This is a genomic window from Ruegeria sp. AP7, from assembly GCF_056539905.1.
Genome location: NZ_JBQFVT010000013.1, coordinates 1 through 57671 on the forward strand (window position 1 = coordinate 1; position 57671 = coordinate 57671).

The 57671-nt window shown below is 56.2% G+C and carries 54 protein-coding genes (1 of these 54 running past the window's edge); 21 read left to right on the forward strand and 33 right to left on the reverse strand.

Annotated features, from left to right (window positions below; all coding sequences use genetic code 11):
• The first annotated feature begins 422 nt into the window (after nucleotides 1-422).
• Nucleotides 423-962 (forward strand): nuclear transport factor 2 family protein, encoded by a 540-nt coding sequence (locus tag ACR0KN_RS18360; protein ID WP_480423185.1) that lies wholly within the window; start codon nucleotides 423-425, stop codon nucleotides 960-962.
• Nucleotides 963-1269: 307 nt separating this feature from the next.
• On the opposite strand, the gene ACR0KN_RS18365 is transcribed toward ACR0KN_RS18360, so the two are convergent.
• Nucleotides 1270-2202, reverse strand: a complete 933-nt coding sequence (locus tag ACR0KN_RS18365; protein WP_480655592.1) for a LysR family transcriptional regulator — start codon at nucleotides 2200-2202, stop codon at nucleotides 1270-1272.
• A 112-nt stretch (nucleotides 2203-2314) separates the two neighbouring features.
• Between ACR0KN_RS18365 and ACR0KN_RS18370 the strand changes: the two genes are divergently transcribed.
• Both ACR0KN_RS18370 and ACR0KN_RS18375 read left to right on the forward strand, forming a co-directional pair.
• Complete coding sequence (locus ACR0KN_RS18370; RefSeq protein WP_480655594.1) at nucleotides 2315-2758, forward strand: cupin domain-containing protein; 444 nt, start codon at nucleotides 2315-2317, stop codon at nucleotides 2756-2758.
• A gap of 4 nt (nucleotides 2759-2762) precedes the next feature.
• A complete protein-coding gene (locus ACR0KN_RS18375) occupies nucleotides 2763-3563 on the forward strand; it encodes a glutathione S-transferase family protein (protein ID WP_480655596.1) in 801 nt (266 codons plus the stop codon).
• 307 nt (nucleotides 3564-3870) lie between these two features.
• Here the strand turns inward: ACR0KN_RS18375 and ACR0KN_RS18380 are convergent, their stop codons facing one another.
• The 3 genes from ACR0KN_RS18380 to ACR0KN_RS18390 all read right to left on the reverse strand — a co-directional run bounded on the left by ACR0KN_RS18380 (nucleotide 3871) and on the right by ACR0KN_RS18390 (nucleotide 6368).
• Nucleotides 3871-4923, reverse strand: coding sequence for an AAA family ATPase (locus tag ACR0KN_RS18380; RefSeq protein WP_480655741.1), 1053 nt, complete (start codon nucleotides 4921-4923; stop codon nucleotides 3871-3873).
• A gap of 159 nt (nucleotides 4924-5082) precedes the next feature.
• Nucleotides 5083-5613, reverse strand: coding sequence for an SRPBCC family protein (locus tag ACR0KN_RS18385; protein WP_480655598.1), 531 nt, complete (start codon nucleotides 5611-5613; stop codon nucleotides 5083-5085).
• Between the two features lie 104 nt (nucleotides 5614-5717).
• The gene (locus ACR0KN_RS18390; RefSeq protein WP_010442915.1) at nucleotides 5718-6368 is read right to left on the reverse strand and encodes a carbonic anhydrase; all 651 of its coding nucleotides are present in this window, start codon (nucleotides 6366-6368) and stop codon (nucleotides 5718-5720) included.
• A 143-nt stretch (nucleotides 6369-6511) separates the two neighbouring features.
• On the opposite strand from ACR0KN_RS18390, the gene ACR0KN_RS18395 reads away from it, so the two are divergent.
• From ACR0KN_RS18395 to ACR0KN_RS18405, 3 genes are all read left to right on the forward strand, one after another.
• Nucleotides 6512-6901: a hypothetical protein gene (locus ACR0KN_RS18395; RefSeq protein WP_480655600.1), complete on the forward strand. Its 390-nt coding sequence runs from the start codon at nucleotides 6512-6514 to the stop codon at nucleotides 6899-6901.
• 63 nt (nucleotides 6902-6964) lie between these two features.
• Nucleotides 6965-8347 carry a leucyl aminopeptidase family protein gene (locus ACR0KN_RS18400; RefSeq protein ID WP_480655602.1) on the forward strand — a complete coding sequence of 461 codons (1383 nt, stop codon included), beginning with the start codon at nucleotides 6965-6967 and terminating at the stop codon, nucleotides 8345-8347.
• Entirely contained in the window at nucleotides 8344-9081 is a 738-nt protein-coding gene (locus tag ACR0KN_RS18405) for a C40 family peptidase (protein ID WP_480655604.1), read from the forward strand. Before ACR0KN_RS18400 ends, ACR0KN_RS18405 begins: the two co-directional genes overlap by 4 nt.
• On the opposite strand, the gene ACR0KN_RS18410 is transcribed toward ACR0KN_RS18405, so the two are convergent.
• The 11 genes from ACR0KN_RS18410 to ACR0KN_RS18460 all read right to left on the reverse strand — a co-directional run bounded on the left by ACR0KN_RS18410 (nucleotide 9078) and on the right by ACR0KN_RS18460 (nucleotide 20444).
• Entirely contained in the window at nucleotides 9078-9428 is a 351-nt protein-coding gene (locus ACR0KN_RS18410; RefSeq protein WP_010442919.1) for a DUF2794 domain-containing protein, read from the reverse strand. The genes ACR0KN_RS18405 and ACR0KN_RS18410 overlap by 4 nt on opposite strands.
• 78 nt (nucleotides 9429-9506) lie before the next feature.
• Complete coding sequence (locus ACR0KN_RS18415) at nucleotides 9507-11171, reverse strand: ABC transporter permease (protein ID WP_260023623.1); 1665 nt, start codon at nucleotides 11169-11171, stop codon at nucleotides 9507-9509.
• Between the two features lie 105 nt (nucleotides 11172-11276).
• Entirely contained in the window at nucleotides 11277-12494 is a 1218-nt protein-coding gene (locus ACR0KN_RS18420) for a phenylacetate--CoA ligase family protein (protein WP_480655607.1), read from the reverse strand.
• 19 nt (nucleotides 12495-12513) lie between these two features.
• Nucleotides 12514-13347 (reverse strand): ABC transporter ATP-binding protein, encoded by an 834-nt coding sequence (locus ACR0KN_RS18425; protein WP_029622175.1) that lies wholly within the window; start codon nucleotides 13345-13347, stop codon nucleotides 12514-12516.
• 88 nt (nucleotides 13348-13435) lie between these two features.
• The gene (locus ACR0KN_RS18430; RefSeq protein ID WP_010442923.1) at nucleotides 13436-14719 is read right to left on the reverse strand and encodes an ABC transporter substrate-binding protein; all 1284 of its coding nucleotides are present in this window, start codon (nucleotides 14717-14719) and stop codon (nucleotides 13436-13438) included.
• 76 nt (nucleotides 14720-14795) lie between these two features.
• On the reverse strand, nucleotides 14796-15872 hold the full coding sequence (locus tag ACR0KN_RS18435; RefSeq protein ID WP_480655609.1) for a branched-chain amino acid ABC transporter permease: 1077 nt from the start codon (nucleotides 15870-15872) through the stop codon (nucleotides 14796-14798).
• A gap of 3 nt (nucleotides 15873-15875) precedes the next feature.
• Nucleotides 15876-16133 carry a hypothetical protein gene (locus ACR0KN_RS18440; protein WP_010442925.1) on the reverse strand — a complete coding sequence of 86 codons (258 nt, stop codon included), beginning with the start codon at nucleotides 16131-16133 and terminating at the stop codon, nucleotides 15876-15878.
• Between the two features lie 3 nt (nucleotides 16134-16136).
• Nucleotides 16137-17123: a branched-chain amino acid ABC transporter permease gene (locus ACR0KN_RS18445; protein WP_010442926.1), complete on the reverse strand. Its 987-nt coding sequence runs from the start codon at nucleotides 17121-17123 to the stop codon at nucleotides 16137-16139.
• A gap of 29 nt (nucleotides 17124-17152) precedes the next feature.
• Nucleotides 17153-17971, reverse strand: a complete 819-nt coding sequence (locus ACR0KN_RS18450) for an ABC transporter ATP-binding protein (RefSeq protein WP_170399285.1) — start codon at nucleotides 17969-17971, stop codon at nucleotides 17153-17155.
• Between the two features lie 75 nt (nucleotides 17972-18046).
• Nucleotides 18047-19990, reverse strand: coding sequence for an AMP-binding protein (locus ACR0KN_RS18455; protein ID WP_480655743.1), 1944 nt, complete (start codon nucleotides 19988-19990; stop codon nucleotides 18047-18049).
• 247 nt (nucleotides 19991-20237) lie between these two features.
• Nucleotides 20238-20444 (reverse strand): hypothetical protein, encoded by a 207-nt coding sequence (locus ACR0KN_RS18460; protein WP_480655612.1) that lies wholly within the window; start codon nucleotides 20442-20444, stop codon nucleotides 20238-20240.
• Nucleotides 20445-20637: 193 nt separating this feature from the next.
• Here ACR0KN_RS18460 and ACR0KN_RS18465 point away from each other — a divergent pair, with 193 nt between their 5' ends.
• Nucleotides 20638-21579 (forward strand): sterol desaturase family protein, encoded by a 942-nt coding sequence (locus tag ACR0KN_RS18465; RefSeq protein ID WP_480655614.1) that lies wholly within the window; start codon nucleotides 20638-20640, stop codon nucleotides 21577-21579.
• Between the two features lie 57 nt (nucleotides 21580-21636).
• Here ACR0KN_RS18465 and ACR0KN_RS18470 read toward each other — a convergent pair whose 3' ends face one another.
• Genes ACR0KN_RS18470 through ACR0KN_RS18480 form a run of 3 tightly spaced genes read right to left on the reverse strand, consistent with a single transcriptional unit; the run spans nucleotide 21637 to nucleotide 24112 of the window.
• A complete protein-coding gene (locus ACR0KN_RS18470) occupies nucleotides 21637-22035 on the reverse strand; it encodes a (deoxy)nucleoside triphosphate pyrophosphohydrolase (protein ID WP_480655616.1) in 399 nt (132 codons plus the stop codon).
• The gene (gene argJ / locus ACR0KN_RS18475; protein ID WP_480655618.1) at nucleotides 22032-23258 is read right to left on the reverse strand and encodes a bifunctional glutamate N-acetyltransferase/amino-acid acetyltransferase ArgJ; all 1227 of its coding nucleotides are present in this window, start codon (nucleotides 23256-23258) and stop codon (nucleotides 22032-22034) included. Before argJ ends, ACR0KN_RS18470 begins: the two co-directional genes overlap by 4 nt.
• A gap of 5 nt (nucleotides 23259-23263) precedes the next feature.
• A complete protein-coding gene (locus ACR0KN_RS18480) occupies nucleotides 23264-24112 on the reverse strand; it encodes a peptidylprolyl isomerase (protein WP_010442932.1) in 849 nt (282 codons plus the stop codon).
• A gap of 176 nt (nucleotides 24113-24288) precedes the next feature.
• Between ACR0KN_RS18480 and secA the strand changes: the two genes are divergently transcribed.
• The 3 genes from secA to ACR0KN_RS18495 all read left to right on the forward strand — a co-directional run bounded on the left by secA (nucleotide 24289) and on the right by ACR0KN_RS18495 (nucleotide 29609).
• Nucleotides 24289-27006 (forward strand): preprotein translocase subunit SecA, encoded by a 2718-nt coding sequence (gene secA / locus ACR0KN_RS18485; RefSeq protein ID WP_480655620.1) that lies wholly within the window; start codon nucleotides 24289-24291, stop codon nucleotides 27004-27006.
• 100 nt (nucleotides 27007-27106) lie between these two features.
• Nucleotides 27107-28027 (forward strand): hypothetical protein, encoded by a 921-nt coding sequence (locus ACR0KN_RS18490; protein WP_480655622.1) that lies wholly within the window; start codon nucleotides 27107-27109, stop codon nucleotides 28025-28027.
• Between the two features lie 25 nt (nucleotides 28028-28052).
• Nucleotides 28053-29609 carry a phosphate ABC transporter substrate-binding/OmpA family protein gene (locus ACR0KN_RS18495; protein WP_480655624.1) on the forward strand — a complete coding sequence of 519 codons (1557 nt, stop codon included), beginning with the start codon at nucleotides 28053-28055 and terminating at the stop codon, nucleotides 29607-29609.
• A gap of 3 nt (nucleotides 29610-29612) precedes the next feature.
• Here ACR0KN_RS18495 and radC read toward each other — a convergent pair whose 3' ends face one another.
• From radC to dnaK, 3 genes are all read right to left on the reverse strand, one after another.
• Nucleotides 29613-30368, reverse strand: a complete 756-nt coding sequence (gene radC, locus ACR0KN_RS18500) for a RadC family protein (protein ID WP_480655626.1) — start codon at nucleotides 30366-30368, stop codon at nucleotides 29613-29615.
• 159 nt (nucleotides 30369-30527) lie between these two features.
• A complete protein-coding gene (dnaJ, locus tag ACR0KN_RS18505; protein WP_010442938.1) occupies nucleotides 30528-31679 on the reverse strand; it encodes a molecular chaperone DnaJ in 1152 nt (383 codons plus the stop codon).
• Between the two features lie 74 nt (nucleotides 31680-31753).
• Nucleotides 31754-33661, reverse strand: coding sequence for a molecular chaperone DnaK (gene dnaK, locus ACR0KN_RS18510; protein ID WP_170471036.1), 1908 nt, complete (start codon nucleotides 33659-33661; stop codon nucleotides 31754-31756).
• Nucleotides 33662-33875: 214 nt separating this feature from the next.
• Here dnaK and ACR0KN_RS18515 point away from each other — a divergent pair, with 214 nt between their 5' ends.
• On the forward strand, nucleotides 33876-34478 hold the full coding sequence (locus ACR0KN_RS18515) for an alpha-ketoglutarate-dependent dioxygenase AlkB (RefSeq protein ID WP_170471038.1): 603 nt from the start codon (nucleotides 33876-33878) through the stop codon (nucleotides 34476-34478).
• Here the strand turns inward: ACR0KN_RS18515 and ACR0KN_RS18520 are convergent.
• Nucleotides 34475-35296, reverse strand: a complete 822-nt coding sequence (locus ACR0KN_RS18520) for an ABC-2 transporter permease (RefSeq protein ID WP_170471040.1) — start codon at nucleotides 35294-35296, stop codon at nucleotides 34475-34477. The genes ACR0KN_RS18515 and ACR0KN_RS18520 overlap by 4 nt on opposite strands.
• Nucleotides 35297-35419: 123 nt before the next feature.
• Between ACR0KN_RS18520 and cysQ the strand changes: the two genes are divergently transcribed.
• From cysQ to ACR0KN_RS18555, 7 genes are all read left to right on the forward strand, one after another.
• Nucleotides 35420-36217 carry a 3'(2'),5'-bisphosphate nucleotidase CysQ gene (gene cysQ / locus ACR0KN_RS18525; protein WP_480655629.1) on the forward strand — a complete coding sequence of 266 codons (798 nt, stop codon included), beginning with the start codon at nucleotides 35420-35422 and terminating at the stop codon, nucleotides 36215-36217.
• Nucleotides 36217-37017 (forward strand): 3-deoxy-manno-octulosonate cytidylyltransferase family protein, encoded by an 801-nt coding sequence (locus ACR0KN_RS18530; protein ID WP_480655631.1) that lies wholly within the window; start codon nucleotides 36217-36219, stop codon nucleotides 37015-37017. The genes cysQ and ACR0KN_RS18530 overlap by 1 nt, the downstream gene beginning before the upstream one ends.
• Nucleotides 37014-37997: a UDP-glucose 4-epimerase GalE gene (galE, locus tag ACR0KN_RS18535; RefSeq protein ID WP_480655633.1), complete on the forward strand. Its 984-nt coding sequence runs from the start codon at nucleotides 37014-37016 to the stop codon at nucleotides 37995-37997. The genes ACR0KN_RS18530 and galE overlap by 4 nt, the downstream gene beginning before the upstream one ends.
• Nucleotides 37994-39040: a glycosyltransferase family 2 protein gene (locus tag ACR0KN_RS18540; protein ID WP_170703445.1), complete on the forward strand. Its 1047-nt coding sequence runs from the start codon at nucleotides 37994-37996 to the stop codon at nucleotides 39038-39040. Before galE ends, ACR0KN_RS18540 begins: the two co-directional genes overlap by 4 nt.
• A gap of 149 nt (nucleotides 39041-39189) precedes the next feature.
• Nucleotides 39190-40176: a glycosyltransferase family 2 protein gene (locus ACR0KN_RS18545; protein WP_170703444.1), complete on the forward strand. Its 987-nt coding sequence runs from the start codon at nucleotides 39190-39192 to the stop codon at nucleotides 40174-40176.
• Nucleotides 40173-41873: a DUF5927 domain-containing protein gene (locus ACR0KN_RS18550; protein ID WP_170703443.1), complete on the forward strand. Its 1701-nt coding sequence runs from the start codon at nucleotides 40173-40175 to the stop codon at nucleotides 41871-41873. The genes ACR0KN_RS18545 and ACR0KN_RS18550 overlap by 4 nt, the downstream gene beginning before the upstream one ends.
• A gap of 6 nt (nucleotides 41874-41879) precedes the next feature.
• Entirely contained in the window at nucleotides 41880-43313 is a 1434-nt protein-coding gene (locus tag ACR0KN_RS18555; RefSeq protein ID WP_480655636.1) for a nodulation protein NodH, read from the forward strand.
• 1 nt (nucleotide 43314) lies between these two features.
• On the opposite strand, the gene ACR0KN_RS18560 is transcribed toward ACR0KN_RS18555, so the two are convergent.
• From ACR0KN_RS18560 to hslO, 8 genes are all read right to left on the reverse strand, one after another.
• Complete coding sequence (locus ACR0KN_RS18560) at nucleotides 43315-43833, reverse strand: L,D-transpeptidase family protein (RefSeq protein WP_170472069.1); 519 nt, start codon at nucleotides 43831-43833, stop codon at nucleotides 43315-43317.
• Between the two features lie 62 nt (nucleotides 43834-43895).
• A complete protein-coding gene (locus ACR0KN_RS18565; protein WP_480655637.1) occupies nucleotides 43896-44681 on the reverse strand; it encodes an ion transporter in 786 nt (261 codons plus the stop codon).
• Between the two features lie 22 nt (nucleotides 44682-44703).
• Complete coding sequence (locus ACR0KN_RS18570) at nucleotides 44704-45927, reverse strand: class I SAM-dependent RNA methyltransferase (RefSeq protein WP_480655639.1); 1224 nt, start codon at nucleotides 45925-45927, stop codon at nucleotides 44704-44706.
• 38 nt (nucleotides 45928-45965) lie between these two features.
• Nucleotides 45966-47798 carry an ABC transporter ATP-binding protein gene (locus ACR0KN_RS18575; protein ID WP_480655641.1) on the reverse strand — a complete coding sequence of 611 codons (1833 nt, stop codon included), beginning with the start codon at nucleotides 47796-47798 and terminating at the stop codon, nucleotides 45966-45968.
• The gene (locus ACR0KN_RS18580) at nucleotides 47795-49633 is read right to left on the reverse strand and encodes an ABC transporter ATP-binding protein (RefSeq protein WP_480655643.1); all 1839 of its coding nucleotides are present in this window, start codon (nucleotides 49631-49633) and stop codon (nucleotides 47795-47797) included. Before ACR0KN_RS18580 ends, ACR0KN_RS18575 begins: the two co-directional genes overlap by 4 nt.
• Nucleotides 49634-49827: 194 nt before the next feature.
• On the reverse strand, nucleotides 49828-50982 hold the full coding sequence (locus tag ACR0KN_RS18585) for a CCA tRNA nucleotidyltransferase (protein ID WP_480655645.1): 1155 nt from the start codon (nucleotides 50980-50982) through the stop codon (nucleotides 49828-49830).
• The gene (locus ACR0KN_RS18590) at nucleotides 50979-51578 is read right to left on the reverse strand and encodes a CoA pyrophosphatase (RefSeq protein WP_480655647.1); all 600 of its coding nucleotides are present in this window, start codon (nucleotides 51576-51578) and stop codon (nucleotides 50979-50981) included. The genes ACR0KN_RS18585 and ACR0KN_RS18590 overlap by 4 nt, the downstream gene beginning before the upstream one ends.
• Nucleotides 51568-52554 (reverse strand): Hsp33 family molecular chaperone HslO, encoded by a 987-nt coding sequence (hslO, locus tag ACR0KN_RS18595; RefSeq protein ID WP_170471069.1) that lies wholly within the window; start codon nucleotides 52552-52554, stop codon nucleotides 51568-51570. The genes ACR0KN_RS18590 and hslO overlap by 11 nt, the downstream gene beginning before the upstream one ends.
• A 76-nt stretch (nucleotides 52555-52630) precedes the next feature.
• Between hslO and ACR0KN_RS18600 the strand changes: the two genes are divergently transcribed.
• Complete coding sequence (locus tag ACR0KN_RS18600) at nucleotides 52631-53074, forward strand: NUDIX hydrolase (RefSeq protein ID WP_480655649.1); 444 nt, start codon at nucleotides 52631-52633, stop codon at nucleotides 53072-53074.
• Here ACR0KN_RS18600 and ACR0KN_RS18605 read toward each other — a convergent pair.
• A complete protein-coding gene (locus tag ACR0KN_RS18605) occupies nucleotides 53071-54345 on the reverse strand; it encodes a PP2C family protein-serine/threonine phosphatase (protein ID WP_480655745.1) in 1275 nt (424 codons plus the stop codon). The two genes, ACR0KN_RS18600 and ACR0KN_RS18605, sit on opposite strands and share 4 nt — an antisense overlap.
• Before the next feature lie 121 nt (nucleotides 54346-54466).
• Here ACR0KN_RS18605 and ACR0KN_RS18610 point away from each other — a divergent pair, with 121 nt between their 5' ends.
• On the forward strand, nucleotides 54467-54817 hold the full coding sequence (locus ACR0KN_RS18610; protein WP_480655651.1) for an Hpt domain-containing protein: 351 nt from the start codon (nucleotides 54467-54469) through the stop codon (nucleotides 54815-54817).
• On the opposite strand, the gene ilvA is transcribed toward ACR0KN_RS18610, so the two are convergent.
• On the reverse strand, nucleotides 54814-56040 hold the full coding sequence (gene ilvA / locus ACR0KN_RS18615; RefSeq protein WP_480655653.1) for a threonine ammonia-lyase IlvA: 1227 nt from the start codon (nucleotides 56038-56040) through the stop codon (nucleotides 54814-54816). The two genes, ACR0KN_RS18610 and ilvA, sit on opposite strands and share 4 nt — an antisense overlap.
• 57 nt (nucleotides 56041-56097) lie before the next feature.
• Entirely contained in the window at nucleotides 56098-56865 is a 768-nt protein-coding gene (locus tag ACR0KN_RS18620; protein WP_480655655.1) for a hypothetical protein, read from the reverse strand.
• A 139-nt stretch (nucleotides 56866-57004) separates the two neighbouring features.
• Here ACR0KN_RS18620 and ACR0KN_RS18625 point away from each other — a divergent pair, with 139 nt between their 5' ends.
• On the forward strand, nucleotides 57005-57671 hold the 5' portion of the coding sequence (locus ACR0KN_RS18625; RefSeq protein ID WP_480655657.1) for an argininosuccinate synthase. Its footprint extends 560 nt past the window's final position; only the first 667 of its 1227 coding nucleotides appear in the window; its start codon is at nucleotides 57005-57007; its stop codon lies beyond the right edge, outside the window.

The following is a 57671-nucleotide window of genomic DNA, read 5'->3' on the forward strand; positions in this document are numbered from 1 at the left end:
AGCAGTCTTTTCCATAAGCATTTTGCCTCTGTTGTCTCGAAATTAGCCCAGATAAAACAATTCGAACGAACGTCCCATTTGGGCTCAAAGCGGACATTAGCTGCACCAAGCCTGAATGACGGCACTGCGGACTAAGCTGCCGTTTAAGTCATTTATTGAATTAGATAGTTTTAGCCGAATTGAGGCAAATCACTCGGATTGGCAACATGACTGACCAAAGGTTAGTTGCTTACTTTCAAACACGCCAAGGCTTCATCAATTGCGTCTACAATCGCGCTGCATTTCAGTGAGACGACCTGAGTGTATTGGCCGCTGAAATAGGTTTGGATAATTTACTGCAGTATCGACGTTGCAGATGTAAACCAAACTGTTTTTAGTAGTTTAATGATTTAGCGCGATTGGCGCCGCAAATGGAGATTGAGATGTTCACCAAAGACGACCAAGCGCTGATTGATGTTTGGGAAGCCCATACCGCAAGCGAATTCGCCCACAAGGACGCCGACAAAGCAATCGCAACCATGACTGACAATCCTGTTCTAATACATGTTCCAGTGAACACGGGAGCAACTGGCCGCGAAGCTTTGAGGAAATTCTATGCCGAAGTATTCATACCGCAGCTTCCGGAAGATGCGGAACTAGAGGTCATCACGAGAACGGTCGGACAAAACCGTATTGTGGATGAATTCATCCTCCATCTGACACATTCATTGCGCATGGATTGGTTTGTCCCCGGTGTCGAAGCCACAGGCCTGCGTCTTGCCGTGCCGCACGTAGGCATCATTCATTTTGAGGACGGTTTAATCGCGTCCGAACACATTTACTGGGATCAAGCCACCGTTCTTCGTCAACTTGGCCTGATTGGCGAGGACCTCCCGATCCTGGGGGCGCAGCAAAAAGACCGGTTGATTGACTCAACTGCGCCCGCAAATCAATTGATTGATCGCCTGGCGACATCTTCTTGAGTGACCTACGCTCGTTGGGAAGCGCAAAGTTAGCTGACTTCGATGAAGGTGCGCCAAGACGACAGCCTCATGCTAATAAAGCGATATGTCAAATGTTGTGATTGCGAGGATTTGAATAATAGTGCGTCCGAATCGGCAGCTCAAAGCGGACGCTCGACAAATTTGACTGATCGTCTGCTCTGCGGACAAAGCGGTTGTTCGCTGCGGCTGCTCGAATGTCTGCATTGGCTGATTGAACCTATTTCGATTCTGTTATTCGAAACATCAACTTGTTTCAGTCCGAAAGGCGCTGCTTAGGACAGTTTGACTAACTGCCTAAGTCCAACGCCTTCATCAATTCGAAGACTTGGCTACGCATCCAAGCCGCCATCGGGGCGTTGTCGGAACGCTTGTGCCAGATGCCGATGATCAACGCTGGTTCGATATGCATCGGAGGTTCGAACACCTTCAGTTCGAATGTCTTGGCCACTTTCCTTGCGAGCTGAGCGGGTACAAGCGCGATGAGGTCGCTTTCGCTAACCGCGCGGCAAACGCCACTGAAGACGGGCACTGTCATAGCAACCTGTCGCTGTTTTCCGACGCGGTTTAGGGCAGCATCGCCCATCGCGGCCAAGTTCCCTTCGGGGGAGAACAAGACATGGTGGAGCGCACAGAACGTATTCATTTGCATTTGTGTCCCTTCCTGAAGCCCCTCAAGCTTTGGATTTCCCTTGCGAGCTATCACGTGGAACGGCGAATGGAAAAGCGGCTCCCGATTGACCCAGTCCGGTAGGAGCAAATCCGGGATCAGCGCAATGTCAGCGTTGCGTCGCTCAAGACTGGCCACATAGTCATTCGGAACCAGATCAACCAGCTGCGCTCGTAGATTGGGCGCCGACTTTTGCAGGAAATCACCCAAAGGCGGCATCAGGAGTTCCGCGAAAAAATCGCTGGCGGCGATCCGGAAAGTGCCTTCAGCGGTTTGCGGGTCAAAGGTAGCCGGTGGGGCTAGCAAAGCTTCCAGACGTTCAAGTTCTTCGCGCAAACCGGATTCAATCTTGGATGCATAATCGGTAGCGACCAAACGGTTTCCCTGCCGGACAAAAAGGGGGTCGTCCAAGGCATGACGAAGACGTGACAATGCACCGGAGACTGCGGATTGCGACATGGCGAGCTTGTCGGCCGCCTTGACGGTTGAGCCTTCACTAAAGAGGGCGTCCAGCACGCGCAAAAGGTTGAGGTCCAGTGTAGCGAAATTCACCTGGCCGATATCCTATATTAGATATTGCGGTTTGCCTGATAGGTTGGCCTTCGGATAAGTTTCTGTCAACGGAAGCGCTTTCGTTTCAATCCAATGCAAATGGAGAGAAGCGATGAAGGACCTGGCCCAAATCGACGGAGCCATCGAATGGCTCGGCGTAAAATACAAAAACATCCTCGGCCCAGAACAGACAGGCGGCACTATGTCTATAGTGGACAGTTGGTCTCCTGCAGGTAGCGGCCCTCCACGCCACGTGCATCAAAACGAAGACGAAACCTTCGTAATCCTCACCGGAACATGCAGGTTCTGGCTAGAAGGCGAGGAGTTCACCGCAGGGGCCGGTGAAAGCGTGTTCATCCCACGAGGCAAGGAACATACCTTCAAGGTGACAAACGACGAACCTTGCCGCCATCTCGTGATTCTGACGCCCGGCGGATTCGAAGGCTTCTTTGCCGACATGGCAGCCGGTCAGTGCCGTATTCCCGAGGACATGCCTGCTATCGAAGAGAGCGCCAAGCGGCACAACATGGCCTTCACTGGCCCACCATTGGATTGATACCATGACTGGGAAACACATCGTCTATCATATCCCCGTCTGTCCCTTCTCGCAGCGACTGGAAATCCTACTGGCGCTGCGCGGACTGACGGATGCCGTGGAATTTCGTGTAGTAGACATCACCAAGCCGCGCGACCCTGAATTGCTAGCCAAGACCCGAGGTACGACAGCCTTGCCCGCGCTGGAAACCAGCGACGGCCGTATATTGAAGGAAAGCCTCGTGATCCTGCGCTATCTTGATGAGGCTCTGCCGGGGGCACCGCTGCGCCGCAGTGATCCTACCGAACATGCCATTGAGTCGATGCTGATCGCCCGCGAAGGACCGTTCACAATGGCGGGCTATCTCTTTGTCATGAATCAGGATCAGGCGCGCCGAGATGAGCATCTGAATAAGCTTCTCGCGCTCTATCGAGACCTTGATGATTTCCTAAGTCATTACAACCCGACTGGCCCCTTCTTGTTCGAGGACTTCGGGCTGGCAGAGGCTGTTTTTACCCCGATGTTCAAGCGCTTTTGGTTCCTTGACTACTACGAAAGGTTCAAACTACCCGTTGGCAAAGAATATGACCGGGTACGAGCGTGGCGTGATGCATGCATGGCGCATCCAGAAACATCGCAGGTGACTGAAGAAGAGATCGTCAAACTCTACTACGACTACGCGCTCGGGGCTGGAAACGGCGCCCTACCTGACGGTCGCAGCGTTTCAAGTTTCACCTTCGAACCGCCTTGGCAATCGAGACCCATGCCCCCGAGGGAAAAGTATGCGGTTACAGCCACCGACAAAGAGCTGGGCCTTGTCGCCTGACCATGGAGTAGATAGCCAACACCGGACATTCATGCGCCGACCGGCATCGGACAATATGGGCTCGAAGCGGTCATTGAACCTATTTTTGCGAATGTCCGTTTCTCTGCTCAAACCCGCCGTTCGCCCGCCATTTCGCACAACTTCTGACAGCGAGAGCGCGAGCCCGAGTGCTTTGCCCGGGCTCGCGCTCTCGCACTGTTGCGATGGTTCAAGCAACGCGCGAGATGCGAGTTTATCTATAGTGATCTCGCGCCAAATCTCGCGCCCGCGAGTTACCGCGATCTCGCGCGTTTCTCGCGCATCTCGCTCACGCTGAAACAAGCCAAATCCAATCTCGGTGTGTTCCTACGCGCCCCGCAGTATGCAGTGCATCTATCATCCGGTTAATTTCCCGCTTTTGGTCGCGACCGCGCGATGCTTTGGAGATATCCGACTTCGAGGCGTAGGAAATGAGTTCCTCCCGTTTAACAATCCGGTGCATTTCCGGTTCTGGCCACTCTTCGCCTCCCGGATTCCATACGCCGTGCTCATCGATGTAAAACGAAATAATCTCAATGAGCTTCTGCTGTTTGTCGGGCAGCTGCCCCGCCGCATCAGCAATTTCATGAGGTGAGTTGGACATTGGCTCAATAAAGCACGACGTGATATGCTCCCCGTCGCGGTCGAGGCCCAGCGCCACTTGCTTGAGTTGGTAGCAGAGTTTAGCCCCGTCTTCTCCATCCCGCACTTTCTTGGCGACTGCCGTGATTGTATCGCCGTCTCGGGTGATTGAGATTTCTGCATCGACAGCGCCTTTGAGCGAAGAATGACCGCGCGCTCCGCGTGACGTGTCTTTTCCAGTATGATGAACAAGCAGGACAAGGCCATCGATTGCTTTCTCGATCGCGCTGGCGCCCCTCAGAGCGGCCCCCATGCCCTCTGGCGAGTTTTCGTCGCGTCCGCCGATTGCGCGTGCCAATGTGTCTATGAAGACGGATTGTACGGCCTGGCCAGCTTCCCGACCGAGCGTTCGGATTTGCTTTATCAAAATAGAAACAGCCTCCTCGTCGCAAAGATCAAGCTCACCATTGAGAACGTACATTGGTACGGAGCCAACCTTTCTCAGAAGAGGCACAAGGCGGTTTCGCATCCCGCCAACGCCTTCAAATGCAACATAGACAACTGGCCCGCCTTGCGTGCGATGGGAATACCAGGGCTGGTTCGCAGCAAGATGTGCGGCCATGTCCAACGCCAACCATGTTTTGCCGGACCCCGGCGGTCCAAAGAGCGTTGCGATTCCACGTTTCGGTAACCAACCCCGGATCGCATCTGTACAAATACGCGCTCCCAGATTTGAAACGAGCCCGCATTGTGAACGAATTGATTGAGCGGCTGGTTGTCATCTCAACCTTTTTCAAAGACGTTTGGTCATCGCCGAAATTCTGGTTACTGATAACACAATGAATCCAAAATAATTTTTGCCTCAATGCCCTGAACTCACGAGACATTCGCGAGCCCAAATCAACGTCTCGATTTGGCGCTATCCCTCGACCAGCGCCTTAAGGTTCTCAAGCCCGCGCTCATAATCGCCACCGACCCAGTTATCCATCATAAGGCCCATCCAGCGGGACATAGGATTCATTCCCAGCTCAGACACGAAACCCCAGGTCACCTGCGTGCCTGCACCTTCGGATTGCAATGCGAATGTAGCCGTTGCAGTCCCCATCGGGCCAAAGTCGAGGGCGGTTCTGACGGACTGATCGGGGGTGCTTTCGATGATTTCCTGTGATCCAGTGCCCACCTGCGGATTATCTGAGCTCCAGTTCAACGTATTGCCAACCCCAGCATCCGGGCCACTGTAGCTGAGCTTGGTTTCGGGATCACGCGACAGCCACGGCGACCATTTCTCGGTCTCCTGCATCGAATTAACATAGGGGAATATTTTGGCGGCCGGGGCGTCGATCGTGATGCTGCGCGACACCTCGGCTTTACCTGGCAGCAGGTAGGACACCCCAATCAGTGCCAGAATGATAAGAAGAAAGGCGACGAGGATACGTTTAATCAATCTCATAGAAATGGTCCGAATCCAATTGAACTGGATGGACTATATCAAAAAACAGCGCAGAATCAGAGGACTGATCTGCGCTGTTTAGCGTCAAGCAATGAATGATGTGCCTATACCACGACGAATTTCTTTTCCTGCGGATCATAACTCTGCAACCCGCCTTCTCCGATATCGGTCCAGAGCCCATGCAGGCTGAGTGAGCCTTCTTCGACGGCGGAAGATACAAAAGGGAAGGTCATCAGGTTTTCCAGAGAGGCGACCACGGCCTGACGCTCGAATTGCCGGGCTTGTTCGGTGCTGTCTTCGACATCGGCAACCAGCTCGTATTTAGGCTTGAGGATATCCATCCAACGTCCGACGAAGCTGTCTTTCGCCTCAAGCTGCGGAGCCTGCCCCTTGCACATGTCGATACAGCCCTGCACGCCGCCACATTGAGAATGACCCAGAACTATTAGATGCGCGACCTTCAGCGCCGTTACCGCATATTCAATGGCCGCGCTGGTGCCGTGGTGATCCCCGTCCGGTGCGTAAGGTGGCACCAGGTTGGCGATGTTACGGTGAATGAAAAACTCACCCTGATCGGCACCGAAGATCGAGGTCACATGCACCCGGCTGTCGCAGCACGAAATGACCATCGCGCGCGGGCGCTGTCCCTCCGTCGCCAATCGCCGATACCAGACCTGATTCTCGGAATAGGTGGTCGCCTTCCAGCCGTGATACCGTTTCACCAGATAGGTTGGCAAAGGTTTGGCAAATTTCATTCTGATGCCCCTGTTGTTTTGACTGGATCGCTCTGTACCCTGAATTCTCACAAAATTCGAGACATTATCCCGCTGCTCCGCAAGGAATTGCAAAGGTATTTCAAAGCAGAATTGTAGCGTGCCGTGGGGGCATATCAACTGGGGTGAATGTGGTGGACAAGATTATCACGCTTGAACAGAAAGAATCCGTGCGTCTGGACCCGGACCGCCTGAACAGCCTGTATCATCAACTTGGTGACAACAATGCAATGGATGTGCTGTGCAGAACAGTTGAAGAACTCGCTCTGCGCCTGTCCAATTGCGAAAGGTTCTGGCGGAAACGCGATTGGACTGGGCTGCGCAAATGCGCCAAATCATTGGTGGCCATATCCGAACAGATCGGCATGACAGCGTTGGCCCGTGTCGCGGGTGACGTCGTGCATTCGGTTGATGCCGGCGATGCTGTAGCTACCGGCGCCACGCTATGCCGTCTGATCCGGGTTGGCGAGCGTTCGCTGACCGCCATCTGGGATCAGCAGGATCTATCGGTCTGAGAGGGGTTGCGGGGACGCCGCAGACAGATAGTCTGTGCGGAACTTCAACCAGCCGAGGCCCGTATGACCCTGTCCTTTGCCCCCGCTACTGACCCGTCTCTGCCGCTATATGTTCTGCAGCAATCCGAATTGGCGGGCTGGCTGGAAAATCAGCCGGAACACGTGCACTCATGGGTTTCGGCGGATGGTTTTTCTGCCGCACTTGGTCAAACAGTTTTGGTACCCGGCCCAGATGGTAAGCCTGAATTTGCCCTTGCGGGTTATGGCAGCGCGGCAAAACGAGCGCGCAAACGGTTTCCCTTGGCCGCAGCGGCGGAATCGTTACCAAAAGGAACCTATCGCATAGCCTCGGGCATCCCGGCGAACGTGCTTGAAGCTGAATGCTTTGGCTGGCTGATGACCGGGTACGCGTTTGATCGCTACGCCGCGCAAATCGCTGCAAATGCCGCGTTGGTTGCACCCGAAGGTTTGGATGCCAAACGGATCGAGATCATGGCAAATGCCGAGGCCTTAATACGGAATTTGGTCAACACTCCCGCTGCGGATATGGGCCCCACGCAATTGCAACAAGCCATTGAGGACCTTGCGCAGGAGTTCGGTGCAGATGTATCGGTCATCAGTGGCGAGGCGCTGTTGGACCAGAACCTTCCAATGATCCACGCGGTCGGACGCGCAGCGGAACAGGCGCCTCGGCTACTGGAGATGAATTGGGGTGACAGCGGCCCGAAACTGACATTGGTTGGCAAAGGGGTTTGTTTCGATACCGGAGGGCTGAACCTGAAACCAGGTGCCTCGATGGGGTTGATGAAGAAAGATATGGGTGGCGCAGCCAATGTGCTGGGTTTGGCCCGTATGATCATGGCGCTCGGGTTGGAATTGCAGCTGAGGGTGTTGATCCCAGCTGTCGAGAACTCGGTTGCGGGCAACGCATTCCGTCCCGGTGATATATTAACCGCGCGAAATGGAATGACCGTAGAAATCAACAACACCGATGCCGAAGGACGGTTGGTTCTGGCCGATGCGCTGGCGCTGGCACATGAGGACGCGCCCAATCTGCTGATATCGATGGCCACGTTAACCGGTGCAGCAAGGGTAGCGTTGGGGCCCGATTTGGCACCGTATTATACCGATGACAACAAGGCAGCAGAAACGCTGGCACGGGCAGCAGAAACTGTCGCAGATCCGGTGTGGCGCATGCCATTCCATGAGCCCTACGAAGCGATGATTGAGCCTGGCATCGCCGACCTCGACAACGCGCCGTCCGGTGGGTTTGCGGGGTCGATCACCGCAGCGCTATTCCTGCGCCGGTTTGCTAACCGCAGCCGCTACATGCATTTTGACATCTATTCCTGGCAACGTAGCAAGGAACCCGGCCGCAGCAAGGGCGGGTTGGGTCAAGGGCCACGTGCCCTTCTGGCGGCCCTTCCGGTGCTTCTTGGCCTATGACCCAAGCGCGTATTATCCGTCCCGTCGTCGATTTGCTACGTCAACCTGATGGCTCGCGCGACCGGCAATTGCTGTTCGGTGACTCTGTGACCATCGAAGAAGAGCTTGATGGCTGGAGCAAGATCAAAGCTAGCAAGGATGGTTATAAGGGATGGCTGCCCACCGATCGGTTGGGCCCAATTGAGCCCCAGACTCACTGGATCGTTGCGGGCTCGACCCACGCATACGAGAAGCCTGACATTAAAAGCCGCGACCTAACCTCATTAAGTTTCGGCAGCAGAATTCGCGTTTTGTCGGAGGAAGACAGATTTATGGAGACCGCACTGGGCTTTATTCCAGCGGTCCACGCTGTCCCTGCCTACTCTCAGCTCGCCGATCCTGTTGCCGCTGCAGAACTGTTTCTTGGTACACCATATCTATGGGGAGGCAATAGCCGGTTCGGACTGGATTGCTCGGGTTTGGTACAGGCTGCCCTGCTGGCCTGCGGCATCCCCTGTCCCGGAGACAGCGGCGATCAGGAACGTGAAGTCGGAGAACTTGTGCCTGCAGGGGAATCTGCGCGACGCGGTGATCTGCTATTCTGGAAGGGCCATGTGGCCTGGGTGGCGGCCGGGAATTTGCTGCTCCACGCCAATGCCTATCACATGGCTGTCGCGCTTGAGCCTATGGATCAGGCGATTGCCCGAATTGCAGCGCAAGGCGATGGGCCAGTTACGGCGCATAAAAGGCTCTAATCAGAGTCAACCGCCCGGATCAATTTGCGTTCCAGAACTCTCAAAACAGAGCGCAGATCGTGCCCACGTTTCAGAATGCGCCCATCCATACCCACCACCGAATACATACCTTGCCGCATTCGCAGGCGGGGGTGTTTTTCCACCCGGTAAATCGGATGTTCGGCAGTTCGCCTGAAAATTGAAAACACGGCTGTCTCGCGTAAATTGGAAATTCCGTAGTCACGCCATTCACCGGCGGCGACCATTCGGCCATAGACAGACAGGATTTGAGACATCTCACGCCGGTCAAACGCGACCGGCATCTGGGCAGAGCCGGACCCGAACCGGCTGGGAGGCTGCATGTTCATAAAACAAGCCTTGCCGGAAATCGTCATTGAATCAAGCCCAGTGCAATCGCGACACGAATTTTTAGAACCGACCGTGTGCTACCTGCGTCCAACCTGACGACAAATCAGGATCACTGGCAACAGCCCCACTGCGAGGATAACCAGTGACGGCACCGCTGCACCTTCCAACCGCTCGTCCGACGCCAGCCGGTAAGCCTGTACCGCCAATGTGTCGAAGTTAAAGGGCCGCATGATAAGAGTTGCGGGCAATTCTTTCATGACATCGACAAAGACGATCAGCAACGCCGTTAATAGCGAAGGGGTCAGGATCGGCAAATGCACCCGGCGCAATGTGCCCAGCGGTGTCTGCCCCAGCGATCGCGCGGCAGCGTCCATATTCGAGTGCACTGTACTTTGGCCACCTTCATATGCGCTGAGCGCAGCGGCAAGGAAGCGCACCATATAGGCCGCGACCAGCAACCAGATCGAACCTGTAACCAGCAGTCCCGTTGAAACATCAAAGGTTTTACGCATCCAGGCATCCAGCGCATTGTCTAGCCCGGCAAAGGGTACGATCAGCCCGACAGCGATCACTCCACCGGGCACCGCATAACCCAGCCGCGCCAGATAAGCCGCCGTGGCAGAACCACGCCCGGGTCTGAGGCGCTGATAGAACCCGACCGAGATGGCGGCGCAAACAGTGATTACGGCTGCAGTTCCGGCCAGCGTTAGCGAATTTTGAATGAACCCAACATATCTGCGTGACAGAAGGTTTTGTTCGGATTCAAGACCCATCTGCACGAGGATCACAACAGGCAGAAGAAATCCGAACAGAACCGGAATTGCGCAGAGCAAAAAAGCGGCAAACGCCCTTGTGCCCTTCAGATTCGCGGCAGGTTGGGCAGCATGTTGTTTGCCGGTTTGGTAGTATTTGGCCTTACCACGCTGTGTCCGTTCAGCCATAGCCATCACAAGTGCAAATCCCAAAAGGCACAAAGCAAGCTGAGCTGCAGCGGCACGGTCGGCCATGGAAAACCAGCTTGTGTAGATCCCGGTGGCAAATGTCTGGACACCGAAATAGGCGACGGTTCCAAAATCGGCGATGGTCTCCATCACAGCCAACAGCACTCCCCCCGCAATGGCGGGACGTGCCATAGGTAGAGAAACACGCCAGAAGGCGGGCCAGGGTCCGTTCCCCAAGGCGCGGGCGGCCAAAAAGGCGGTGGCACTTTGCTGCAGAAACGCGGCTCGTGCCAGCAGATAGACATAAGGATAGAGCACAAGGATCAACATCACCGCCGCGCCCTCGGTCGAACGAATTTCGGGGAACCAATAGTCGCGCGGCCCCCAGCCCGTCACATCGCGCAGTGTGGATTGCACGATACCGGGGTGGTCAAGGATGAAGGTATAGGCATAGGCCAGAACGTAGGCCGGAAAGGCCAACGGCAGCACCAATGCAATTTCGAGAAATCTCACCCCAGGGAAACGGGTCATGGTCACCAACCAGGCCGCGCCAACCCCGATTGAAAATGTTCCCGCTGCAACCAGCGCGACAAGGATGATCGTTGTCAGAGCGTAACTGGGTAGTACAGTCTCTAACAAGTGAGAAACGGTGTCCGTTCCGCCGGTCACCGCTGCTAGAACCACGGCCACCATCGGCAACAGACAAGCTGCTGCTACAATACAGGCGATAGCTCCCACGAAACGCGTGCCCAACGCGCCGCGATTACGTGTTCCGTGTTCTGAATATTCGATTTCGGCCATGATGCCTGACTGAGAATCCCGAAGGTTCCGTCTTTAATCGACCAAATTGCTAAGAAACACCAGTGTGACGGGAAACAAATCTGCGGCACATACTGCCGCAGACCCTTATTCGTAGACGCGCTGGTCCTCGATCACCAACCCATCCTTGGGCAATGAGCCGGGGGCCACGACCTCAATCGCGCCTTTGAGTTTCAGCACCTCGGCAACCGATTTGGCATAGGCACCGTCATTCTCACATGGGCTTTCAATCTGTACGGTCATCGTGTCCATCTCGCCCTGACGAGCCGCGATAACGCGGGCTTTGACGATCTCGTCATGCTTATCCACCAGTGCGGCCACCTGTTCGGGACGCACAAACATACCCTTGATTTTGGTGGTTTGATCAGCGCGCCCCATCCAGCCTTTGATGCGCATATTGGTGCGCCCACACGGAGAGGTTCCGGGCATGATAGCCGACAGATCGCCTGTGGCGAACCGGATCAGAGGATAGTCGGGGTTGAGAGTTGTTACGACGACTTCACCAACCTCACCTGGGGCGACGGGTGTGCCAGTGCCCGGCGTGACAATCTCGACGATGACGTGTTCGTCGATGATCATTCCTTCCATGGCCGGGCTTTCATAGGCGATATTGCCCAGATCCGCTGTAGCATAACATTGCAGGCAAGCTATGCCCCGATCCGCGTACTCTTGACGCAAGGAAGGAAATAACGCACCCCCGCCTACGACCGCCTTCGAAAACTGCAGAGCAACACCCATCGCGTCAGCCTTTTCGAGGATGATCTTGAGATAATCCGGGGTTCCGGCATATGCCGTGCACCCCACATCGCGCGCAGCGGTTACCTGCAGTTCAGTCTGTCCGGTGCCAGCTGGCAGAACCGACGCGCCCACCGCCTGGGCTCCGCTTTCGAAAATCATACCTGCAGGGGTCAGGTGGTATCCGAAACAATTCTGAACGATATCGCCCGGGCCCACGCCTGCGGCATTCAGAAAGCGGCCCATGCGCCACCAGTCGTGATCGGTGCTGCCCGGCTCATAAATTGGGCCCGGTGACTGGAACACATGCTGAAAGTTCCGCGCAGGTTTCACTGTAAACCCACCAAATGGTGGCCGCCCAGCCTGTGCCTTGGTCAGGTCAGATTTCCGCAGCACCGGCAATTGCGCCAGCGCCTGCATATCGGTTACTGCGTATGACTGCACATCAGAAAGGAAATCCTTGTATCCGGGTGCTGCCTGCGCGCGACTTATTTGTTCAGGCAAGGCGCGCGCATGATCCGCTGCGCGTTCATCGGTTGATCGGGTTTCAAGCTTATCGAAATAGGTCATCGAATTATCCTCTGCCCGCTTACAGCCATCTCTTGCGACGGCGGTATGAGCGCACGTCGCGAAAGCTCTTTCGGCCCTCGTCTGACATGCCGAGATAAAACTCCTTAACGTCAGGATTCTCGCGCAATTCGGCAGCTGGGCCGTCCATCACAACGCGACCCGACTCCAGAATATAGCCGTAATGGGCAAACCTTAGAGCCACATTTGTGTTCTGTTCGGCCAACAGAAAGGACACGCCTTCCTTCTCGTTCAGGTCTTTTACAATGCCGAAAATCTCTTCGACCAACTGCGGGGCCAAACCCATCGAGGGTTCATCCAACAGGATCGTCTCGGGGCGTGACATCAGCGCCCGGCCCATCGCCACCATTTGCTGTTCGCCGCCCGAAGTATATCCGGCCTGCGACCGGCGGCGTTCCTTCAATCGTGGGAAGTAATTGTAAACCAGTTCCAGATCCTGCTGGATGGCAGCCGAGCCGTCTTTGCGTGTATAGGCGCCGGTCAGAAGGTTTTCTTCGACAGTCAGATGTTCAAAACAATGGCGGCCTTCCATTACCTGGATCACGCCCTTTTCAACCAGAACAGCCGGATCACTTTCATGCACGCTGGTCCCGCGATATTTGATCGAGCCTTTGGTAACCTCGCCCCGTTCGGAATGCAGAAGGTTCGACACCGCCTTAAGTGTCGTGGTCTTACCCGCGCCGTTTCCGCCCAATAGGGCAGTAATACCGCCTTTCGGCACAGTCAGGCTAACGCCTTTCAGCACGAGGATCACATGATTATAGATCACCTCGATATTGTTGACCTCAAGCAATGTTTCGGCTTGTACATCAGTGGTTTGTGCAGCATCCAGCATCAGCGCATATCCTCATGCCTGCCCCGTGGGACCGTTTAATCGGGGCGGCAGCTTACCGCCGCCCCTAAGTTTATGGTCGAAGCAGGCCTTAGTTGCAGCGTGTTTCGACGTTGTTTTCGGCTGCATATGCGCTCGAGTCTTCTTCAACCAGCGCACCGATCACCTCACCATCGGTTGGCTTGAAGTCCGAGATCAGGTTCCATGTTTGTGTACCTGCATCCCACTGAGAGACGCCAATCAAGCCTGGGCCGCCATGGTTATCGCACGATACCTGGAAGGTCGGACCAAAGTTCGGCATGCCTAGAGAGGCCATGCGCTCTTCGGTGATGTTCAGCTGCTCCATTGCGTCCCGAACCATACCCGGTGTGACATCCCCGGTTCCATTTGCTTCCTGCGCGTCCTTGATCGCTTCGGCGGCGAGCATGGCTGAGTAGAGGCCACGGTTGTACAGAACGGTACCAACCTGATCGCCCGCGCCTGCGGCCTTTCCGGCATCCACGACATGCGTCTTGATGTCGTCAAATACAGGGAAGTCATCACCAACGGCATGGAAGGTTACGGCCTTGTAACCGTTCGCCTTGTCGCCAGCAGGCAGTACGTCATGCTGCGCGCCCGACCACCAAACGCCGATGAAGTTTTCCATCGGGAAGCGGATATTGGCAGCCTCCTGAATGGCGACCTGGTTCATTACGCCCCAGCCCCACATCAGGACAAAGTCTGGCTTTTCACGACGGATCTGCAGCCACTGGGATTTTTGCTCTTGCCCTGGATGGTCGACCGGCAACAACGACAGCTCAAAGCCGTGTTTTTTCGACAGCTCTTCCAACGTTCTGATCGGTTCCTTGCCATAGGCTGAGTTGTGATAGACCAGAGCGATTTTCTTGCCGTTCAGATCGCCTCCATTTTCGTCTAGCAGATAGTTGATCGCGCCCGAGGCACCGTCCCAGTAGTTCGCGGGATAGTTGAAGACGTGGCTGAACACCTTGCCGTTGCGGGCCGAAGTCCGGCCATAACCCATTGTATGCAGCGGGATGTCATCCGCCGTTACTTTGGGGATCAACTGATATGTAATACCGGTCGACAAGGGTTGATAAATCAACGCGCCTTCGCCTTTGGTTGATTCATAGCACTCCACACCTTTTTCGGTGTTATAGCCGGTCTCACATTCGATCACGTTGACAGGAACACCGCCAATACCACCGTCTCGTTCGTTGAGCAGGGTGAAATAGTCAGCATAGCCATCAGCAAACGGAATACCGCCTGCAGCGTATGGGCCCGTACGATAGCTGAGCGATGGGATCACAAGATCTGCGAGCGCAGGTCCTGCCGCCATCAGCGCGCCCAGCGCCAGGGTAGCCATTTTCTTTTTCATCGGGTGTCTCCTCCCTTAGTTGATCCGATGTTGGGTTTCGGGCTTCAGCCGCCCGTCTTTTCATTGGGCCTGCCCACTAGTGCGGGAACGGCCAGAGTCTGAGTTTCTCTTTCGCGACGCGCCAAAGCTGCGCCAGTCCGTGGGGTTCAAGAACAAGGAATATGATGATGAGAGCGCCCACGATCACGAGATTCAGGTGCGCAACGATATCCGTTGGCCAACCCAGCAGATCGACACCCAGCAGCTTTAGGACAACTGGCAGCAAAACCAGAAATGCCGCCCCCGCGAAGGACCCAAATATAGACCCTAATCCGCCGATAATTACCATGAACAGCACCAGGAATGATTTCTGAATACCGAACACTTCACCCACTTCGACCGCGCCCAGATAGACAGCAAAGAACAGTGCGCCTGCAATGCCTACGAAAAACGAGCTGACGGCAAAGGCGGTAAGCTTTGCCTTGAGCGGGTTCACCCCGATGATCTCGGCTGCGATATCCATGTCGCGGATCGCCATCCATGTCCGACCCGTAGTACCGCGCGTAAGGTTACGCGCGATGATCGCACTGAAGGTCAAAAAGATCAGGCAAAACAGATAGGTCGCCCAGGCAGGCGCGTTCGGACCGGTGATGATGATGCCAAACACGTCCCGTTCGGGCGAGTTGATCTGGCCAGAGGCCGAGTAGTTGTAGAACCACGGCACCCGGTTGAATAGCCATACAAGGAAGAACTGTGCAGCCAGCGTGGCCACCGCAAGGTAGAACCCTTTGATCCGCAAAGAGGGCAGACCAAACAGCACGCCCACCAGCGCAGTGACGCCGCCAGCCAACAGAACATGGAGGAACATGCTGACATCTGGAAACGCCGTCATCAGCTTGTAGCAAGCATAGGCCCCCACAGCCATGAAACCACCTGTTCCCAGCGAGACCTGCCCGCAATACCCCACTAAGATGTTCAGCCCAATCGCTGCGATGGCGTAGATTAGGAAGGGCAGCAGCAGTGCGTTGGCCCAATAGTCGTTGATGATGAATGGAATGATCCCGAACGCCACTGCCAACACGACGTAGTACCGATACCGGTCAAACTTGATCGGGAAAGTCTGGCTGTCCGCTATGTAGGAGGTTTTGAAGTCTCCGGCCTCACGATAGAACATATCTTACTTTCCCCATTCTTCCTGCGCCCGATTGCGGGCTGCGGCATCCAGTTGATTGGAGCCCTTGGCGTATCCGGTCGCCTCAGAGGCGCGCACCAGTTTCATGTAGGCGAGAACGCCCATAACAAGCCCGGCAAAAGCCAGAAGCACAGCGATCACAAGCTGGCCTTCACTTAGATCACTGGACGTCAGAGCGATGTAGCCAAAGGCCCAGAAACCGGCCCATGCAATCACGTTGACGATGGCGATCAGCTTGGTCATCCCCTACACTCTCTCAATGATCTTCTCGCCGAACAGACCTTGCGGCCGGAACACCAGAAAGATCAGCGCCAGTACATAGGCAAACCAATTCTCGGTCGCGCCACCAACTAAGGGGCCGATGGCAAACTCGAACAGTTTTTCGCCAACACCGATGATCAACCCACCGACGATTGCTCCGGGGATCGAGGTGAACCCGCCCAGCATCAGCACCGGCAGCGCCTTGAGTGCGATGAGTGACAGTGAGAACTGAACGCCCGACTTGGTACCCCACATGATCCCTGCAACTAGCGCCACGAACCCGGCAACCGACCAGACCATCACCCAGATGAAGTTCAGCGAAATCCCGACCGACAGCGCCGCCTGATGGTCATCCGCCACCGCACGCATCGCCCGGCCCTGTTTAGTGTACTGGCTGAACGCGACCAAGGCCGCCACCAGCAGCGCCGCGATGATCGTCGCCACGATGTCCAGATTGTCGATGAAGAAGCCATAATCGAAAATGTTGAAGGTCGTCTCGTCAATCCACAGGTTGATGCCCTGCGGCAGACCCACATCCAGCGTCTTGATCTCGGACCCCCACATCAAGTCTGCCACGCCTTCAAGGAAATAGGCCAGGCCGATGGTGGCCATGAACAGGATGATCGGTTCTTGCCCAACCAGATGGCGCATCACGAACCGCTGCACGGCCCAAGCCAGCAGCACCATCACCGCCATGGTCAAAATGATCGCCAGCAGCGCGGGGACGTTCCAACCAAAGTAATGAACATGCGTGCCAAAGATGGCGTTGATCAGATGCGCAAAAGGTACCTGCCCATTCATGATCCCGACTAGCGTCATCGCCGCGAACAAGGCCATAACACCCTGCGCGTAATTAAAAATCCCCGACGCCTTGTAGATCAGCACAAATCCCAACGCGACCAGCGCATACAGCACCCCGGCCATCAGACCGTTAAGGATGACCTCCATCGCAAATACGAGTTGTTCAGGCATGCCAGCCCCTCCCCAATTCTGCCCGAGCATCAGTCATGACTGACCCCCAGATAGGCGTCGATGACTTCCTGATTGTTGCGCACCTCATCCGGCGTGCCGTCACCGATCTTCTTGCCATAATCCATCACGACCACTCGGTCGCTCAGGTCCATCACCACGCCCATGTCATGCTCGATCAGGGCGATGGTGGTGCCGAACTCGTCATTCACGTCGAGGATAAAGCGGCTCATGTCCTCTTTCTCTTCGACATTCATCCCGGCCATCGGTTCATCCAGCAGCAGCAGCTTAGGCTCCGCCGCCAGCGCTCGCGCTAATTCGACGCGCTTCTTCAAGCCGTAGGGCAAGCGAGACACAGGCGTTTTGCGGATGTGCTGAATTTCTAGGAAATCGATGATCTTCTCGACCGCCTCCCGGTTCTCGGTCTCTTCCGCCTCGGCCTTACCCTTCCACAAGGCCTGCTGCAGGATGTTCGTCTTCATAAAGCCAAGGCGTCCGGTCATCACGTTGTCGAGAACGCTCATACCTTCGAATAGGGCAATGTTTTGAAACGTCCGCGCAATGCCTTGCTGCGCCACCTCGAAGGGCCGCATCGGCGGGCGCTTGGACCCGTGGAACCAGACCTCGCCCTCTTGCGGGACATAGAAGCCCGAGATCACATTCAGCATCGAGGACTTACCCGCTCCGTTCGGTCCAATGATCGCGCGAATTTCGCCTTCGCGAATGTCGAACGAGATATCCTTGATCGCCACCACACCGCCAAAGCGCAGGGTGATGTTCTTCATCTCCATCACCACACCACCGATCTTGCGGCCGTCTTCGGTGACATATCCTTCGGAGTTATCCAGCATCAGAACCTCCCTGACACAAAAACGGGACGGCGGGCGGGGCGATGACCGCAGGTCGAGCGGCGCACGTCAGCCCCCTCATTCCGCCGCCACCTTGTGCTGCACGACCGGCACAACCGGTGCATCCACAATCTCCAACGTCGCAGAAATCGAACCCTTGCGACCATCTTCATAGGTCACCTCGGTGGTGGTCGAAACTTGGCCAGACCCGTCATAAAGCGCAGCGATGATGTCGTGGAACTTCTCCTCGACAAAGCCACGGCGCACCTTCCGAGTCCGGGTCATTTCTCCATCGTCGGCATCCAGTTCCTTGTGCAGAACCACAAAGCGATGCACCTGACAGCCCGACAGCATTTCATCAGCCGCAACCGACTTATTCACCGCTTCCACATGGCTGCGAATCGTCTCTAACACACGGGGGTGGCCTGCCAATTCCTGATAGGACGCATATGCCACGTTGTTGCGTTCGGCCCAGTTTCCAACCGCGGTCAGATCGATATTGATGAAGGCGACACAACGATCCTTGCCATTGCCAAACAGCACGACTTCGAGAATATCAGGGTAGAACTTCAGCTTGTTCTCAACATATTTCGGCGCGAACATTGCTCCGTCGGCCATTTTGCCAACATCCTTGGCGCGATCGATGATCCGCAAATGGCCCGAGCTTTCTTCGATGAACCCGGCATCACCGGTCGCAACCCAGCCCTCGGCATCTTTGGTTGAAGCCGTGGAATCCGGATTGTTGTAGTACTCAACAAACACACCGGGCGAGCGATAGTGGATCTCGCCGCTGTCATCGATTTTCAGCTCGACATCCGGTGCGGGCACACCAACCGTATCGGCGCGCACTTCGCCGTCCGGTTGCACGGTGATAAATACGGTCGCTTCGGTCTGGCCATAGAGCTGCTTCAAGTTGATGCCCAAAGAGCGATAGAAATCAAAGATTTCCGGCCCAATTGCCTCACCCGCTGTATAGCCCACCCGAAAGCGGCCATAACCCAACGTATCCTTGAGCGGGCCATAAACCAGCAGGTTGCCCAGCGCGTATTTCAATTTGTCGCCAAAGCCCACAGGCTTGCCGTCCAACAGCAACCCGCCAACCTTTTTGGCATGGGCCATGAAATGATGGAACATGCGCTGCTTCAGCTTGCCTGCATCCTCCATCCGGATCATCACATTGGTCAGCTGAGTTTCGAATACGCGCGGCGGTGCAAAGAAATAGGTCGGCCCGATCTCGCGAAGGTCGGTCATCATCGTGTCGGCGCTTTCGGGGCAGTTCACACAGAAGCCGCACCAATAGGCCTGACCGATGGAGAAGATGAAATCGCCCACCCAGGCCATCGGCAGATAAGACAGGATGTCCTCATTCCGGGTCAGATGATCGAAGTCCGCCGAGTTCTTGGCGCTTTCGATCACATTCCGGTTCGACAGCACCACTCCCTTGGGCTTGCCCGTCGTTCCGCTGGTGTAGAGCATCACGCAGGTGTCGTCATAGGTGATCTCGGCGATGCGCTTGTCGAGTTCCGCATCAAACCGCGCGTGGCCGGCACTGCCCTCGGCCATGATGTCTTCAAGCGCGTTCATCTGGCTGTGGTCGTATTTCCGCATCCCGCGTTTATCAGTATACAGAATGTGCTTGATCTGATGCACTTTTTCCTGAATTTCGATGACCTTGTCGACTTGCTCCTGATCACCGCAGACGACATATTTTGCGCCGCAATGCTCCATCACATAGGTCATCTCTTCGGCAACCGCGTCTTGGTAGAGCGGCACGGGGATCGCGCCCACCATCTGTGCCGCGACCATCGACCAATAATGCGCCGGTCGATTACGGCCTATGACAGCAATATGATCGCCTTTTTCGACGCCAATCTCCAGAAAACCCAATGCAATGGCGCGGATTTCTTTGGCGGTTTCGGCCCAGGACCAGCATTGCCAGATCCCGAATTCCTTTTCGCGGTAAGCCGGGGCATCCCCGAACTGGGTCACATTGCGGTGTAACAGCGCCGGAAGGGACTGCATCCCACCAGCGCCCGACTGCGTCTGAGCCAATCTTTCTCTCCTCCCCATCCGACCCCTCCTCGGGCCGGAAACGACAAGCCGGGAACACGCCCCGGGCGCCGATGCCCCGATAAGGGACGCGGAAAAGATCAGCGTCAAGTTTTGCCTGATGTTTTCTCAATTCTTACGAATTGTAACAGAGGTGAAAGGTCGCTCTTTCGAGTTGTAGGCAAAGTCCCAGGCAAGTCCGAGATGGCAAACCGGCCTGTCATTTTACCCTTTTTAACCACAGGAATATCAACTGCACCACAAAGACAGTAGCCAAGACTGGGATCGCAGCAAAGGCTATCGGCAGGCAGAAAAAAGCAGGCCCATGTTCGCGCATCATCGCGTCGCATTCCGCAAGCTCGAAGGGTAAGTAGCCGAATAATGCGACGATCAGGATACCCGTTACGATCGTGATTCTCTTAAGCATTGGAAGTTTGCCCTTTCTAAACCGGAACAGCCGCGCAATCGCTCTGGCTGATCACCAAATCTCTTGCGATCAGGATCAGTATGAATTCGGAGATCTGTCGGATTTCGATCTTGTCATCAGATGCTGCGCCATACTTCCGCCGATTTTATATGAGAAGTGAAACTCAACGAGTGGTTCAATTCGGCAGGCATAAATGGATATTTCCGAGATATCTCAGATTGCGATATCCAAAATCTCGGGTTTTGCGGATAACGCAAACCTGCGGCACTATTGGGTGTATGTCCTATGCGGTATGACAATCGCTATCGTCGCCCATCGATTGGGCGGTGATGACCGCAGGTTCCATTCCGTGTTCTTCAGGAAAGAGGTATGGGGTTCTCGCTCGGCCTTCATTGACTACATAATCCTCCTGGTCAATCCGATCGTCTTTGTCTTTGCCCTCGATTGGATCGTCAACACACTCTGGAAGCTGACCCCTGTGGTCGCTGATGGAATCCGGTCTTTGGGCGCAGACCTTCAAAGCGAGGGTGGCTCGGTCTGGGTCGCCGTCGCGCTGACCGTCACGCTGTATGTCGTGAATGATTTTATGCGCTGGTGGATGCACTATCTGCAGCACAAGGTTCCGTTTCTTTGGGAATTCCACAAGATACATCACTCGGCAGAGCATCTGAACTTTGCAACCGCCGAACGGCACCATCCATTCGACGCGGTATTTTTCGGTTTCGGAGCAGTAGGTGCGGCCGCTATCGTGAATGGTGTCTTCATAGGTCTGTTTGGTGATCATCTGACCGCCTATCAGATCGGTGGCGCAAATGTCATATTCTTCGGGTCCAACCTCATCGGTGGTGTTTTGCGCCACAGTCCCATCTGGGTCAGCTATGGCCCGCGTATTGAGAAATGGCTGATATCACCCGCCATGCACCAGATCCATCATTCGAGCGACCCCAAACATTGGGACAAAAACATGGGCGGTGGATTGGCGGTTTGGGACCGGATGGGCGGTACGCTCTATGTCCCCAAAGGCCGGGAAAATTTACAGTTTGGCATCGGACCGGAAACTGAAGACTATCGGACCCTATACGGCGTGTATGTCGAGCCACTGATGAAAGCAGCTCGGATTTTTCAACGCAGTTGAACAAACTTGAGAGGTGAGCCCCTGTAGCCCTCTGGAACAGTGGCTCTCACCCTGTGCCTACAGCCAATCCCGCAAAATCGGGATCAACGGAACATCCGCCGCAGGCATCGAGTAATTTCTCAGATCATTCGCGCGTACCCACTTTAGCGCCTGCCCTTCCTTCGATTGCGGGATGCCTTCCCATTTGCGGCAGGCAAACAGCGGCATCAGCAGGTGGAAATCGTCATAGCTGTGGCTGGCGAAAGTCAGGGGCGCGAGGCACGACGCCCAGGTGTCGATGCCCAGCTCCTCGTGCAATTCGCGGATCAGCGCAGCCTCAGGGATTTCGCCGGGTTCGATTTTGCCCCCTGGGAATTCCCAAAGACCAGCCATAGATTTGCCTTCGGGGCGTTGGGCCAGCAGGACGCGGCCCTCGATGTCGATCAGAGCCACCGCAGACACTAAGATTGTTTTCATGAACGGTAATCCGCGTTGATCTCGATATAACCGTGGGTCAGGTCGCAAGTCCAAACGGTGGAATTACCTTCACCCAATCCCAGATCGACTGCGATCACGAGGTCTTGGCCTTTCATGTAAGCAGCGGCGTCTTCCTCGCGGTAATCGGGACTAACCCAGCCTTTTTCGGCGACAAGGATGTCGCCGAAAGAAATGCTCAGAAGGTCGCGGTCAGCAGCAGCGCCGGATTTACCGATAGCCATGACGATACGACCCCAGTTCGGGTCTTCGCCTGCGATGGCGGTTTTGACCAGAGGCGAGTTGGCAATGGCCAGCCCATGGATTTTGGCGTCAGCGTCCGTTGCAGCTCCGGTCACACGAATTTCTACGAATTTCGTTGCCCCCTCACCGTCGCGCACCACTTGCTGCGCGAGGTCCAGCATCACGGCTTCAAGTGCCTGCGCAAACGCGTCATTCCCCGTGGCATCAACGCCCGAGGCTCCGGTCGCACACAGAAGCAGGCTGTCAGAGGTCGAGGTATCGCTGTCGACGGTTATACAGTTGAAGGTCCGATCTGTCTGTGCGCCCAACATCGCTTGCAGAGCGGATTGTTCGACATGGGCGTCGGTGAAGATATAGACCAGCATCGTCGCCATATCAGGCGCGATCATGCCGGAGCCCTTCGCAATCCCTGCGATAGAGACTGTTTTGCCATCGATCTCAACCTGCGCGGATGCCCCTTTTGGGAAGGTATCCGTGGTCATGATCGCCCGCGCCGCGTCTTCGATGGCGTGCCGATTGAGGCCGGATTTCAAGACCTCAAGCTGGGCGACGATGCGGTCATGGGGTAGCGGCTCGCCGATGACTCCGGTGGAAGAGGTGAAGACCCGCTCCACCGCAACGCCGGTGGCTTTGGCGACGGCTTGCGTCACCTCGGCCACCGAGGTTTGTCCATAATGACCGGTAAAGGCGTTGGCATTGCCCGAATTTACCAGGATTGCCGCAGGCCCATCATACGGCCCGCCGATCTTGTCCTGACAGTCCAGAACTGGCGCCGCGCGCGTGGCTGAACGGGTGAAAACCCCAGCCAGCGATGTGCCCGGATCAAGCACCGCCATCATTACGTCAGTGCGGCCCTGATAGCGGACGCCCGCCTCAACCGTGGCAAAACGTACGCCGTCGATTGCAGGCAATTCAGGAAAGGCCTCTGGGGCCAATGGTGATACCTTGGTGATCGTCGCCACGCGCGTTACTCCTGCAGCAGCTCGATCTGGCGCATGACCTCGGGTCCAACCCCTTCCAGCGCTGGACGTTCAATCGTTGCCTGCTGCGTCAACTCGTCGACCTTGGCCTGAATTGCGTCCTGCCGGATGGTTTGGGCCAGTTCATCACGCACGACGGCCAGTTCTGGGGCCTGCGTTTTGCGTTTGTCATTCAGAGCAACCAAATGCCATCCGAATTGCGTCTGGACGGGTTCCGAAACACTGCCTTTTTCCAAAGCTACAACCGCGTTTTCGAACTCGGGCACCATCTGACCTTTACCGAACCATCCCAGCGAACCGCCATTGGGTCCCGAGGGGCCGGTGGACTTCTCTTTCGCCAATTCGGCGAAATCCGCGCCCTCGTCCAATTGGGCCTTGATGGCTTTGGCTTCGTCTTCGCTTTCAACCAGAATATGGCTGGCGTTGAATTCGTCCTCGCCCTCGAATTCGGCAAACTGCGCATCATAGGCGGCCTGGATTGCTTCATCCGTAACCTCGGCAGCGGTGATCGCCTCAACAGTCTGTACCGCACGCAGGGACCGCGTTTCGTTTTCCAAGCGCAATGCGTTCAGAGGGTTCAGAGCATCCTGTTGCTGACCCAACAGGTGTTGCTGGACCAGTTGTTCAAGGATGAAGTCATAAAGAACGTCGTCTTCCAATTGCTGATACTGCGCGGGCAGAGCAGACGCGGTGGCGATGACGTGACCTAATGTGATCTCATCACCATTCACGCGCGCCACGACGGTCGAGGCATCTGGCTTGGTTTCGGCGGCCAACGGCAGGGCCATCACGGCAGCAAGCGCCAGCGATGGCAGAAAAGTGAGGCCTTTGGGCATGGAATCATCCTATTTCTTTGCCGCGACAGGGCGCAGCGTTGACACTTTAGAACCTGCCGCTTACATCGCTTTGAAGCCTTGGACAGGGCCGCCTTTCACCCCCCGTATCTATGGGTTGCGCGCAAGGTGGGCAAGCCTGTCGCAACCACGATAAGAACAGATCCGCTGGAGTGAACATGCTGGGACTCGGAACGCTCGCCAAAAAGGTGTTCGGAACACCGAACGACCGCAAGATCAAGGCGACCCGCCCCCTGATCGAAAAGATCAACGCGATGGAGCCCGAGTTCGAGAAACTGACCGACGAAGGCCTGATCGAGAAGACCGCTGAGCTGCGCAAACGGGCGCTGGACGGTGAAAATCTGGATGACCTGCTGCCTGAGGCCTTTGCCAATGTCCGCGAAGGGGCCAAGCGCGCGCTGGGTCTTCGGGCCTTTGACGTGCAGTTGATGGGGGGCATCTTCCTGCATCAAGGCAATATCTCGGAAATGAAGACGGGTGAGGGAAAGACTTTGGTCGCCACTCTCCCCGCTTATCTGAATGCACTGAGCGGCAAGGGCGTGCATGTGGTTACAGTGAACGAATACCTGGCCAAGCGCGACTCGGAATGGATGGGCAAGGTGTTCGCGTCCGTGGGCATGACCACAGGCGTGATCTGGACAGGTCAGCCCGATGCCGAGAAAATGGCCGCGTATAACTGCGACATCACGTATGCCACAAACAACGAGCTCGGCTTCGACTATCTGCGCGACAACATGAAGGCCGATCTGGAGCAGGTTTATCAGAAGCACCACAATTTCGCGATTGTGGATGAAGTGGATTCGATCCTGATCGACGAGGCTCGGACCCCGCTGATCATCTCGGGGCCTGCGCAGGACCGGTCGGATCTGTATACTGCCATCGATGCGGTGATCCCGACATTGCAGGACGATCATTATTCTCTGGATGAAAAAAGCCGCAACGTGACCTTCACCGATGAAGGCAACGAGTTTCTCGAGCAGCAACTGCTTTCGGCGGGTCTGCTGCCCGAAGGGCATTCGCTGTACGACCCTGAAAGCACCACTGTGGTGCATCACGTCAATCAGGGCCTGCGCGCGCATAAACTGTTCCAACGCGACAAGGACTATATCGTCCGGGATGGGAATGTCGTGCTGATCGACGAATTCACCGGTCGGATGATGCCGGGTCGTCGCCTGTCTGAAGGCCTGCATCAGGCCATCGAAGCCAAGGAAGGCGTGCAGATTCAGCCCGAGAACGTGACGCTGGCCAGCGTGACCTTCCAGAACTATTTCCGCCTTTACGACAAGCTGTCGGGCATGACCGGCACCGCGCTAACCGAGGCCGAGGAATTTCAGGAAATCTATGGTCTGGGCGTGGTTGAGGTTCCGACCAACAAGCCGATTGCGCGTGAGGACAAGGACGATCAGGTTTATCGCACCACGGGTGAGAAATACGGCGCCATCATCGAACAGGTCAAAAAGGCCGGTGAAAAAGGTCAGCCGGTCCTGGTCGGCACCACGTCGATCGAAAAGTCCGAAGTGATCAGCCAGATGCTGGACAAAGAGGGAATCGAACACAACGTTCTGAACGCCCGCCAGCACGAACAGGAAGCGCAGATTGTGGCCGATGCAGGCCGTCTGGGCGCGGTGACCATCGCCACCAACATGGCGGGCCGCGGCACCGATATTCAGCTGGGCGGCAATGTCGAGATGAAGGTGCTTCAGGCGCTCGCCGAAAACCCCGAGGCTGACCCGGCCGAGCTGCGTGCGGCAGAAGAAGCCAAGCACGCGGAAGAAAAGGAAAAGGTGCTAGAGGCTGGCGGTCTTTACGTGATGGCGTCCGAACGCCATGAAAGCCGCCGGATCGACAACCAGCTTCGCGGACGTTCGGGACGTCAGGGTGACCCGGGCCGCACGGTGTTTTACCTCAGCCTCGAAGATGACCTGATGCGCATCTTCGGTTCGGAACGACTGGACAAGGTCCTGACCACGCTGGGCATGAAAGAGGGCGAGGCGATCATTCACCCTTGGGTGAACAAATCGCTTGAACGGGCGCAGTCCAAGGTCGAAGGTCGCAACTTCGACATGCGCAAGAACGTTCTGAAGTTTGACGACGTGATGAATGACCAGCGTAAGGTGGTGTTTAGCCAGCGACGCGAGATCATGTCAGCGGACGATCTGTCGGATGTGGTTTCGGATATGCGCGAGCAGGTAATCGACGATATGATCGACGAATACATGCCGCCGAAAACCTATGCTGATCAATGGAATACCGAGGGGCTGCATGAGGCCGTCAAGGACAAACTTACCATTGATGCACCGGTTCAGGACTGGGCCGCCGAAGAGGGAGTGGATGACGAACAGATCCGCGAACGCCTGATCAAGGCAGCCGATGAAATGATGGCACAGAAAGCCGTCGCCTTCGGCCCCGAGAATATGCGTAACATCGAAAAGCAGGTTCTGCTGCAAACCATCGACGGCAAATGGCGCGAACATCTTCTGACGCTGGAACATTTGCGCTCGGTAGTGGCTTTCCGAGGCTATGCCCAGCGTGACCCGCTGAACGAATACAAGAACGAAAGCTTCCAGTTGTTCGAAGGGATGCTCGATTCGTTGCGTGAAACAGTGACCCAGCAATTATCGCGCGTTCGCCCGCTCAGCGAAGAGGAACAGAAGGAAATGCTGGCTCAGATGGCCGCGCAGCAGGCCCAGGCCCAGCAGGCAGTGGATAAGGCGGCGGGACAGGCCGAAGCAGTGGCCGAGGCGCAAGCTTCGGGCGATGCCCGCCCTGGCTTTGTCGAAGATGACCCTACAACCTGGGGAAATCCGTCGCGCAATGATCCCTGCCCCTGTGGTTCAGGCAAAAAGTTCAAACATTGCCACGGTAGATTGACCTAACGTCATCCACTTTCAAACACAATGAGTCCGCCTCAAGGCCACATATTGGCCTTGATTCAGAGGCAAGTTACGAGTCGCTCCTTCAACTGGGGAGGGTGTCTTGTTTGTAATAAAGAACTATGTGACCACGGGCGGAACTGTTGCCTGCGCCCTGGCCATCGGGTATCTGATGCAAAGCGGATCCGCGCAGCAACTCAGCGCTGATCCAAGCGGCGCGCGTGTCGCGTCGATCTCTGAGCAGGGCGCGGACCTTGCCAGGTTGCAAAGCGTTGTTCTGACTTCTTCCTCCCCCACCGAAGCGCACAATGAGATTAAACCAAAATCCTCGCTTCCAGCTCCCGAACAAAGCCATTTGCCATCCAACTGTGATCTAAGCGCGCGCGCTTTGGCTGTACCCGGTGCGAATGCACGGTTGCGAGTCAAGGCCCCGTGCCATGCAAATGCAACCATCGAAGTTCATCATAACGGGCTGGTATTCAGCACCGAAACCGATGCGCTTGGTGGCTTGAACCTGACTGTTCCGGCGCTGTCCGAATACGCCATATTCCTGATCTCACTGCCCGACGGCAAAGGTACAGTTGCAACAACGCATGTGCCAGAGATCAACGACTTCAACCGGATCGCCCTGCAATGGCAGGGTAAGACAGAGCTGCAGTTGCACGCATTGGAATTCGGCGCAGGCTACGGAGAAAAAGGCCACGTATGGACTGGCTCTGAGGCCGGCGGTGAGGGTTCGGTGATCCATCTTGGACAGGGCGGCTCTGACATTGCACGCAATATTGAAGTCTATTCCTTCCCGATACAATCCGCGACCGAGACGGGCTCGATCACCCTATCAGTCGAAACTGAAGTCACCGAGGCCAATTGCGGCAAACCTCTGAACGTGCAATCGCTGGAATGGCGCGCGGATCAACGCCTGAGATCCCGCGATCTGACATTGGATATGCCGGGTTGCGAAACGGCTGGTGATTTTCTGGTGTTGAATAATCTGTTCACAGACCTGACAATCGCTGCCAAATAGGCAGCAGGCAATTCAACGGTCCAAAATGAAAATCCTTCGTGCGGCATTTGTCGCGCTTTTGCCCTTGTCCTTGGCACAGGGAGCCTCCGCGCAAGACATCACTCTGACCTCACACGACGGCAAGATTGAAGTCGTCGGCACATTGCTTGGGTATGACGGTGAGTTTTACCGTGTCGATACGCAGTTTGGCGAACTGACGATCGATGGCTCAGGCGTGACATGCGATGGACCAGCCTGCCCCAATCTGACCGATTTTGTCGCCGAAGTGCGATTTTCAGGTTCATCCGTTATGGCAGAAACTTTGATGCCGGCACTCGTGCAGGGTTTTGCCGTACAAGAAGGTCTGTCGGTATCTGTTTCAGAGACTGCCGTAACCCAACGTGAGTATACATTGCGTCATCCTGACCGCTTTACACCTTTGGCCAGGTTTACCTTCTCCGTAACCGGCACCTCTCAGGGGTTTGCCGATCTTGCAAAGGGCGCGGCGGATATCGTTCTTGCCCAACGCGAGATTCGGCCGGACGAGGCTAAGTTGAACCGCGACGCTGGATTGGGTGATCTGACTCAGGCCCGCCGGTCGCGGGTCTTGGCACTGGATGCGATTGTTCCGATTGTATCTGACGACAATCCCATACGTCAGATATCCCCCGCAGACTTAGCCAAAATCTTCACGGGACAAAATACAAACTGGTCCAATCTTGGCGGTCCCGATGCACCCATTTCTCTGTACCTGCCGAAAGCCGGATCTGGCCTGACACAGGCCATAGAGGATCTGTTGCTGGCGCCGGTCGATGCGCTGATCTCAGCCGACGTTACATTCCATGCTCGCAACAGCGATCTTGTACGCGCGATCTCAGGCGATCCTTTCGCAATTGGTATCGCCAGCCTTGCTGAGACGGGCGAAGCGCGAGCGCTGCCACTGACCGGTGGCTGCGGTCATACCCTCTCGGCGACGAGGCAATCAGTAAAGACCGAGGACTACCCGCTCACCGCACCGATGTTTATCTACCTGCCGCAAAGAAGATTGCCGCGGCTCGCCCGGCAATTTCTGGCCTACACCCAAAGTGGCGTTGCACAAATGGTGATCCGGCAAGTCGGATTTGTCGATCAATCACCCGAGACCATCGGGATGGCGTTACAAGGCGAGCGGCTGGTCAATGCCGTCAGCACCGGCGGAACCGAAGTTGGACTGGAAGAACTACAGCGCATGATCGCAACCCTCCGCCCTCTGTCCCGGTTATCTTTGTCCTTCCGCTTCGAGCCCGGCTCGTCGCGACCCGATGCGCAATCCCGCTCTAATATCCTGCACCTGGCGCAGGTGTTGGAAAGCGGTAGGCTGGATGCGCGACAGGTGACTTTTGTAGGGTTTAGCGATGGCGACGGGGCTGCCACATCCAACATGCGCATTGCTCTGCAGCGGGCCAAAACCGTTCGTAACGCGGTGCTGGCGGCCATCGAAACGAGTATTCCTGCGAGTCTCAAGATCGCGGTTGAGGGCTTTGGCGAAGCGATGCCAATGGCCTGCGATGACACCGAATGGGGCCGCAAGGTGAACCGCCGGGTCGAAGTCTGGATTCGATAGCGGTCAAAGATATCCTTGTGCGCGAAAACTCAATTCTGTCGATTTGCCGATAATCAAATGATCGTGCAAGGTCAGCCCCAGCGCCGTGCAAGCATCCTGAATCCGGTTGGTCATGTCGATGTCAGATTGTGAAGGCGTCGGGTCACCTGAGGGATGGTTGTGCACCAATATCAACGCTGACGCATTCAGCTCCAGCGCGCGTTTCGCCACCTCACGCGGATAAACCGGTACGTGATCCACTGTGCCCTTCGCCTGCTCTTCATCTGCGATCAGTACATTCTTCCGGTCCAGATAAAACACCCGAAACTGCTCGGTCTCGCGATGGGCCATCGTCGTGTGGCAATAATCCAGCAGCGCATCCCAGCCCGAAATCACATGCCGCTGAATCACCCGCGCTCGTGCCATCCGATGAGCGCAGGCCTCAAGAATTTTCAGATCGGTAATCACCGTGTCCCCGATCCCCTTTATCTGACGCAGCCGTTCCTCAGGCGCCGTCAACACGCGGTTGAAGTCGCCAAACGCATCCATCAGAGCACGCGCCAGCGGTTTCACGTCCTGACGCGGGATGGATCGGAACAAAGCCAGCTCCAGCAGTTCATAATCCGGCATCGCTGCTGATCCGCCAGACATGAACCTTTCGCGCAGCCGCTTGCGATGGTCTTTGATGTAGGAGGGTAACCGACCAACGCGCAGCGGCTGCGCCGGTGCTTCATCCGTATCGAACAGCATGGGGGCTTCGGCAAAGGCGTCTTGGGTCATAACCCCACTCTGACGCAGAATCGGTTTCCGAAAAGTTAACGCGCCTTATCCCTGCCCGTCGGATCGGCAACACACAGGTCCCCCGCTTCATCTGGCCATAAATATCTCGGGGGAGTCGCCCAAAGGGCGATGGGGGCAGAGCCCCCCTGCTTAACCGGTTTAACCCTTCATGCCATCCCAGAAGGACTTCACAGAAGAGAAAAAGCTTTTCGATTCCGGGTGATTGTCTTCACCCAAATCGTCAAACTCACGCAGTAGCTCTTTCTGGCGGCTGGTCAGATTGACCGGAGTTTCCACGGCCAGTTCGATGAACATGTCGCCGATACCACCACCACGCAACGCGGGCATGCCTTTGCCGCGCAAACGCATCTGACGCCCGGATTGGCTGCCTGCCGGAATCTGAACGCGGCCGCGACCACCATCGATTGTAGGAACTTCGATCGAGCCACCCAGCGCCGCTTTACCCATACTGACCGGAACGCGACAATATAGGTTAACGCTGTCACGCTCGAACAGTTTATGATCCGAAACCTCGACAAAGATATAGAGGTCGCCCGGAGGGCCACCGCGCATGCCAGCCTCGCCTTCACCGGCAAGACGGATGCGGGTACCGGTTTCAACGCCCGCTGGAATGTTCACCGATAGCGCGCGATCTTTTTCAACACGACCAGCACCGCCACACGATTTACAGGGATTCTTGATAATCTGACCCAAACCGGAGCAGGTCGGACAAGTGCGTTCAACGGTGAAGAAGCCCTGTTGCGCGCGCACCTTGCCCATACCGGAACAGGTTGGACAGGTGGTGGGTTCAACCCCACCCTCAGCCCCAGTACCCTCACATGAAGAGCAGGCCACGGCGGTCGGTACATTTATAGTTTTCTGCAGACCCGCATAAGCCTCTTCCAGCGAAACCCGAAGGTTATAGCGCAGGTCCGATCCGCGGGCTGCACGACGTCCACCGCCGCCGCCACGTTGGCCGCCCATGAAGTCGCCGAACAAGTCGTCAAAAACGTCTGAGAACGCGCTGGAGAAATCGCCCTGGCCGCCAAAACCGCCACCGGGACGACCTCCGCCACCCATACCGTTTTCAAACGCAGCGTGGCCAAAGCGGTCATAGGCCGCCTTTTTGTCGCCATCGCGCAGTACATCATAGGCTTCGTTGGCCTCTTTGAACTGCGCTTCGGCATCAGGATTGTCCTTGTTGCGATCGGGATGCAGTTCTTTGGCTTTCTTGCGAAAACCTTTCTTGATCTCATCCGCCGAAGCGCCCTTGGACACGCCGAGCACTTCGTAATAGTCGCGTTTGGACATCAGTTCTTCCTTCTGCCTCAACGTAATTGGGCCGGCCCGGCAACCGGACCGGCCCATATTGGCCCGGTTACCCGTTAGTTACGCTTGTCGTCGTCCAGATCTTCGAACTCGGCGTCGACAATGTCGTCTTCACCCGGTGCCTCATCGGCTGCCGCCGGCGCATCCTCACCCTCTTCGGCTTGCGCCTTATAGATGGCTTCGCCCAGCTTCATGGCGGCTTCGGTTACGTTCTGGATGCCGGATTTGATCTTGTCGGCATTCTCGGTTTCCAGCTCGTCCTTCAGCGCGGCAATCGCCAGCTCGATGGCTTCGATGGTGGTCGGGTCAACCTTGTCGGCATGCTCTTCCATCGACTTTTCGGTCGAGTGGATGAGGCTTTCCGCCTGGTTCTTGGCGTCGACCAGCTCACGGCGTTCCTTGTCGGCTTCCGCGTTCTCTTCGGCGTCCTTGACCATCTTTTCGATGTCCTCATCGGACAGACCGCCCGAGGCCTGGATGGTGATCTTCTGCTCTTTGCCGGTGCCTTTGTCTTTGGCCGAAACCGAGACAATGCCGTTGGCGTCGATGTCAAAAGTCACCTCGATCTGAGGCATACCGCGCGGTGCGGGCGGGATGTCTTCGAGGTTGAACTGACCCAGGATCTTGTTGTCAGCAGCCATTTCACGCTCACCCTGGAACACGCGGATGGTTACGGCGTTCTGGTTGTCTTCGGCGGTCGAGAAGACCTGAGACTTTTTGGTCGGGATCGTGGTGTTGCGGTCGATCAGACGGGTGAACACGCCACCCAGCGTCTCGATGCCCAGCGACAGCGGGGTCACGTCCAGCAGAACCACGTCTTTGACGTCGCCCTGCAGAACACCGGCCTGAATGGCGGCGCCCATGGCAACCACTTCGTCCGGGTTCACACCCTTGTGCGGCTCTTTACCGAAGAACTTGGTGACCTCTTCGATCACTTTCGGCATCCGGGTCATACCACCGACCAGAACAACCTCGTCCACGTCAGCAGCCGACAGACCGGCGTCTTTCAGAGCAGCCTGGCACGGCTTCATCGACTTCTTGATCAGGTCCGCAACCAGCGATTCCAGCTTGGCACGGGTCAGTTTCATGACCATGTGCAGCGGCTGACCGTTCGAACCCATCGAGATGAACGGCTGGTTGATTTCGGTCTGCGAGGTCGAAGACAGCTCGATCTTGGCTTTTTCAGCGGCTTCTTTCAGACGCTGCAGGGCCATCTTGTCAGCGGACAGATCGACACCGTGTTCCTTTTTGAACTCGTCTGCCAAGTAGTTGACGATGCGCATGTCAAAGTCTTCACCACCCAGGAAGGTGTCACCGTTGGTCGACTTCACTTCGAACAGGCCGTCGTCGATTTCCAGAATGGTCACGTCGAAGGTACCGCCACCAAGGTCATAAACCGCGATGGTTTGGGTTTCTTCTTTGTCCAGACCATAGGCCAGCGCAGCCGCTGTCGGTTCGTTGATGATCCGCAGCACTTCCAGACCGGCGATTTTACCGGCGTCTTTGGTGGCCTGACGCTGGGCGTCGTTGAAATATGCCGGAACGGTGATAACAGCCTGCGTGACTTCCTCACCCAGATAGCTTTCTGCGGTTTCCTTCATTTTACCCAGAGTGAAGGCCGAGATCTGGCTTGGGGAGTACTTTTCACCGCGGGCTTCAACCCACGCGTCGCCATTGCCGCCATCAACGATGGCGTACGGCACCATTTTCTTATCTTTTTCGACTTCGGCATCATCCACGCGACGACCGATCAGGCGCTTGACGCCAAAGATCGTGTTGTCGGGGTTGGTGACCGCCTGACGTTTTGCAGGCTGACCGACCAGGCGCTCATCTTCAGTGAAGGCGACGATCGAGGGCGTGGTCCGCGCCCCTTCGGCGTTTTCGATGACCTTCGGCTGCGAGCCATCCATGATGGCCACGCACGAGTTGGTGGTTCCGAGGTCAATCCCGATTACTTTTCCCATAATTTTGATCCCTTTCAATTTAAGGCGATGTCTCGAGGCCTGAACCCGTTACGGCATCCCGGCCCCGATCTGATGTGCGCGACAGCACTACACCATCGCGCGTCGAGGCGTATATAAGGGCGCAGACTGGGGCCTGCAAGCGGTCAGAAACGCAGGTTTTCGGGATTTTGTGGCCTTTTTTGGCAAGGTTCTGGCAAGGTTTGGGGATTCTTCCATGGCGCGGCTTCTTTTGCGCGGATTTGATATCCGCAAAGGCTATCTGGATGCGGTGTCGCAAACCCGCCTGGTTGACCTGTTGCGCCCGATTCTGAAGGCCGCGCCGCTCTATCGGCCCATCACCCCATCGGGCAAAGAAATGTCGGTACGCATGACCTCGGCCGGAGCATTGGGCTGGGTTACGGATCGGGCTGGCTATCGGTATCAGGATACACATCCCAAAGGCATGACCTGGCCTGCAATCCCGGATGATATTCTGACGATCTGGCAAGACGTGACCGGTGCGGAACGTCAGCCCGATTGCTGCCTGATCAACTACTACGGCGAAGGCACCAAGATGGGCCTGCATCAAGACAAGGACGAGGCTGATTTTTCTTGGCCAGTGCTGTCGATTTCACTGGGCGATGACGCGTTATTCCGCATCGGCAATACGACACGCGGGGGCAAGACCGAGTCAATCTGGCTGAGCTCGGGCGATGTGGTGATCATGGGCGGACCTGCCCGGCTGACATATCACGGGATTGACCGCATCCGATTTGGATCATCCAAACTGCTGCCGAAGGGCGGGCGTATTAATCTGACGCTTCGGGTCGCCACCTAGCGACGCGCCTCCCAGCTTTTTGACACGTGTTTGCGCGTGTAGAATTCAGCCAGCAACCCGATCATGGTCAGGACAATCCCCACCCAAAGCGCATATTCCCAACTTGTGTTGCGAGGAAAATAATTCCGGAACACAAAACCACGGCATTGGTCGATAACATGAAACAGCGGGTTCCAGGCAAACATGGTCAGCATGAACCCGCCCAGCGCGTTTCCCACGAACATCTTGCCGGAAAAAACCATATTCATCCGCCGATAGACATTTTTCAGGATGGTCACTGTATTGGGAAACCACGGCTTCAGCGCCAGTAACACGAGCCCCACCGAACACCCCGTAAACCAGGCAAGCACAAGCATGGCAAAAGCTCCGCCTGGCTCCTGAATCTCGAGCGGCGAAACGGCGACACTGTAGACAAACAAAATCACCAGGATCGAGACAAGTTGGGTATAGAGCGTGCCTAGCGCCGAAGCCGCCAGCATCACCATCATGGTCATCGGCGAATGCAAAGTCATGGGATTGTTGCCATCTCCGACACCGGCAATGGCACCGACCGATTTGATATGTGTCAGAAACAGAAACACTCCAGACAGCAGAAAAAGTATGAACTCACCGCGTATCTTCGCGATCCGGGTGCCCATGAAAGACAGGATCAAGTAGAACGCTCCGGCGACCACAACCACCTGAAGAATATTTATAAGGATCGCCATCACCGCATTTGAATGCTGCGATCGGATATTGCGCACAATCGCATGGAATATCAGTTCAGCTGTGGTGAAGGCCCCGCCCAACAACGACTGATTTCGCTTATAGTGAAACACGCGACCACTCTTTCCTGCTCATGTCACCTGCAATCTGGCACGAAATTCTTGCTGTTCCGTATCCAGCGCATCATAAGTCCGTAAGAAACTTGGATCAACAAATCTCAAGAACGGAGCTTTTTTGTGACCTATGACGCCCTGATACCCGTCATCCGGCGGCTGGCCCTTCAGGCAGGCGACAAGATCATGCAGATCTACGAGGCGGACGATTTCGACGTCAAAGTCAAAACCGATTCCAGCCCGGTGACCGAGGCGGATGAGGCCGCAGATGCGCTGATCTCGGCCGGGCTGCGCGAAGCTTTTCCCGAAATTTTACTAGTGACTGAAGAGCAGGCGGACTCGCACTCGGAAAAAGGTGAGACCTTTCTGATCGTCGATCCGCTGGACGGCACCAAGGAATTCATCAACCGTCGAGGCGATTTCACGGTGAACATCGCATTTGTTGAGAACGGCGTACCGACGCGCGGCGTAGTTTATGCGCCCGCACGGGGACGGATGTTTTATACGCAGGCCGATGGGCAAGCGGTTGAGGAAACCGGCGCGCTGGACAAGGATCAGCCGGGTGCGTTAACGCCAATAGCAGTCTCTAAACCAGACAATTCAGCTCTGATGATCGTTGCCTCGAAATCGCACCGCGATCAGGCGACTGAGGATTACATCAACAAATATCAGGTGCGCGACAGCAAAAGCGCCGGGTCATCGCTGAAGTTCTGTCTGGTCGCAACGGGTGAGGCTGACCTTTACCCCCGCGTGGGCCGCACAATGGAATGGGACACCGCAGCGGGCCATGCAGTACTAGCCGGTGCTGGTGGAAATGTCGTGCGCTTTGATGACCACACCCCGCTGACCTACGGCAAAGACGGCTATGCCAACCCGTTTTTCATCGCCTATGCTCCGGGCGTCGACCTGAAGGAAGCCTGATGTCTGTTCTGATCGTCATTCCCGCCCGCTACGCGTCGACCCGCTATCCGGGCAAACCTCTGGTGCCGCTGACCGGGGTCAATGGTACAGCCATGACACTGATCGAACGGTCCTGGCGCGCCGCCATTTCGGTCGCGGGTGTCGATCGCGTCGTCGTGGCGACAGACGATGACCGTATTCGCGAAGTATCCGAGGGGTTCGGGGCCGAAGTGATCATGACCTCGGATACCTGTCGCAATGGCACCGAACGGTGCGCCGAGGCGCATACGGCGCTGGGCAGCGGTTATGAGATCGTAGTGAACCTGCAGGGCGATGCACCATTGACGCCGCACTGGTTTGTCGAAGACCTGATTTCAGGCTTGCGCGATGCCCCTAAGGCCGGCGTGGCCACCCCGGTTCTGCGCTGCGATGGCGACGCTCTGAATGGATTGTTGAATGACCGCAAACACGACCGCGTTGGGGGTACGACAGCAGTGTTTGGCAATGATCACAGTGCGCTCTATTTCTCGAAAGAGGTAATTCCCTTCACCTCTGAGACCTATGCCAACGATGATCCAACTCCGGTCTTTCATCATGTCGGAGTCTACGCTTATCGGCCAGATGCACTGGCAGACTATCCCTCCTGGCGGACCGGCCCGCTGGAAACTTTGGAGGGCCTTGAACAACTGCGTTTCATGGAAAACGGTCGCAAGGTTCTGTGCGTCGAGGTGGAAGCCAAGGGTCGTCAATTTTGGGAACTGAACAACCCGCAAGATGTCGCCAAGATCGAAGAAATGATGGCCGCGATGGGACTGGAATGACCCATATTCTGGTCACCGGCGGCGCGGGCTATATTGGTTCGCATGCCTGCAAGGCGCTTGCAAAGGCGGGCTATATTCCGGTGACCTATGACAATCTGGTCACCGGTTGGCAGGATGCGGTGAAATTTGGTCCGTTCGAGCGGGGCGACCTACTGGATCGCGCGCATCTGGACGCCGTCTTTGCCAAGTACCAGCCAGCCGCCGTGATGCATTTCGCAGCCCTCAGCCAAGTGGGTGAGGCAATGTCCGAGCCTGGCAGGTACTGGTCGAACAATGTGACCGGCTCTTTGACGTTAATCCAAGCGGCAGTCGACGCGGGCTGTTTGAATTTCGTCTTTTCATCGACCTGCGCCACTTATGGCGAACACGACAATGTGGTGCTCGATGAAACCTCACCTCAACAACCGCTGAACGCCTATGGCGCCTCAAAACGCGCGATCGAAGATATCCTGCGTAATTTCGAATTCGCCTACGGGCTAAACCATGTGATCTTCCGATATTTCAACGTCGCCGGGGCCGATCCGGATGCCGAAATTGGTGAATTCCATCAACCCGAGACCCATCTGGTGCCGCTAATGCTGGACGCTGTCGCCGGTAAGCGCGATGGTCTTACAGTGTTCGGCACCGATTATGACACGCCCGATGGCACCTGTATTCGCGATTATGTGCACGTCTGCGATCTGGTCGATGCGCATGTTCTTGGTCTGAAGTGGCTGGAGCAAGGCAAAGAGAGCCGTGTGTTCAATCTGGGTACCGGATCAGGATTTTCGGTTATGGAAGTGATCGAGCATTCGAAGGCCGTCACCAATCGAGCGGTGCCCTACAGCATCGGCCCACGCCGGGCAGGGGACTGTACACGTCTGGTATCAGGTTCAACCCGCGCAGAACAAGAGCTGGGCTGGATGCCAAAAAGATCAACGTTAGAGACGATGATCACCGATGCGTGGCGCTGGCATCAGAATGGCAGCTACGAAAAGTGAGCACAAAGGATCAGCCGCTAAGCTGGGGGCAGCGATACAAGCTGCGCCTAAAGCGTAAGCGGCTTTTATGGCGGTCTTTTCGTAGCCGCCATCAGCTAACTTCGCGTGCCGACAAAACGCAACAAATCGCACCGGGAGCTATCCTTGCCTTTACCACTCTACGGAACGAGATCAGCCGATTGCCGTGGTTTTTTCACCACTACCGGACGCTGGGCGTAGATCATTTTCTGATTGTGGATAACGGCAGCGACGACGGATCGACCCAGTACCTGCTTGATCAGCCGGATGTATCGCTGTGGCAGACAACTGCTAGCTATCGTGCGTCCCGGTTCGGATTGGATTGGCTGACATATCTGCAGTGGAAATTTGGCCACGGGCATTGGACGCTTATGGTCGATGCCGATGAATTGCTTGTCTATGCCCATCACGACACGCATTCGTTAAACGATTTGACGGGCTGGCTGGACGCGCGTGGGCAGTCCGCCTTTGGCGCATTGATGCTGGATCTGTTTCCCAAAGGCCCAGTGGGCACACAGTACTATGACCCGCAATCCGATCCTACGGATGTTCTGAACGGGTTCGACCCCGGCCCCTACAGATCCCAACGTCAATTTCCATTGGGCAACTTGTGGGTTCAAGGCGGGACGCGCGAGCGAGCTTTCTTTTCGGACCGCCCTGAAAGATCCCCGACTCTGAACAAAATCCCTTTGGTCCACTGGTCGCGACATATGGCTTATGTGAATTCCTGCCACTCCGTCCTGCCGCGAGCCCTGAATTTTGAATATGACGGGCCAGAGGGGCAGGCTCCTTCGGGCGTTTTGCTGCACACGAAATTCCTGCCGGGGGTTGTAGAAAAATCGCAGATCGAAAAACACAGGCGCCAGCATTTCCACGACCCTGAAAAATTCAGCACATATTATGATGGGATTATTAATAAACCCGATCTTTGGGGGTCTGATTCTGTAAAGCTGCGCGATTGGCAACAATTGGAGACTTTGGGGCTGCTGAACGGTGGCAGCTTTCCAGCCACTACGGGGAAGTAAACGGGATATAAACCCATTGCTTCGCAAGGTAGCTAGATGTCATAAAACGATGACGGCTCGGCACCACTCAGGCCTCAGGCGGCCCCGGGCAGACTCGCGTATATCAAAAAAGGTTGGGCAGCCGCGTGAGCCTTTTGGATTCCTATCGCATGAGATTGCGACGCAAGCGTCGCCTTTTGCGTTGCCTGCGCAAAAGACGCGAATTGAAGGCGATACAGAATAACACGCCACATATTCGCCCGCAGGACATCTTGTTGATGAGCGTCGTGCGAAACGAATGTATCCGCCTGCCCTATTTTCTCGATTACTACCGCAAGCTTGGCATTAACCATTTCCTATTCGTCGACAACAATAGCAATGACGGAACGCGTGAATATTTAACCGGCCAGCCAGACGTGTCACTTTGGTGGACGGATGGCAGCTACAAACGGTCGACGTATGGGCTGGATTGGTCAAATTATCTGCTGCGAACCTATGCCCACAAACACTGGGTTTTGACAGTCGATCCGGACGAGTTCTTTGTTTACCCGTTTTGTGATACACGCCCGATAAAGGCGTTGACCGACTGGTTGGACGACACCAGCGTGCGTAGTTTCGGCACGATGCTGATCGACATGTATCCCGAAGGGCCAATCGAAGACACGCCCTATCGCGCCGGTCAGGATCCGTTAGAGATCGCCCCGTGGTTTGACTCGGGCAACTACATGATCACTCGGAATCCCACCTATGGAAACCTGTGGATCCAAGGTGGTGCCCGAGCACGGGTTTTCTTTCATGATACGCCCGAAAAAGCCCCTGCACTGAACAAAATCCCTTTGGTGAAATGGCATCGCCGCTACGCCTATGTCAGCTCTACCCATGCGCTGCTGCCCCGTGGCCTCAATCAAGTTTATGAGGAGCGCGGGGGTGAGAAGACCAGCGGCGCACTGCTGCATGCCAAGCTGATCGAAACTCTGGGCGACAAAGCGTACGAGGAGCTAAGCCGCAGCCAGCATTACAGCGGTTCGGAAGAATACAAAGCCTATGCCGAACAGTTGCAGAATAAACCTATTTTCTGGAACAACTGGTCCGAGAAATACATCAACTGGCGACAGCTTGAGATCCTCGGCATGATGTCAAAAGGGAACTGGGCATGAGCGGCCTGGGCATCGTCATGTTGGTGCACACCGCACTCGACCGAGTAGAGCAGGTGGCTCGGCATTGGACCGCATCGGGCTGCCCGGTCGTGATCCATGTAGATCGCAAAGTGGCCAACTCGGCCTATTCCACTCTGGTCACCGCGTGCTCAGACAACCCGCTAATCCAGTTCTCGGATCGACATGTCTGTGAATGGGGTGGTTGGGGCATCGTTGCGGCCTCACAATCCGCTGCAAACCAGATGTTGGACAGTTTCCCGAAGGTGCGTCACGTTTATCTTGCCTCAGGTGCTTGTTTGCCGCTTCGCCCTGTGGGCGAGCTGATAGATTATCTGGCTGATCGCCCCCGCGTTGATTTCATCGAAAGCGCCACAACACGCGATGTCAGCTGGACCATGGGGGGGTTGGATCTTGAACGCTTCACGCTGCGTTTTCCGTTCTCATGGCGCAAACAACGGAGATTGTTTGACGCCTACGTGCGGCTTCAACGCGCAGCAGGTCTGCGCAGGGCCATCCCTGAAGGTCTGGTGCCCCATATGGGCAGCCAATGGTGGTGCCTGACACGGCAAACCCTGTCAGCCATTTTGCAGGACCCCAAGCGACCGGACTATGACCGGTATTTTCGGAGGGTCTGGATCCCGGACGAAAGCTATTTCCAAACACTTGCGCGCCTGTATTCCACGCATATCGAAAGCCGGTCGCTGACACTGTCAAAGTTCGACTATCAGGGCCGACCTCATATGTTCTACGATGACCACCTACAATTGCTACGCCGCTCGGATTGCTTTGTGGCGCGAAAAATCTGGCACGGAGCAGACAGGCTTTATCAATCTTTTTTGTCGGATGAAAACAGCGCGATGACACCGGCTGAGCCCAATCCGGGAAAGATCGACCGAGTGTTTTCTAAGGCTGTCGAGCGGCGCATTCGCGGCCGGGACGGATTGTATATGCAGAGCTGTTTTCCGCGCGCGACAAGCGAACGCGGCCTAACCGCTTTTCCTTATTCCGTGCTTCAAGGCTTTTCAGAGCTGTTTGAAGATTTCGAGCCCTGGCTTGCAAATGTGACGAGTGCACGGGTGCACGGACATCTGTTTCACCCGGAGAAGGCGCAATTTGCAAACGGTGGCACAATGATGAACGGCGCGCTTCCCGATTGCGCGTCTCTCCGCGACTATAATCCGACTGCATTCCTGTCGAACGTCATCTGGAACACACGGGGCGAGCGCCAATGTTTTCAATTCGGACCGAATGATGCCCAACAGATCAACGAGTTCCTGTTGCGCGATCTGAACGCTAGTATTGCAATGATCACCGGGGCCTGGGCGGTTCCCTTGTTCAGGTCCAACATGAACTTTGCCGATATTCGGTGTGAAGCTGCCCGTTTGCAGCAGCGGGAAACAAAGCAGCTTGAGTTGCTGGATACAGCCCGCGCAAACTCTAGAATACGGGTCTGGACCATGGCTGAGTTCGTGGAATCCCCCATGGAACACCTGCAGACCGTGCTTGAAGATATGGGTGCGCCCCAGGCCACCCACTTGACCGAGGCACCCACGATGGTGGATCTGACGGGGTTTGGTAAATTTCTGCAGAATCTCAAGAACCAGGGCATGCATCCCTATTTGATGGGTGATTTTCCTGTTAACGATGTATTCGGCGGACAAGCCAAATCATTCAAAAAGCCCTATCTGGTGCAGTAATTAAAAATGACCCGCCGCTTCGATTACTTCATCGTACTGGCCGATATGCGTACTGGCTCGAACCTGTTGGAATTGCAGTTAAATACGCTCGACGGAGTGACCTGTCACGGTGAGGCGTTCAACCCCTACTTCGTCGGCCTGCCAAAACTGGATAGCGTTCTTGGGTTTACTCTAGAAGATCGCGAGAACGATCCTCTGGCTCTGATCAATGCGATCCGAAACGCACCGGGTGAGATGAACGGTTTTCGATTCTTCAGTGATCACGATGCGCGTGCTCTTGGGCCTGCGCTTGATGATCCACGCTGTGCCAAGATCATCCTGATCCGCAATCCTCTGGACAGCTACATCTCTTGGAAAATCGCGTTGAAGACCAAGCAGTGGAGATTGGTAAACATCAAGCAGCGCCGCGACGCGCAGGTCACTTTCGACACCGAAGAGTTCTTTGACCAACTTCAACAACGGCAGGCGTTCCAGCAGACCGTTCTCAAGCACTTGCAAACCACAGGGCAGACGCCGTTTTATATAGACTATGACGATCTGAATGATCTGGACGTTTTGAACGGGCTTGCTGCCTGGCTGGGCGTCAGCGCACGGCTTGCCGAGCTGAACCAACATCTCAAGCGCCAGAACCCCGCACCTGCCTTGTCGAAAGTGACCAATCCAGACGACATGGAGCAGGCACTGTCACAGTATGACCGGTTCAAGTTGCACCAAATCCCAAATTTCGAGCCGCGCCGCGGTCCTGCCGTGTCGCGCTATGTGGGCGCGGCAAACACGCCCCTGATGTATCTACCCGTGCGCGGTGGCCCCGAGGCGGAAGTGGCGCAATGGTTTGCTGATCTCGATGGAGTCACAACCGATGACCTGATCACTGGCCGCAATCAGAAACAGACGCGTCAATGGATGCAAAGCCATCCCGGTCACCGCAAATTCACAGTGCTGCGGCATCCGTTGGCGCGCGCGCATGCGGTATTCTGTGACCGTATCCTGCACACCGGCCCCGGCGCCTATGTCAGTATCCGCAATATGCTGAGCCGGCGGTACAATGTGCCGCTACCTGCCAAAGGTGATTTAGGTGCTTATTCACTTGACCAACACTACGAAGCTTTCTCGGCATATCTGGGCATGTTGCGCAGTATTCTTGCCGGTCAGACCCCGATCCGCGTCGATGGAGAATGGTGCGGGCAGGTGCAAACACTGGAAGGCATGGCTGGATTCACTCTACCCGATCTGATTCTGCGTGAGGATGAGATGGCAATCAAATTGCCCGAGCTTGCCCGTCAAGTGGGACACGAAGCACCGCCAACTCCGATGAAAGCAAAGCCTGATGTACCCTTCATGTTGGATCAAATTTACGATGCACGGCTTGAAGCGCTGGCAGCCGAAGCCTACCAGCGCGACTATGTGCAGTTCGGGTTTGGTGCTTGGAAACCGCTTTGAGTCAGGGACGCAGAGTGATGACCGTTCCCTCGTTCACCATCGCGTAAATCTCTTCGATCTCATCGTTTTTCACAGCGATGCAGCCCGCTGTCCAATCAGGCGTCTTCCTCGCACGCTTGAACTCGGACCTTAGGTTCGGCTGTCCGTGAATGAAGATATCACCACCCGGATCAACGCCAGCGGCCTTGGCCTTCGCCCGATCTTCCGAGTTCGGATACGAGATGCCCAGCGACAGGTGATACCGACTACGTGGGTTGCGGCGGTCAATCAGATAAGTGCCCTCAGGCGTGCGGCCGTCGCCTTTTTTGGTTTTTGTGCCTCTGGGTGCAAATCCCAGATCGACATCATATTCCCGTAAAATCTGCTCGTTATGAAGAAGATACATCTTGCGTGCGCCCTTGTTGATGACCAATGAGGTCACCTCGGGCCCGCGATAAGAAAGAAATCTGGGTTTCGCTGAGGCGCACGCTGAAAGGCTCAGCGTTGCCATCGCGCCCATTCCAAATGCTCGACGATCCATAGTTTTCACTGCCTGATGCTCTTTTTTGCCAATTATTATGCCAGATTTGCGCGAAACTTAAATCACTTTTTGATGTACGACTGTTCCGTCAGGCGGCGTTCAATAGACTCGAGCCTTTCAAGAACCTCGTCACGATAGGCGTCTGTTTTGACCTCATCCTCGGCATGGTGGGCATCCTGCATCGAGTTCACGATCAGACCAACCAGAAGGTTAACCACCGCAAAGGTGGTCACCATGATGAATGGAACAAAGAATAGCCAGGCGTAGGGATAGACCTCCATCACCGGGCGCACGATCCCCATGGACCAGCTTTCCAGCGTCATGATCTGGAACAGCGTATAGGCAGACATGCCCAGATCACCGAACCAATCCGGAAAGCTGTATGAGAACAGTTTGGTCGAGATCACCGCGCCGATATAAAACAAGATCGCCATCAGCAGGAACACGCTGGCCATGCCCGGCAGCGCCGAGATGAAGCCTTCGACTACTCGGCGCAGGCGCGGCGCAACGGAGATGACGCGCAATACCCGCAATATACGCAGTGCCCGAAGAACAGAAAGCGCCCCAGCGCTGGGGATAAGGGCGACACCCACAATCACAAAGTCAAAGATGTTCCAGCCGCTTGTGAAGAACCGACGCCCGGTCGCGATCAGTTTCACCACGATTTCGATGACGAAGATAGTGAGGCACAGTTTATCAAGCGTCACGATCAGCGGGCCTGCCGCCTCCATCAGCGTGGGTGATGTTTCCATCCCCAACAGGACCGCATTGAACAGGATCACGCCGGTTATGAACTTCCCGAAAGTCGGCGCTTCGATGATGGGCAGCAGTCGTTGGGCGATCACCATGCGGGTGGTCCTTATCTCAGGGTTAATTGTTCAAAATGAACCGAGCGGCAAGTTCGGTGTGTGACGACCATCGAAATTGGTCAACCACCTGCACCCATTCAAGGGTATATCCGGCGTTAACCAATATTTTTGCATCGCGGGCAAAGGTCACTGGATTGCATGAGACATATGCGAGCACTGGACGCTGGGCCTGCGCTAACTCGGCCACCTGCGCCTCGGCCCCTGCGCGCGGCGGGTCTAGCACGACAGCATCGAATTTCTTGAGCTCATCGGGCATGAGCGGGCGGCGAAACAGATCTCGGGCCTCTGTCGTGACCTGTTTCAGGCCTTGCGCCTTGCGCCATCCCTGATCCAAGGCCTTCGTCATTTCGCCCTCGCCCTCGATCGCATGCACCTCGGCTGTCTGTGCCAGCGGCAGTGAGAAGGTTCCGCAGCCCGCGAATAAATCGACAACCCGCTTGGCCCCCTGCGTGGCATCGGAAACGGCCTGTAATAGAGCCTGTTCTCCGTCCTTTGTGGCTTGCAAAAACGCTCCGGGCGGTGGGGTGACGCCAGCGTTTCCAAAGCGTTGGATCGGAGGCTCACGCATGGCGATAACCTCGTCATCCCAGCTGAGCCGGGCGAGACCATGGTGCTCGGTCGCTTGCGCGAGTGCCAGTTCCAGCGGACCATCCAGCGGTTTGCCGCCCTTAACCGCCACATCCAGACCGCCTTCGGACAGGGTCAGCGTTACGGCCAGCACGCCTTTGCGGCTGCCGCCCAACAACGCCAAGGCTTCGGCCACCGGGATGGCGGCAATCAGGGCCGGGTGTAGCAGGTGACAATCCGGAATTTCGGTGATCGCGTCCGAAGCGCGTCCGTGGAACCCGGCCAGCGTACCCTTCTTGGTGCGCCGCACGGCGATGGTGGCCCGACGGCGCGATCGCTTGGGTGAGGTGTGAATGGGCCGCATCGGGGCATCGAGCCCCTGCGCGGCCAGCGCGTTGCGCACCACGTCGACCTTCCAGTTGGCGACAAAGTCGTCAGCTGCGTGCTGCAGCTGGCAACCCCCACAGGTCTTGTAATGACGGCAGGGTGCTTTGACCCGCTGATCCGAAGGCGTTTCTACACGGATGTCACTCAGGAACTGCCCCAGCAGCGTGCCGCTGACCGCCTCACCCGGCAGGGTGCGTGGCGCATAGATCGGACCATCGGCAATCCCGTCGCCCTGATGTCCGAGGCGGTTAATGGTGTAGTGCTTCGTCATGGGGGCCTGATACCGGGGGTTTGCGACCAACAAAACCCTTATTCTGCCGCCTCCGCCTGAATGAACCCGCCCGACTGGCGGTGCCAGAACCGGGCATAAAGCCCGCCACGTTCCAACAGTGCCTCATGTGTACCGCTTTCGACGATATGCCCATGATCCAGAACAATGATCCGGTCCATCTCGCTGAGCGTGGAGAGACGGTGCGCGATCGCCAGAACCGTTTTACCCTGCATCACCCGGTGCAGCGCGGCCTGAATCGAGGCCTCGACCTCGGAATCCAGCGCCGAGGTCGCCTCGTCCAGAACCAATATCGGCGCGTCTTTCAGGATGGCACGGGCCAAAGCGATCCTCTGCCGTTGTCCGCCGCTGAGTTTCACACCCCGCTCACCCAGATGCGCATCATAGCCCTTACGCCCCTGCGCATCCTCAAGCCCCAGGATGAATTCATGCGACTCGGCCTTGGTCGCGGCCTCAATCATTTCAGCCTCGGGCGCGTCAGGACGGCCATAGAGGATGTTCTCGCGCGCCGAGCGGTTGAACATCGCAGTTTCCTGCGTGACCATCCCGATCTGTTGGCGCAGACTGTCCTGTGTCACCTGAGAGACATCCTGCCCGTCAATTAAAATGACGCCATTTTCCCCGTCATAGAGCCTAAGTAGCAGTGAAACCAAAGTGGATTTCCCCGCACCTGAGGCCCCGACAATGCCCAGCTTCTCACCCGGAGTTGCGGTGAAATGCAGGTCAGACACGCCGCCCACATCGCGGCCATAGGCAAAACTGACATGCTCAAAGGCGATCTCACCTTTCGAGACCGCAAGCGGAGTCGCATTCAGGGCATCTTCGACCCGGTCGCGCTTGGTCAGGGTATGCATCCCGTTCTCGATCTCGCCAACATTGGCGTATAGACCCATCAACGTGAAACTGACCCAGCCGGTCATTTGTGAGATACGGATCGCCACGGCACCAGCCGCTACAATATCCCCGGCAGACGCGCCGCCCACCCGCCAAAGCCACAGCGTCGCACCGATCAGCAGGACTGGCAGAACCCCGGCTAGCGTCATCAGGATGAACCGGAAACTGGCCGACAACTTGCCGAATTCCAGCGACCGTTCTCGCAGGTCGACCATAGAGTTGCGCGCAGCGTGGTCTTCGAATTCCGAATGAGCGAACAGTTTCACCGTCTTGATATTTGTAATCGTGTCGACCACTTGCCCCGACACCATCGCCCGTGCTCCAGCACGCGCGGCAGAGCGCACACGAATGCGTGGAAGATACCAGCGCACCAGCAGGAAGTAGACAACCAACCAAGCGGCGAACGGGACCATCACAAGCGGATGAATAGACCCTAACAAAAGCAATGACCCCGCAAGCGAGGCCAAGGCGAACACAATCGCGCTGATGGTTTCGGACACCACCTGCGTCATCGCATTTGAGGTTTGCATCTGTTTTTGGGCAATCCGCCCGGCGAAATCATCGTCGAAATAGGTCACCGATTGACCCAGCGTCCAGCGGTTCAGCTTGGCTAATACCAGTGGTGTGATGTTGGGCATGACGATGTAGTTATTCGCGATCGATGACAGCCCAAACAGCGCGGGACGCAACAGCATGAAGAATGCGACAGCACCCAAAATGATCGCAAGATTGCCGCCGGTCAAAAACGCGTCGGGCCCGCTGATTGTAGTCAGATCGATAACCCGCCCCAAGACCCAGGCGGTGCCGGCCTCCATAGCGCCTGCGATTGCCGAGAACGCAGCAGCGACGAATAGCATCGGCCAGGCGCCGGACAGGCTCCAGCGAATGAACGCCCCCAGCGTTTGCGGCGGGGGCGTTTCGATGTCTTTGAACGGTTGGATGAGGTCGGCAATCCTCATTCAGCGGCCTCCGGGTTCAGGAAGCCCCCAGATTGCCGCGCCCAGAACTGGGCGTAAAGCCCTCCTTGCGCCAGCAATTCGGAATGGCCGCCCTGTTCGACGATGCGACCACCATCCATCACCAGAATGCGGTCCATCTGCGCAATCGTGCTGAGCCGGTGCGCAATGGCGATCACGGTCTTGCCTTGCATCATGCCGTAGAGTGTTTCCTGTATCGAAGCTTCGACTTCGGAATCTAGGGCGGATGTCGCCTCATCCAACAGCAAAATCGGTGCATCTTTAAGGATCACACGCGCCAGCGTCACCCGTTGCCTCTGACCGCCAGACAGTTTCACACCGCGCTCTCCAACATGCGCATCATAGCCGGTGCGGCCTTCCGGGTCCTGCAGGTCAAGGATGAACTCATGCGCCTCAGCCTGTTTGGCGGCGGCAATCATCTGTTCCTCAGTCGCATCAGGTCGGCCATACAAGATGTTGGCGCTCACCGAGCGGTGCAACAGAGCGCTGTCCTGTTGGACCATCCCGATATGGCTGCGCAAACTGTCCTGCGTAACCTTCGAGATGTCTTGGCCATCGATCAGGATCGCGCCTTTCTCGACGTCGTAAAACCGCAAAAGTAGCTTTACTAGAGTCGATTTTCCGGCCCCCGACCGCCCGATCAGGCCAATCTTTTCGCCTGGCCGGATGGTCAGGTTGACGTGATCCAAACCACCAGTTTCCCGCCCATAATGATGCGACAGGTCGCGGATTTCGATCTGACCATTGCCCAGCCGCAAGGGTTTCGCATCAGGCTCATCCAACAAGTCGATGGGCTGTGCGATGGTCTGCATCCCTTCGGCAACGATGCCCAGTTCCCGGAAGAAGCTAGTCAGCGCCCACATGATCCATCCGGTCATGGCATTCAGCCGCAGCGTCAACGCGGTGGCGGCTGCCACCACACCGACTGTAGCGCTACCTTGCGCCCAAAGCAGGATCGCCCAGCCAACGACACCCACGATCAGCACACCGTTCAACGCAACCAGTGCGGCATCCATAATGGTGAAAATCCGCATCTCGATCTGGAAAGTGCGGCGGGTTTCTGCAATCGCCTCGCGCGCATAATCCTGTTCCTGCGCGTCATGGGCAAACATCTTGATGGAGTGAATGTTGGTATAGCTGTCCACCACGCGCCCCGTCACGGTCGATCTTGCATCCGACGCCGCCTGCGACGCGGGGCCAACCCGCTTGACGGTCCACCGCACCAATGCTCCATAAAACACCAACCAAATCAATAACGGCAGCAACAGGCGCGGATCAGCTGCCATCAGCAGAATGGCCGCGCCGATCATGTAGGCAATCGAGAAAGAGATCGCGTCAAAGACCTGAAACACCACCTCGCCTGCAGCGGGAGGGGTTTGAACAACCCGGTTTGCGATACGCCCTGCAAAGTCATTCTCGAACCAGCCAACCGATTGACGCAACACATGTTTATGCGCTCGCCAGCGGATCAGCGTGCCGAAGTTTGGCAGGATCGTGTTGTTGAGCAAAAGCACATCAACAAGCTGCAAAATTGGGCGAATGAACAGGATCAGCGCTGCGACCACGATCAGCTCGGTCCCGTGGGCCTGCCAGAATTCGGCGGGTGAACTTCCCAGCAGGTCCACGACGCGGCCCATGTAGAAGATCAGCCCGACCTCGACCGCAGCAACGATCACTGACATCAGCGCAGCCCAGACAAAGATGCGCATGAACGGCTGCGAATAGCCCTGCATGAAGGGCCACAGCCGCGTAGGTGGGGTATCTACCTGTTCATAGGCGATAAAAGGGTCAACAAGGTTTTCGAAGTAGCGAAACATGGAGAGTGCTCCGATTGAGCAGAAAATAGGTCATGCGAAGAAAGATGGCGCCAGAACACCACCCCTACGGGTCAAAGTGTTCCGGGCTTTAGCCGAACCAGATCCCGTAATACATTCGCATTCCTCCCTCCATATGAGTCAGGCGCACCCTGCCAAATCAAATCGGGTTTGTCATCCCCTTTTGAGACTTCAATTTATTCCGCCAGCAATTCTACGCGGCTGAGCGTAAAATCCGACGCGATCCACCGCGCCTCAAGCTCGGCCAGTTTTTTGCCCAGCGCGGGACCCGAGAAGGCTGGGATCAAATCCGACGCCTTAATCGGGAAACTGGCTGCGGCCCCACGTTGCAATGCTTGGCTCAGGTCTTCTGACCATGGCTGTTCAAGAAATGCGTGGCGCAAAAGCGTCTCGTGCAAACCGCCTTCCGAGCCATAGCGGTAACCCAATTCCGCGACGCTGGTCATCGCCATCGCTTCGTCGCGCATCCGGGTCAGTCTTTGCAGTTGCGCACGGCTGAGGCGCAGGGTTTTTGCGACTTCAGGCGGTGCAATTGCAGCCAAACGGCGAATCGCTTCGGATGCGGCGTGGGCGTCTTGTTCCAACTTGATAAGGATCGCCAAAGCCCGGTCATCCGCACCGGGTAGAAGCTGCGCCAGAACACCTGTGCTGCGCATGGCGGCAACCGACGGAGCGGGGTCAGGCGCAGCGAGAAGTTTCAGCATCTCGGCCCCAACCCTTTCGCGGGAAAGTGTCTCTAATCCGTCCAAATTCGCAGCAATCGCATCCAGCGCATCGGGGTCGAAGCCCTGGTCTGCATCACCATACCAAGCGTGAAAGCGGAAGTATCTGAGCGATCGCAGGTAGTCTTCGCGGATGCGATCACTGGCCTCCCCGATGAACCGCACGCGACGCGCCTGTAGATCCGGCAAACCGTTCAGCGGATCAAGGAGCGTGCCGTCAGGTCGAGCGTAAAGCGCGTTCATAGTGAAATCACGACGCGCGGCGTCTTCTTCGACCTTGTCGGAAAAGGCCACAACCGCACGTCGGCCATCCGTTTCGACATCACGGCGGAACGTCGTGACCTCATGAGGAATACCCTTGCTGACGACGGTTACCGTGCCATGTTCGATCCCAGTCGGGATTGGTTTCAGTCCAGCCTTCTGCGCCAGTTCCATAACCCGCTCGGGCTTTGCATCCGTGGCAATATCGATGTCTGAAACCGGTGCGCACAGCAGAGCATTGCGCACACAACCACCGACGAAAAGCGCCTGCGCCCCGCCGTTAGTCAATGCAGCGCACACATCCTGTGTGGCTTGTTCGGTTAACCAATCTTCTGTGATCCGCTTCATTCACTCATCCGCGCTGCCAGTCCCCGCAGCATCCGCGCCGTTGCGCCCCAGATGTAATAGGGGCCATATGGCACAGCATAGTAATACCGTCTTTGGCCGCGCCATCGGCGCGACTCGACGACATAATTCTCTGGGTTCAAGACATGCGCAAGCGGAACTGAAAAGACCTCATCCACTTCGCCCGGTTCGGCGATGGTTTCGAAGCTGGCTTCAAGGATCGCAACAACAGGCGTAACCGAAAAGGAGGTTACGGTTTCATGGGTTGGCAGATGGCCCAGTATGCGCGGCAATTCGGGTGGCAGACCGATTTCTTCTCGGGCTTCGCGTAAGGCGGTGGCCGTGACATCCGCGTCACCTTCATCCTGTTTTCCACCCGGAAAGGCAATCTGGCCCGGGTGGTGCTTCAGCGCCGAAGAACGCTTGGTCAGGATCAATTGGGGCGTGCCATAAGCCAGAGAAACAGGCACTAACACACCCGCAGGGCGCAATTTGCGCCCCGCAGGCAGCACCGTCTCCGGGTTCAGATCAAAGTCACTGGACCCATCGCCATCACGACCCAGAGCCGCTGTCAGTTCCGAGATCAGATCACGCGCCATCCGGACCTTCGGCCTCGAACCCAACGGTTGTTGGATCCAGCACGTAATGTGCACCGCAGAACTGGCAGTCGGCCGTTACAGTGCCCTGATCGGTCGTCATCTTCTCGATATCCTGCGCCGAATAGATCGACAGACTTTGCCGTACGCGATCTTCGGAACAGGTGCAGCCGAACTGCACTTGCTGCGCATCGTATACACGGGGCTGTTCCTCGTGAAACAGACGCACCAGCAGGTCGGTCGGAGCGATCACTGGACCTATCAATTCCAGATCATCCACGGTGTCGAGCAAGATGTTGACGCGACCCCAGTTTTCACCTTCTTCGCCATCCACAAGGTCCGAGGCGGTCAGGATCTCTCCGTTGCCCTCCCCCGACGCGGCAAAGGGCGAGGCCTTGGGCATGTGCTGCAACATAATCCCGCCTGCGCGCCAGTGTTCCCCGACACCGGGCTCGGTCGATTTGCCGAAGCTCAGTGAAAACCTGGTTGGCAACTGTTCAGACTGTGCAAAGTAAGCCTCGGCACAGGCGCTCAGCGATCCGCCGGCCAATGGCGTGATGCCTTGATAGGGTTGAGTGCCCTCGCCCTGATCGATCATGATGGCGAAATAGCCCTCGCCCACCTGGTCGAAGGGAGCGGCATCAGTCAGCCGGTCACGGTCAAAGCTGGCATAGGCACGGATCTGCGCGGGCTCACCTTCGACCTGCGGCGCGTAGTAATCTGTTGCGATCATCCGCACAGCACCCTTGGACTGCACCTGTAGGGACAGCTTCCAGCGCAGCGATACTGTCTGCCCGATCAATGCGGTCAGCAGGGCCATCTCGGCCACCAGCGCCTCGACCACCTCAGGGTAGTCGTGCTGTTTCAGGATGCCGTCCAACACACCGTCCAGCCGCGCCACACGGCCACGCATGTCGGGTATATCGAGTTGAAAGGGCAGGACCGTGTCGTCCCACGCGATTTTGGTTCCAATGGACATGGGGTTTCCTTAAGCGCCACAGGTTGGCATACCGCCACCATATAGGTTGAACAGTTTTGGTTGAAAGGGGCCTTACATGATCAGACGGTTCGGTGAAAGCCCCGGGGCAGATCGTAAATACACCCGGCGTGTCGGCGTATATGCTCTGCTGCCTCAAGGCAACCGATTGTTGCTAACCTGTCAGCTGGAACCTGGCCCCGATCTTCAGCTGCCGGGCGGTGGCATCGATCCCGGGGAATCACCCATTACGGCGCTTCATCGTGAGGTTTACGAAGAAACCGGTTGGCTGATCGCCGCACCCCGGCGTGTGGGTGCGTTTCGGCGATACACCTACATGCCGGAATACGACCTGTGGGCCGAGAAAGTCTGCCTGATCTACCGCGCCCACCCCGTCCGTCGCCTGGGCCCTCCGACCGAAGACATTCACGAGGCCATTTGGATGGAGACTGCAAATGCGGTGCATCTGTTGGGCAACGAGGGCGACGCCCATTTCGCGCAGCGCCACCTGCATGGGCTTTAAGGTCCGTTATACTCAAAAAACACTGCTGAGACGTCATCCGCAATACCGCTGTCCGGTGACATCACCTGAGTAAGACGCCAGAACATGTCGTCCAGGAATTCCGGTCCACCGTGATCGGCAGCGCATTCAACAGCCATCGCCTTCAGCCCGTCATCATCCAGCAAACTACCATCGGCAAGTTGGCATTCGGTGAACCCGTCCGAATGCAAAAGCAGCTTGTCGCCCGGTTGCATATAGGTTTCCGTCTGCTGAAACTGCACCTCGGGCAGCAGACCAATCGGCAACCCGCCTGCGCCCAGAAACTCGGTTTCGCCATCATGGCGCAGTAATAGCGGATGCGGGTGCCCGGCCTGCACCATCTTCAGGTGCCCATTGCGCAGGTCGATGATGGCATAGACCATGGTGAAATACTCTTCGATCCCGGTATCGGCGATCAGACGCGAGTTAAGCAGCGACGCGACCTCTTCGGGCGGTAGCAAGGCGTAGAATTTGTTGAACCGACGCTCCATCGCGATGTTCTGGTCTAAATGCGTACTGGACAGATACCCGCCCAGACGAGCCGTCATCATCGCGGACGTGATGCCATGGCCCGAGACATCAATACTATAGAACCCCAGCCGATTAACACCGGGTGAGAACATTCCAACAAGATCGCCGCCGATATGCCCACAGGGTTTCAAAAGCAGGCTGACCTGAGATCTACCGAAGGTTCCCTTCAACTCTGGCACCAGAGATTCCTGAATCTTTCGCGCCTGCATCAGATCTTTGTCGATCGCGTCGTGAGCAAGTTTGAGTTCATTCAACTCCGTTTCGATCAGTTGGTTTTTTCGCGACAATTCCCGTTGCATGTCGAGAATGCGTGCGCCCGCCGAGATGCGCGCCCGCAGCTCATCCGCCTCGAGCGGTTTGATCAGGAAATCATCCGCCCCGGCATCCAGCGCTCGCGCGACCTCCTGCTTTTCGCTTTTTGAGGTCAGAAGTATGAAATAGCTATATTGCTCACTATCCAGGTTTCGGAACGCGCTGCAGAACTCTAGCCCGCCCATACCCGGCATGACCCAGTCACTGAGAACCAGATCGGGTGTATCGATTGCGCAATGCTCAATCGCAGCCTCGCCGCTATCGGCCTCAAGAACTTCGAACCCCCACTTCTTCAGCGAGGCCACCAGAATGCGCCGCTGCAGACGGTTATCGTCTACAACAAGAACCTTACGGATCGCGCCAAAATCCAGCTCGACTCGGGTCTCAACATGACTGGCATCCGGCACCATGAAGTCCCTGTACTTGCTCAACTCTCCAGTTATCGCAACGCTAAAGGCGTCAGCTTAACATCCGATGAAAGATCGAGCAGCCAAAGTTTAACTCCACATTTACCCGCAGCAGGATACCAATATGCAACCGCAAGTGGGTGGCATGATTCAGTGGTCCAGAGTCAGACAGTTACGTGATGAGGTCGGCGCAGAAGAGTTCGATGAGGTTGTCGATATCTTTCTGGACGAGGTTCAGAAGGTCATCAAAAAGCTGCGCGATGATACGGCCCGGATTGAGATCGAGCAGAACCTGCATTTCCTGAAAGGCAGCGCATTAAGTCTTGGGTTCGACAGCTTCTCGAAGCTATGTCAGGACGGCGAGCGCCGGGCCGCTGCGGGCGACGGAGTTGCAGTCGATCTGGGTGAAATCTGTACGGCTTATGACGCTTCGGAAGCCTTGTTTCAGGCGGGTCTCGCCGAAAACCTGCTCTAAATTACAAACTGCGCCAGGGTCTCGTCCTCGGTGATATCTGTATACGTGAACCCTGCGTCATCCAGATGCGCGAACAGACGCATAAAATTCTCGGGTTTGCGGGTCTCTATTCCGATCAGAACAGAACCAAAGTTGCGCGCCGATTTTTTCATGTATTCAAATCGTGCAATATCGTCCTCTGGGCCAAGGATACCCAAGAACTCTTTCAACGCACCTGGGCGCTGCGGTAGTCGTAGGATGAAGTATTTCTTCACGCCTGAATAGCGCTGCGCGCGCTCTTTCACTTCAGGCAGGCGCTCGAAATCAAAATTGCCTCCAGAAGTCACGCAGACCACTGTCTTGCCACGGATAAAGCTCTGGACATCGGCAACCGCCTCAATCGCCAAGGCACCAGCTGGCTCCAAAACGATGCCTTCGACATTCAGCATCTCGATCATGGTGGTACAAATCCGATCCTCGGACAGGACCAAAACATCTGACAGGTGACGATCCTTCAGCAGCTCAAAGGGTTTCGCACCAATTTTTCCGACCGCCGCGCCGTCTACAAAATTGTCCACGTGGTCCAACGCCACCGGATGTCCCGCTGCCATTGCCGCATGCAAGCACGCGCCGCCTTTTGGCTCCACAAATAAACAATGCGTCCGGCCCCCAAACCAAGTCGCGACCCCCGAAGACATTCCGCCACCGCCAACAGGCAGGATCACGTGATCAGGCATGCCGCCCAATTGCGCTTCGATCTCAACCGCCAGAGAGGCCTGTCCCTCGATCACATCAGCATCGTCGAACGGAGACAAGAAATGCCCACCCTGCTCTGCACACCAGGATTGAGCGGCGGACAGAGTATCGTCGAAATAGTCACCGGTCAGATGTATCTCGATATTGTCACCACCAAAGATACGGGTTTTCTGTATCTTCTGCTGCGGCGTTGTCACCGGCATGAAGATCACGCCCTTCACGCCCAGATGCTTGCACATATAGGCCACGCCCTGCGCGTGATTGCCTGCGCTGGCACAAACGAATAGCTCCTGCCCCTGCTGCTTGCGCATTGCATTGAATGCGCCGCGGATCTTGTAGGACCGCACCGGGCTGAGGTCTTCGCGCTTGAGCCAGATATCCGCGCCATAACGGTCGGACAGATGGGCATTCCGTTGTAGAGGCGTTGCTGGAAAAACAGAGCGCATCGCCTGTTCGGCAGCACGGGCACGGGTCATGAAATTGGTCATGTCGATTTCCCTGCCCGATCACCGCTGAAAGGGCAAGGAATACATATGTGTACGGGCTCAGGACAACTCGCGTTTCTCGACGAACACACCATAGATCGTCGTCAGAATGCTGACATTGATCAATGGGACGATCAGCATGCTCGCAAACAAGACAACGAAGATACCGATGATCGGGACGAACAGCAGCAGTGACGCGAGTAGCTGAAGCAACAATTGGAAGAGGATGGACAAGACGACCAGAAGTGCAATTGCTCCGCTTGCGCCAGAGGTCGCCTGCCAAGCTTCAGACAGCTTTAGCGGTTTTCCGATCGCTGCGGCGGGCAAAATCGCGGAGGCCCGATAGAAACCGATGGTGAGAAAGATAATCAAGCCCAGCCAAACCAGAATTCCTAGCACTGCAGAGGCTTGCGCCACCATGCTCATGATCAACGTCCCCGGTATCATGATGATAAGAGCGATTAGGCCGAGCATCAGGAGACGCCCGAAATAGGCGAGCACACGGTCGAACCTGAAAGGCGGAACCAAACCGCTTGGATATTCCTCAAGAAGAACAAAGCGGTGCCACGACACGACAATCCAAAGCATGACCCCAAAGATAACGGCCATAAAGCAAAGCAGAAATCCGGTGAAGGATGCCGCCGTTACACCGTCAGGGAAGCCAGTGGTTTCACTGTTAAATTCTTCAAACGGGATGCCGAACAGAAAGAACAAGCCAATGGCAAAGAAGCCGCCAATCAACGCTGGTACCACAGAAATCTGCAATGCCTGTGTCAGATTCCTAAGAACCATTCTCACCGAATGCACGAATATCTCTAATCCCAGCATAAAAACCGCCCTCTCAACTATTCCTTGTTCTCTAACGGACCGTTTCACCTCAATTCCCGCCCTGCGTCAATCCACACAGCTTGCCCCCGCGTCCAAAACCCGCTAGGGGCCAGTCGTTCTACGCATAAAGGGAAGTCAGATGTCCGCGCCCAAGAAAGTTGTTCTGGCCTATTCCGGTGGCCTTGATACCTCGATCATTCTGAAATGGCTGCAGACCGAGTATGGCTGTGAGGTCGTGACCTTTACCGCCGATCTGGGTCAGGGCGAGGAGCTTGAGCCCGCCCGCAAAAAGGCAGAGTTGCTTGGGATCAAGCCCGAGAACATCTATATCGAGGACATCCGAGAAGAGTTCGTGCGCGACTTCGTCTTCCCCATGTTCCGCGCCAACGCGGTTTATGAAGGTCTATACCTGCTCGGTACGTCCATCGCGCGACCTCTGATCTCGAAACGTCTGGTTGAGATTGCTGAGGCGACCGGTGCTGATGCCGTCGCCCATGGCGCGACCGGCAAGGGCAACGATCAGGTGCGGTTCGAACTGGCGGCTTACGCGCTGAACCCCGACATCAAGGTTATTGCTCCATGGCGCGAGTGGGACCTGACCAGCCGCACCCGTCTGCTGGAATTTGCCGAAGCGAACCAAATTCCGATTGCCAAGGACAAACGCGGTGAGGCACCCTTCTCGGTCGACGCCAACCTGCTGCACACCTCGTCTGAAGGCAAGGTTCTGGAAGACCCCGCCGACATGGCACCCGACTATGTCTACCAGCGCACCGTCCACCCCGAAGACGCACCGAATGAGCCCGAGT

Bases quoted from the DNA above. Each gene is read 5' to 3' on its own strand.
- ACR0KN_RS18455 (WP_480655743.1), bottom strand. From the start codon at position 19,990: ATGCAGTCCCTTCCGGCGCTGTTACACCGCAATGTGACCCAGTTCGGG.
- ACR0KN_RS18480 (WP_010442932.1), bottom strand. From the start codon at position 24,112: ATGCCCAAAGGCCTCACTTTTCTGCCATCGCTGGCGCTTGCTGCCGTG.
- ACR0KN_RS18590 (WP_480655647.1), bottom strand. From the start codon at position 51,578: ATGGCGCGTGATCTGATCTCGGAACTGACAGCGGCTCTGGGTCGTGAT.
- ilvA (WP_480655653.1), bottom strand. From the start codon at position 56,040: ATGACCAATTTCATGACCCGTGCCCGTGCTGCCGAACAGGCGATGCGC.
- radC (WP_480655626.1), bottom strand. From the start codon at position 30,368: ATGACCCAAGACGCCTTTGCCGAAGCCCCCATGCTGTTCGATACGGAT.
- ACR0KN_RS18600 (WP_480655649.1), top strand. From the start codon at position 52,631: ATGATCAGACGGTTCGGTGAAAGCCCCGGGGCAGATCGTAAATACACC.
- ACR0KN_RS18575 (WP_480655641.1), bottom strand. From the start codon at position 47,798: ATGAGGATTGCCGACCTCATCCAACCGTTCAAAGACATCGAAACGCCC.
- ACR0KN_RS18605 (WP_480655745.1), bottom strand. From the start codon at position 54,345: ATGGTGCCGGATGCCAGTCATGTTGAGACCCGAGTCGAGCTGGATTTT.
- dnaK (WP_170471036.1), bottom strand. From the start codon at position 33,661: ATGGGAAAAGTAATCGGGATTGACCTCGGAACCACCAACTCGTGCGTG.
- ACR0KN_RS18460 (WP_480655612.1), bottom strand. From the start codon at position 20,444: ATGCTTAAGAGAATCACGATCGTAACGGGTATCCTGATCGTCGCATTA.
- galE (WP_480655633.1), top strand. From the start codon at position 37,014: ATGACCCATATTCTGGTCACCGGCGGCGCGGGCTATATTGGTTCGCAT.
- ACR0KN_RS18400 (WP_480655602.1), top strand. From the start codon at position 6,965: ATGACCCTGTCCTTTGCCCCCGCTACTGACCCGTCTCTGCCGCTATAT.
- ACR0KN_RS18415 (WP_260023623.1), bottom strand. From the start codon at position 11,171: ATGGCCGAAATCGAATATTCAGAACACGGAACACGTAATCGCGGCGCG.
- ACR0KN_RS18465 (WP_480655614.1), top strand. From the start codon at position 20,638: ATGGATATTTCCGAGATATCTCAGATTGCGATATCCAAAATCTCGGGT.
- ACR0KN_RS18470 (WP_480655616.1), bottom strand. From the start codon at position 22,035: ATGAAAACAATCTTAGTGTCTGCGGTGGCTCTGATCGACATCGAGGGC.
- ACR0KN_RS18495 (WP_480655624.1), top strand. From the start codon at position 28,053: ATGAAAATCCTTCGTGCGGCATTTGTCGCGCTTTTGCCCTTGTCCTTG.
- ACR0KN_RS18385 (WP_480655598.1), bottom strand. From the start codon at position 5,613: ATGAGATTGATTAAACGTATCCTCGTCGCCTTTCTTCTTATCATTCTG.
- secA (WP_480655620.1), top strand. From the start codon at position 24,289: ATGCTGGGACTCGGAACGCTCGCCAAAAAGGTGTTCGGAACACCGAAC.
- ACR0KN_RS18370 (WP_480655594.1), top strand. From the start codon at position 2,315: ATGAAGGACCTGGCCCAAATCGACGGAGCCATCGAATGGCTCGGCGTA.
- ACR0KN_RS18580 (WP_480655643.1), bottom strand. From the start codon at position 49,633: ATGTTTCGCTACTTCGAAAACCTTGTTGACCCTTTTATCGCCTATGAA.
- ACR0KN_RS18360 (WP_480423185.1), top strand. From the start codon at position 423: ATGTTCACCAAAGACGACCAAGCGCTGATTGATGTTTGGGAAGCCCAT.
- ACR0KN_RS18565 (WP_480655637.1), bottom strand. From the start codon at position 44,681: ATGGTGATCGCCCAACGACTGCTGCCCATCATCGAAGCGCCGACTTTC.
- ACR0KN_RS18410 (WP_010442919.1), bottom strand. From the start codon at position 9,428: ATGAACATGCAGCCTCCCAGCCGGTTCGGGTCCGGCTCTGCCCAGATG.
- ACR0KN_RS18450 (WP_170399285.1), bottom strand. From the start codon at position 17,971: ATGCTGGATAACTCCGAAGGATATGTCACCGAAGACGGCCGCAAGATC.
- ACR0KN_RS18425 (WP_029622175.1), bottom strand. From the start codon at position 13,347: ATGCTGGATGCTGCACAAACCACTGATGTACAAGCCGAAACATTGCTT.
- ACR0KN_RS18585 (WP_480655645.1), bottom strand. From the start codon at position 50,982: ATGAAGCGGATCACAGAAGATTGGTTAACCGAACAAGCCACACAGGAT.
- ACR0KN_RS18430 (WP_010442923.1), bottom strand. From the start codon at position 14,719: ATGAAAAAGAAAATGGCTACCCTGGCGCTGGGCGCGCTGATGGCGGCA.
- ACR0KN_RS18445 (WP_010442926.1), bottom strand. From the start codon at position 17,123: ATGCCTGAACAACTCGTATTTGCGATGGAGGTCATCCTTAACGGTCTG.
- ACR0KN_RS18610 (WP_480655651.1), top strand. From the start codon at position 54,467: ATGCAACCGCAAGTGGGTGGCATGATTCAGTGGTCCAGAGTCAGACAG.
- ACR0KN_RS18550 (WP_170703443.1), top strand. From the start codon at position 40,173: ATGAGCGGCCTGGGCATCGTCATGTTGGTGCACACCGCACTCGACCGA.
- ACR0KN_RS18405 (WP_480655604.1), top strand. From the start codon at position 8,344: ATGACCCAAGCGCGTATTATCCGTCCCGTCGTCGATTTGCTACGTCAA.
- ACR0KN_RS18560 (WP_170472069.1), bottom strand. From the start codon at position 43,833: ATGGATCGTCGAGCATTTGGAATGGGCGCGATGGCAACGCTGAGCCTT.
- hslO (WP_170471069.1), bottom strand. From the start codon at position 52,554: ATGTCCATTGGAACCAAAATCGCGTGGGACGACACGGTCCTGCCCTTT.
- ACR0KN_RS18530 (WP_480655631.1), top strand. From the start codon at position 36,217: ATGTCTGTTCTGATCGTCATTCCCGCCCGCTACGCGTCGACCCGCTAT.
- ACR0KN_RS18570 (WP_480655639.1), bottom strand. From the start codon at position 45,927: ATGACGAAGCACTACACCATTAACCGCCTCGGACATCAGGGCGACGGG.
- ACR0KN_RS18440 (WP_010442925.1), bottom strand. From the start codon at position 16,133: ATGACCAAGCTGATCGCCATCGTCAACGTGATTGCATGGGCCGGTTTC.
- ACR0KN_RS18620 (WP_480655655.1), bottom strand. From the start codon at position 56,865: ATGCTGGGATTAGAGATATTCGTGCATTCGGTGAGAATGGTTCTTAGG.
- ACR0KN_RS18545 (WP_170703444.1), top strand. From the start codon at position 39,190: ATGAGATTGCGACGCAAGCGTCGCCTTTTGCGTTGCCTGCGCAAAAGA.
- ACR0KN_RS18375 (WP_480655596.1), top strand. From the start codon at position 2,763: ATGACTGGGAAACACATCGTCTATCATATCCCCGTCTGTCCCTTCTCG.
- dnaJ (WP_010442938.1), bottom strand. From the start codon at position 31,679: ATGTCCAAACGCGACTATTACGAAGTGCTCGGCGTGTCCAAGGGCGCT.
- ACR0KN_RS18390 (WP_010442915.1), bottom strand. From the start codon at position 6,368: ATGAAATTTGCCAAACCTTTGCCAACCTATCTGGTGAAACGGTATCAC.
- ACR0KN_RS18420 (WP_480655607.1), bottom strand. From the start codon at position 12,494: ATGACCTATTTCGATAAGCTTGAAACCCGATCAACCGATGAACGCGCA.
- ACR0KN_RS18435 (WP_480655609.1), bottom strand. From the start codon at position 15,872: ATGTTCTATCGTGAGGCCGGAGACTTCAAAACCTCCTACATAGCGGAC.
- ACR0KN_RS18555 (WP_480655636.1), top strand. From the start codon at position 41,880: ATGACCCGCCGCTTCGATTACTTCATCGTACTGGCCGATATGCGTACT.
- ACR0KN_RS18515 (WP_170471038.1), top strand. From the start codon at position 33,876: ATGGCGCGGCTTCTTTTGCGCGGATTTGATATCCGCAAAGGCTATCTG.